This window comes from Streptomyces albicerus (genome assembly GCF_008905045.1).
Taxonomy (GTDB): Bacteria; Actinomycetota; Actinomycetes; order Streptomycetales; family Streptomycetaceae; genus Streptomyces; species Streptomyces albicerus.
In genome coordinates, this window is record NZ_VWMY01000033.1 from 63,607 (window position 1) to 115,659 (window position 52,053).

Sequence of the window (52,053 nt, forward strand, 5' to 3'; positions counted from 1 at the left end):
GTCGCTGGAGGAGTCGCTGAGCGCCGCGTATCGCTCGCCGAACCCGACCGGCAGGTCGTTCGGTACGACCACGGTGACGCCCTTGACCACTGTCGTGCGGTGGCCGCCGTGCTGCTCGTCCCAGAACGCGTCGAAGCTGTCGTCGATCGGGTGCTTGCGGGCGGTCATGCCTTGACCGCCGTGGTGTCGGCACCCGAGCGGGTGAAGGTGGCGGCGAAGGCGCCCTTGGCGTTGTTCCCGCCGCCCTGCTCGCCGAGGGTGACGTGCGCTTTCCACACCTTCCACACGGTGTCGCCTGGGTAGGCGAACCGGAAACCGCCGAGGCTGGCTTCGCTGAGCCGTGCGGCCAGGACCGCCACCAGGGCCTGACCGGCGTCCGCCGGGTCGTGCTGGCCCTGAAGGGTGAACTGCTTGTTGATCTCCATCTTCTGGGACTCGGCCTGCCCCTGGCTGCCGAAGACGGTCGTCGGGGTGACTTCCTCCCCGGTCGTGATGGTGAGCGTGTTGATCTCGCCGATCGGGACCCACGTCCCCGGGGCGTCCGGGTCCTCGATCTCGAACTCGATGGCTCGGGCGTCGTAGATGGCCACGATGGTTCCTCCATACATGACGAAGCGCCCGTCACGCGGAGGCGTACGGGCTACGGGAAAGGGGGGAGGGTCAGACGCGGTGTGTCGTGATCGACCGCACGTACAGCCGGTAGTTCACGACGTGTTCGTGACGGCCGTTCGCGTCGACACCGAGAGACGCGGGCCGGGCCTGGATCGCGAAGCAGGAGAGCAACTGGGTCCCGTCCGGCAGGGTGACCGGCCCGAGGCCGTGTAGCTCGTCGTAGATGGCCTTGCAGCGGTCGCGGGAGACCTGCGGGTCGGCCGTTCCTCGTACCTTCACCTGCAAGTTCGGCTCGTCGTAGCCGAGCTTTCCGTCTGGCTCCGGGCCGCCGTACAGCGTCAGGACGACTACCTCGTCCGGGCCGGACGGCATGTGCTCGAGGGCGCAGTCCCCGGCGGTGCCGTCGGGGTCGTAGGTGAGCAGGGCCTTGCCTTCGAGGTGGCGGGCGAGGCCGTCGAGGAGAGTGTCAGCCACGGAACCACCTCCGCAGATCCACGGCCATCAGTTGAAGCACCACGTCCCGCTCCGAGTTCATCGGATCTTCGAGGTACTTCGCCTTCCGGCCTGGCAGGTGCTTCCAGTCCATCTCTTCGTGCTGGCGCTTCGCGTAGACGGTGTCGTACGAGATCGCCCCGTCGAGGCCGTCCACATGAACCTTGCCGGACCTCTCCAGGGTGCTCTCGTCGAGCGGGACTTGAGTCTTGGAGACCCCAAGGACGTGCTCCAGTCCCTTCTCCAGGCCTTCAGAGGCGAGACGTCGGCCCCGGGACGTCCATAGCCGCATCCCGTCAAACTCGAAGCGCGTGTACTGGGTCATACGAGGCTCACCTCCAGGTGCTGCGGAAGCGGCAGACCGCCCGCATCATGCCGGGCCTGGACGAGCACAGTGGTGACCCGGCCGTCCGGCAAGGTGACGCGGGACTCAGGCGGCGCGGTGACCGCGTCCAGACGGCAGAAGAACCTCGCCGAGGAGACCACCTCGTTGCCGTCGGCCGCGCGGACCATGCGGTTCTTCTCCTCGAGGAAACACAGCACCGCGACAGGCTCGCCGTACACCGGGCCCCGCGCGCTGCTGCCCTCGTACGGCTCTACCGTCACCGAGTGCTGCAACCAGCGGCGTGGCAGTCGGCGGCCCATCAGGTCACCACCACACCGAGGGTCAGCTTCCGTGTACCCGACGGGTAACCGGCCAGCTTCGGAGCCGTCAGCGACCTCCACACCCGGGGCGCCACCACCGGCTGACCGCCGCCGGCGCCGGACGAGGCAGAACTGCGCGCACCGTACTTGATCCGTGCGCTACCGAGCGCAACCTCCTCCGCCGTGCGGCCGGAGACGTCGCTCTCCTCGCCCTCCTCCTCCCAGTACTCCACCTGCGCGCACGTGGCGTCGGAGAACGCCTTGATCACGTCGGCGTCGGTCGGCAGCCCGCTCGCGTCGACGTCGTACACCGCGCCCAGCAGGACGTCGGAGTCGAGGAGCTCCGACGCCCGCGCCAGGAGCCGGTCAATGTCGGCCGGCGGGGTCTGCCCGGTGTACGTCTGGTACTCGGCTGATGTCGCGTACGCCACCGGACATCCTCCTTACGCAGACGCGCCGATGATGACGACGTCGTACGTGACGGGCGTACCGGCGGCGCTGTTGGTGAACGTCAGCAGGTCGCCCGTGGCCGGGGTCACCGGGGCGCCGGCCACGTCCGGAGCGACCCACAGGAACGCGCCGCCCGGGCGGACCGGGATGCCGTCCCCGGCCGCCAGGAACAGGGGCACCCCGTTGGTGGCCTCGCGGATGACGTTGACGTTGTTCGTGTTCCCGGCTGCCGCCGACACGAGGAGCAGCTTGATCCGGGCGAACGTCAGCGTCGCTCCGAACGCATCCGTGAGGACTCCGGCGAGGTCGAGGTTCTCCGTCGCGGACGCGGCGAGCGTCCGGGTGTCGGCGAAGATCTTGTCCGCCTGATTGGCCCCAGTCCCGGAGGCCAGAGAGATCGCCTTCGAGAACTTCAGCGGGGCGCGCGGGGTGACCAGGTCCAGCGCCTCGGCGAGCGTGCTGTCCAGACTCAAAGCCAGCTTCGTGCTCAGCGTCATGCCGCGTCACCCCCGCCGTACTGCTCGATCAGCTGCTCCTTGGTGAGCAGGTTGATCTCGTTGACCTCGTCGGAGTCCTTGGCCTGCGAGCGGGCGTACTCTGCCCACTCGGCCTTGGACGCGGAACGGGCCGGAGGCTTGATGTCCTCCGGCCCGCTGCCGCTCCCCTCACCACCACCCGGCGGGTCCTCGTCCGGCTCGTCCGCCAGCTCGATTCCGTACTCCTCGGCCACGTCCGCCACGGCGTCCGCCTGCTCGTCGGTCGCCTCAGCCACGCCGTCCACGAACCGGACGGTCCCGGCCGGGGTGTTCACCTGCATCTGCGGGTGCCGCTCGCACTTCAGCACAGCCATGATCGCTACCTCTTCCCGGCCTTAGAGCAGGCCCGTGATCTTGCCGTGGGTGCGCTCGTTGCCGTACGCGAGACCGACCTCGCCGTACAGCTGCGTGCGGTCCTTCGCGCCGGTGCGCGCGAGCGGCTCGGCGAAGAAGTGGCCCTTGCCCGGGATCTCCTCGTACACGGGCATGCACTGCTCCAGGGACACCACGGCGAGCTGGTCGGCAGGCATGTGCCGGTCCAGCATGATGTTGAGCGTGCCGAAGTCCGTCTCGATCGTCTGGACGCGGACACCGCCGACGGTGCGCGACTGCTCCTGGTAGTTCTTGTCCGTGACGAAGATCTTCGTCAGGGCCCGCTTCTGCGTGCTGTTCGTCAGCAGGGTCGCGGTCTCGGACTCCTGGATGCCGCCGTTGTCCCATGCCATCTGGAGCAGGTCCAGGACCATGTCCTCGGTCAGCGCGGCCGCCGGGGCGTTCGCGATGACGTTCGTGACGATGGCCTCGAGAATGCCCCGGGTCCGGCGGGCAGTGAGGTTGTTCGCGGGCTTCAGGTAGGTGCCCTGGATGAAGCTGAACTCGACGTCCCTGACCATCTGCTTCAGCATCTGCTCGACCTGCCAGTCGAGCTCGTTCAGGATGGTGTTCCGCTCGGCGTTGTTGATGCCGGCCTTCGCCTGCGTCGCGGCGAGCTTCGTGTAGCTGACGCCGACGGTCTCGTGGTGGATCTGCACGATGTTGTCGACGCGCGCCCGGACGCGCTCTTCCTCGCCGGGGGCGTCCGCGCCTTCCAGCTTGGTGTTCTGGCCTGCGGCGCGCAGGTCGTAGGTCTGCCACTCGAACTCGATCGCGTCGGTCTGCCCACCGCCCGTCAGTCCGCCGATGGCGGAGAAGAACGGGGTGTCCGACGGGGTGAGCTGGTGGAGGATGCCGGTGTAGTTCGGCAGGTTGTACGTGGTGCCAAGCGCGGTGATTCCGGCCATGGCCACTCTCCTTCTGTGTGATGGGGCGCGGCCATGTGCCGGCCCGGATTACTGCTGGGCTGCCTCGACGGCGGCGAGCTTGGAGTTCTCCAGCTGCATCACCCGGCGCCAGTTGCCGTCGGCCTTGGCCTGCGCGATCTCCTTGTCGAGGGACGGCGCGGTGTCGCCGGAGCCGCCGCCGAGGTCGCCTCCGGAGCGTCCGGGGCCCTTGGCGGGGGCGAGCTTGGCGAACTTCTCGACGGCTGCCTTGATGGCCTTGTCGTTGACCGTGCCGTCCTCGCCGACGAACTTGCCGAGGTCGATGAACTCGGCGAACTCGCTGAGGTCGACGCCTGCACGGGCGGCTGTGGCTTCGAGACGAGCCTGAGCGATCTGGGGCGCTGCCTCGGAGAGAGCGGCCGTGCGGCCCTGCTTCTCTGCCGCGGCGACGGCCTTCTCCTGCTCGGTCATCTGCGAGGCCTTGAGCGCGGCGAGCTCGTCCACCGCGGTCTTGTTGGCCTTGGCGCGGTCCTCCCACTTGCGGGCCTCGGCCTTCCAGTCCGTGCCCTCGCCGCCCTCGGCAGGCGGGGCCGGAGGAGTAGCCGGAGGTGTCGCGGGCGGGGTGCCCGGAGGAGGCGGGTTACCGGCGGGCGGTACGGCCGGTGGCGTTCCACCGGATCCGCCTTCGCCCTCGCCGTTGCCACCCGCGATGGCGTAGATCGGCGAGCCGTTGCGGCGACGACCGAGCACGTCCAGCGGGGAGTGCGTAGCGAGCGGGTGCTTGAAAGGGAACTGCATGGTGTTCTCCCGTGCGGGATAATCCGGCGGTCGCCGTGCGGCGGGTGCCGGGAAGCGTGGTGCGGACCTGTGTCGTTTCCCCGTTTCGGGGAAATCGGTCGGCAAGTGGCCCGGGCTTGTTGAGCGGGTCCGCGCATGGCTCCGCGGTTCGGACCAGTAGCTGCGGGGCCTTGTGCTCCGACCAGACGTCAGCGAGCGGCGCCGATCTGTTCGCGCTGCGGCTTGCGGCGCAGGTCCGGGTGCGCGGCCACGTTCTTGCGGGCCTCGGCCTGCCACTTGCGCACGAACTGCCCTGCGCGGCGGCGCGCGGCCTCGTCCATGGCTGCGGCCTGGCGGCGCTTCCACGCGCGGATGTGCCGCTCGATGGCCCGCTGCCGCTGCGTGTCCTCGTACGTCGTGCCCGGGGTTCCGTGGTGCGGTGGCCGCGTGGTCACGCCCGGCAGGTAGGCGCTGAGGCTGTGGCGGCAGTTCGGGTGGAACAGCCCAGCGCCACGGGCCTCCAGCAGGGAGCCGACGACGTGCACCGGGACTGTGCGGGTCGGCGAGAAGAGGCCGCCGTCCTGGATCGCGTGCTCGGCCTGCACGGTGCGCGGTCCGGGTGGTCCGTCGAGGGAGAGCACTTCGCCTTCCCACGGGCGGCACAGCTCGCACTCCAGCGGGGCGTCCGAGACGATGACCAGCCCGACGCCGAGCTCCGCGAGCACGTCCGTGTGACCCTCGATCGCCGCCCGGGCGGTCACACTGCGCACGGCCATCTCCGCGTACGCGCCGAGCTCCCAGTTGCGGCCGGCCGAGTCGGTGAACCCGGACACGCCACGACTCGCGAACCGGTTCAACGCCTGCTGGCTGGCCTGCCGTCGGGTCATCGTGCCGAGCAGCACGCTCGCGGACACTCGCGTGACGGTGTTCCGGAAGAAGTCGACGACCGCGCGGGTGATGCGGGCGTACAGCGGGCGCGTGTCGGCCGCCCACGATGCGGCGAGCCGATCTACGGCGGGTGCGTTCGGTAGCTGGCGGCGGGCCTGGAGCTCGCGGCCGATGTCCAGCGCGCCGAGCTCGGCAACCGCGGCCTGGCGCCCGCGCCCGTACGCGGTGGCAAGGGCCTCGGCAACAGCCCCGTTCGCGTCGGCCTGGAGCGCCTCGGTGACCTCCTCGACCGCCGCGCGCAGGTCACCGATGGAGCGCAGCTTGATCTCCGCCCACAGCGGCGACTCAAGACCGTCCTCGAGGGCCTGGCGCAGCTTGTCGATCAGCGTCAGCTCCGCGTCGTCATACAGCTTGCGCACGGCGGCGGCGAGATTCTCGGCCATCGCGGGCGACACCGGCATCGGCTACCCCCCTTGCGGCTCGCCCCCAGGCGCGGGGAATCCCTCGCCACCGGTCAGCACCGGATCGGCCATCGCGGACTCGTCCGTGATACGCGCGACCTCGGCCTTGACCCACGTGTCGTCCTTGCCTGGGTTCACCAGGCGCACGAGCGTCTCCCGGGACGCGGCCCTGGCCCGCTCCAGCAGCTCCGCCGTGGTCGCCAGCTCCCCGAGACCCTCGCTGATGGAGTCCTGGAACTCCACCTCGGGCGGCTCCGCGTCCAGGCCGCGCACACCGAACAGCGGCCCGGCCTCCACCGCGAGCTGGGCAGCGAGCGCATCCGCGATGGCGGGCTGCCAGTACAACGCCTTACGCGCGCGAGTGATCAGCGACCTGCGTTCGCGGGCCTTGATCTCCGTCGCGGTGACGGCCTGGCCCTCGCCGTGCTCCCCGAACGTGCTCGCGGAGTAGCCGGCCTGCCGTGCGGCTTCGGCGACGAGCGCGGAGCAGGTGTCCATGTGCTGCTGCACGCGGATCTCGAACTGGACGACTTCCAGCGGGTTGGGGTCGCCGGGTCGCTGGAGCATCTGGAGTCCGGAGTAGACCCGGCGGTCCTCGTTCCAAGCGGCACCCTGGCCGGGGCCGAGGGACTCCAGCATCGAGTTCGGGACGACGATGCGGCCCTTGCCGTTGATGATGTCCCGCATCCAGCTGGACCAGGACTCGTCCAGGGCGTCCATGATTCCTTCGATGCCCTGGAAGTCGGACTGTCCCCAGTACGCGGCGGCCGGGATGTTCCTCCAGGCGCGCGCCGGGCGGACGTTGGGCGCGTACGACGCGGTCAAGTGCTTCGGCGCCCCCGTGTCGATCCAGTCCTCGGACGTGATCTCGCGGGCGATCGGCTCGGTCTCCGGGTGGTCCTGGAGCGGCACACGGCGACCGAGCATCCCCGGGGTGCCGACGTACAGGGCATGGAGGATCCGGCCGCGCTCGTGGCGCTCCAGGTGCCTCCACACCGTGTTCCCGTCGACCTCCACCACACGCCAGAACGTCGCCGCGCGCAGCCTGCCGTACGCGAACTCGGGCACGGCCTGGTCCGCAGGCACGGCAGTCAGCCACGGCCGGTCGCTGATCTCCTCGTCCCATACGAGCCGCAGGTACGCCCCGCCGAGGGCGGCGCATACCTCGCCGCCCTCCAGGAGCGTCGGGTGCAGCTGCTCGGACAGCTTTTCCATCCGCTTCTTCGTGGCGTCGTTGGAACCGATCAGGGTCGGGGGCTCGGAGAACAGCAGCATCGAGCTCGTGCGGGCGATGTCGCCGGCCAGCGGGATGTGGAGCTTCTCGCGCTTCTGGCCCGGTTCTGTGGGCTGGCCCCAGAACCAGCGGGACAGGGTGCCGATGACGCCGCCGCGGTACTGACTTGGCCTGTTCTCGGGGAGTTCGCGCACGCCGCGGTTGAGGTAGCGGTCGGTGAGCCGGTCGGGCTCGGAGGAGTACCAGGCGTCCCAGTCGGCGAGGGCGTTCTGTACGCACGGGTCGGTGGGCGGCCACGCGATATCGCGGTCGGGCAGGGGCATTACGCGGCCACCTCCAGGAGCATCGGGATGTGCGGCCGCCACAGGGCCTCAGTCGTACGCACGCCGTACCGGAGCGCGTCACAGGAGTGGTCGTCCTGCTTGATGGGCTTGTCCTCGCCCTTCTCCGCCGCCTCGTCGTCCCAGGAGTAGCCCGGGACCTCCTCGATCAGCCCGACCGCCGACTCGTGCACGAATAGCCGGTTCGCCGCGAACAGCGAGCCCACCGTCCGGATGCCGTCCAAGACCGTGTTCTCCGCCGGGACCACGCCGCTCACGCCGTCCCGGTGCAGCTGCTCGATGTACGACGCAGCCGAGGGGTCCACGACGGTGAACTCCGGCTGCACGCCGAGCACGTTGGTCTGCGGCTGGGCGACTCCGGCGAGCCACCGCCGGCGCGCCTGGCTGTATTCGGTGTCGGTCTTCTTTCGCCGCTCCGCGCGGGAGTCCCACCGGTACTCGGAGACGACGTACAGCCGCTGATCCGCGCCGAGGCCGATGAGCAAGTCCGAGTAGGGGTTGGTCGTGCCGTAGTCGATCGCGTCGCACAGCCACCGCTGGATGTGCGGGACGTCCTTGACGACGTGCCGCTGCTCGTCGAAGGCCTCGTAGATGGCGCCTTCGGCCTGGACCCAGTGCCCGAGGATGTTGCGGCGGTAGAACAGGCCGACGTACGTGCTCTTCAGCGACGCGACGTACTCGGGGTCGAGGAACGGGTTGTCGTCCAGGGTGAAGTGCCAGGAGCGGAGCCGGGTTTCGGCCGGGCGCTTGAGGTAGTCGCGGCGGAACCAGTGCGCCGGGTTGTCCGGGTTCGTGGTCGTGAAGATCCGCGCACCCTTGACGGAGCAGCGTGCCACGAGCTGGTCGAAGAACGTCTTCGGCAGGGTCGTGGCCTCGTCGACGTACGCCCCCGCGCAAGTCATGCCGCGGACCTTCGGTTCGGCCTTGGCGTCGTTGGCGCCCATCATGTGCACGACGCGGCCCATGATGACCGCGACCGGTGCGCCGTTGTTGTAGCTGACCTGCTTTGCGAGCGGCCCGAAGATCTCCGGGTTCGTGAGCGGGGCGATCACGTTCCGGTACAGCGAGTCCCGGGTGCGCCCGACCATGACCAGCTCGCCGCCGGTCGGCGCGGACGCTACGAAGGCCAGCCACGCGAGGAGTGAGGCGATGGTCTTGCCTGAGCGGACGCTGCCCTCCCACGCGTTGATGCGCGCCTCGGCCTGGACGATGGAAATGATCTGCTTGCGGGACAGCGGGAGCGCATCAAGGAGACTCACCCTCCGCCTCCTCGCCGCCGGCCTCCTCGTACGCCGACTTGAGGCCGCGCATGAGCTGGCCGAGCATCGAGCGGGCGTCGTCGGCGCCGGCATCGTCGGTGGGCGGCACGAGCTTGAGGGACTTCTCGACGGCGATCCCGGCCGCGGTCATGAGTGCCTTCTTGTCGATGGCTGGCGGCTCGTCGACCTCGCGGTACTCGTAGGTGTTGTCCTTGCCGCCGAAGTTGTAGATCAGGGCGGGTGCCCACACCTGCTCGGTGAGCTTGAGGGCGTCGTCGGTGAGGGCGTCGGCGAGGATGGCGCGCTTCTCGGCGAGTTGGGCGACGCGGGCGCGGGTGGCGTCCTCGGTCATCGTGGTGTCGAAGACGAGGCCGAGCTCCTGCGCGATGACGGAGACGGTGCGTTGGGCGCGGCCGATCTCCCGGGCGATCTCGTTGCGGCCCATGCGCAGGGCGTGCAGCTCGCGTACGCGCTCGTAGTCCTCTTCGGTGACGGGCCGGTTCTGGTTCGGCACGGGTCACCTCCGGGCATGCGAAAGCCCGGCCCCCAGAGAGGTGGGCCGGGCCAGTTGGTGGGGTGTGGTGCCGGTCAGGTCACGGGCACTCGTACGGGGTCGCTGAGGAACTGCGTGTAGGTCACGTGCGTGGGCGTGAACTTCCCCTTGCCGGTGACGACCCCGCTGATGTTCTCGCCGGGGGCCAGGTCCACGGCCTCGAGCTGGTTCTTGTCGGCCGCCAACTCCTGGGAGTGCTTCGTGCCCTTGCTGTCGGTGATGGCGAAGTACAGCGGGTTCACGTCGATCGTCTCGTCGCTGTTGTTCGTGACCGTCACCTTGACGCTGGTGTAGTTGCCGCCGTCGGCGAGGATGCTCGCGGTGAAAGCCGTCTTCTTCGCAGTGACCTTGATGGGCGTCTTCGGAGCGGGCGCCTCTTCCTCTTGGGGCTCGTCCTGCTGCGGCGCTCGGGTCTCCCTGACATCGGCGCTCGCGGTCGTGTCCTTGTCGTCCTCCGGGGCGATGCCGTTGTTGACCACCCCGAACACGGCGATCACGGCGACCGCACCCAGGACACCAGCCACGATCCACCCGCCGGCGTTCTTCTTCGGCGGCGGCGGGGGTGGCGCGCCCCACCCGGGTTGCTGGCCGGGCCAACCAGGTTGCTGAGGCTGCCCTCCCCAACCGGGCTGTTGCGGCGGGTACTGCGGCTGGCTCATGGCGCCCCCCTGGCGATGTGCGTGCGAGGGGCAGGAATCTAGCTGATGTAGGGGAGTTGTGAAGGTGATTGGGGGGCTCTGTGACGCGCAGGTGACATATGCCGGATACGCGAACAGCCCCCCGGGTGTCGGAGGGCTGCTGGTGGTCCTGTTGTTTCCGGGCATGCCGGATCTGCGGCCCATGCTGAGGGATGATCGCGCGGAATGCAACTACGGGCGTAGTGCGGCCCCGCAGTGAAGGGGGACGTGAGAACGGGCCGGGCACGGTTGCACCCGAGTGAATCCCCGCCACCCCTCACCCCCAGGCTGCCCGTGCCCTAACCTCACCGCACACAGCAAGGGGGGTTACTCATGCGCCACCGCACCACCATCACGGCGCTCGCAGCCGTCATCCTCGTCCTCACCGGCTGCACCAGCAGCAACGACGACGCCGACGCCGAGCCCAGTAGCAGCGCAAGCAAACTGTCCACGGACTGGATGACCAAACTGGAAAACGCCACCAAAGCCGACAAAGCGATCTGCAACGAAGTCGGCGACGAAGCATGCGCAGAACACCTCACCGACATCGCCCTCGTCGTCACCGACGTTGAACTCGCCATCGACGAAGCTGGCGGGCTGGACGCGTATCCGCGGTCGATGAAACAGATCGACCAGATCAACGAGGCCGTGGATGCCTACACCGAGCATGAGTGCCTCGGCGACGAGAACGCCGGTATTTCGGGGTCGCCTTGTCCAGACGACGCCCGCACGATCATGACGGGTGGGGCAGCGTTGCAACTCGCGCTGGAGACGGACGAGTCGAAGGCGGGCTGACGCGCGAAGGCCCCGCCGCTCGGGGGATCGCGGCGGGGCTTCAGGGGGTGCCGGGCGTTACCCGGCGCGCAGCCTTCAGGGTCGCAGGCGCTACTGGTCGTCGTCCTCGTCGAGCGCGACCTCAACCTCTTTGATCTTCCCGCTCGTCGACAGCTCCGCGCGGATCGGGTTGTCGCCGGGGATGCCGGCCTTCCTGGCGGCCTGGACGAACTCGGCGAGCTCGTCGAGGGTGAGGTCTTTGTCTTCACCGGTGAAGCGCAGCGCGGCGGGCATGGGCTCATGATGACGCAGAACGGCCCTGTCGCGAGGGGGAGTTCGCGGCAGGGCCTTCGAGGCGGGGCTAATCGCAGGGGAAGTGTGATGCGGGGTAGTGGCCGCCGCAGTTGGCGCAGTAGTACGTGGTGTGGTCGATGCCGAGGGCTGCGAGGAGGCGCCTGATCATGGTCCCTTCACCTCCCCTCGCAGGATGCTGAGGGCGTCGGTGAGGTGGTCCTCGAAGGCCTCTTGCTTGGCTCGGTCGACGCGGTTCACGTAGTCCTGGAGGCGCTGCCGCTCGTCCTCCTCGTCGGCACCCTGCTCCTGAGGAACGGGCCTGCCGTGGGGATGGACGATCCTCCCCGACTGCCCAAGCAACTCGACGGTCACGCCCTGTTGGTTGGTTGGTTGTCCCTGGTCAACAGGCTCAACAGGGGTTTCGGAGGAGGGGTGGGGGAGGGGCGGGATGTCGTCCTTGTGTACGCCCACACCCGTCGTGTCCGCAACGCGGACGGCCCGACGGATCCTGATGTTCAGCTCCTCGAGGACCGCCCGCGTCGCCTCAACCGAAAGGCAGAGTTCCGCTGAGAGAGCGGAGAGGAACACGTTGGGGGCGGCCAAGAAGTGCAGCGCCCGGATGACCTCCGCTTCCGTGAGGAGTGCCTCCTCTTTGGGCTCGTCGGCGGGCTCCGGGCGGCGCTGGGCGATCCACCTGCGTGCCTTCTGCCAGCCGAGCGTGCACAGGATCCCGACGATGACGTAGGCGATCTCGGGGAACACGGCGACGAGGCCCCAGACCGCGAGCCCGGCGACGAGGGTGAGAATCGCGCGCGCCACGCTCTCGCTCATCCCGTCCGGCTCCCCCGCCGGTTCGGTCTCCTCGGCCTCAGTCTCCGGCTGCTCCCCCGCGGCGCTCACGTGAACGTCCCGGTGAAGCCGACACCGAGCATGTTGACCGCGCTCCCGAGCGGCACCGCGGCCGCGCCGGCCACGCTGCCGGACAGGGCCAGGCACATGCCTGAGAAGACTCCGGCGCCGAGCTTCCCGTTCGGGACCTTGGGCGCCCACTTCCACAGCGCGATGAACACCAGCGTCAGCAGAAAGACGATCACGAACCCGCCGTCGGTCAGCACGACGGGATTGCCGCGGACGACGATCGGGGAGTTGCCGCCGACACCCCAGACGAGGCCTGCGTATCCGGCGACGTTGGCCACCCAGATCAGGGCCCAGGTGACCAGGCCGAGTGCGGACCAGGCAGTGAACGTGGCGAGAGCGGCGAGCATGCCGTAGATGAGCGCGAGGACGAAGGGGAGCAGGGCGGTCCACTGGTGTTTCTCTTTGAACCACCAGCGGATGAGGTACATGAGGATGATGCCGACGCCGATGGCGACGCCGCCGAGGTTGATCACGGTGTACGGCATGGGTCAGTGGCTCCAGATGGCGACGACGTAGATCACTGCGAGGGCGATGAGGGCGACGGTGCGCGCGGCGGGAAGCAGGTGCGACCGTGGTGTCCGGCGGGGTGCGATCACGCAGAGGCCGGCCGCGGCGAGGAGCGCAGAGGAGGCGAAGAACGCGGCGAGCGGCACGGCTACGCCCCAGCGGTCGCGCTGAAGCGGGCGCGCACCCGGGCGCGGATCGCCTCGGCCTCTCGGTGCAGCAGCTGCCGCGTGACGTCCTCCGCGGGCGCTTTGTACGAGGCGGCCAGGAGGTTCAGGTCCTGCCGGAGTTGCGTGTCCTCGGCGAGGGCGAAGATCGGCTTGGCGGGTGCCGCATCGGGTTGCGCATCGTCGGGCGGGTCCTGACGCAGGGCGTCCAGGTCTCTGCGCACGGTGTCGGGAGATACACCCAGCTCGGAGGCGATCTCTGCCGGTTTCATGCCGCGGTCGGTGAGGTGCGCGACGACGATCCGGCGGGTTGCACGGGACAGTGCAGTCACGACGCACCGCCAGCCTCGGCGGGGGTGATCGGGTGGACGTCGTCGCGGTGGTCCTGCTTCTCGTGACTGGCCTGGGCTGCGGCGTAGTCCGCGGCCGCGCGCCGGAGCAGCTCGGCCGCGCTGGGGGTCGGGTCGGTGTCGACGGGCTCGCTCATCACAGGCCCTTCGCGGCAGCGCGCAGCTGGGGGGCGTACTCGCCGCGGGTGGTGTTCACCGGGGGCGGCATGACGGCGTACAGGCGGGCGAGGCTGTCGCGGCAGACGACCTCGGGGAGCGTCCGGAGGATCGTGTCGGCTGCGATGTCGATGGCGCGCTCTCGGGCGAGGCCGGTCATGGGCTCGGCGGGGTCCATCTCGAGCAGGCGCGCGGTGACGATCAGGGTCTGGGCCGCGTAGCTGGGCTCGGTGAGGAGTACGCGGAGGCCTTCGTCTACGGGATCCGGCTGGGTAAGGTCGGGCATTGCCTGCCCTTTCGTCAGAGTCAGGGTGGGTGCCCCCGGCCCACATGGCGCGCCAACGCCGGACCGGGGGTTTTGTCGTTGCCCGATCGACCGTAGCGAGAAGTGTGGACAAAGTCCACACCTCGCGTAGAGGATGACCCATGCCCGAATCCCCCGAGCGGCCACAGCCGGAGAGGGAGACCATGACCATCCCGAAACTTGCCGAGCGTGTGGGCAAGAGCCGCACGCTGATCCATCGGCTCGCCACGAACCCCGCAGAGGGCTGGCCAACGCCGGTCTTCAGGCCGGGCAGTTCACGGCCTGAGTACGACGTCGGCTGGTTCGATCAGTACTGGGCGGAGAGGCAGGCGGGGATCCGGCAGGGCAGGCGTACGGATCTGGAGAAGCCGGAGGAGTAGCCGCGCGTGACGAAGGCCCTGCCGTTGGGAAGCCGGCAGGGCCTTCGTGCTGTCCAGCCCAAGCTACGCCATGGCGGCCTGCTCGGACCAGATGTGCCCGCACTTCGTGCAGTGCGCGACCGGGGTGGCGCCGGCGCCTCCGTGGATCTCGATGCGGCCGCCGCAGCTCGGGTACGGACACGGCTCGGTGATCGGGGCGACGCGTGCGGCGATGTCGAGGGCACGCTCTACGCGCTCGGCCGCGCCCTCGGCCACCTTGCCGATCTTCCGCTCCTCGTCCTCGGTCAACCTGCGGCACGGGCCCGGAGCGTGCTCGACGCGGGCGAGGAGCCACAGCGCGGCGTACGGGGCGGTGCGGCGGCCGGTGTACCTCCAGCGCCGCGGGTCGACCAGTTCGGCCTTCGCCTGCTGAATCTGGCGGGCGCGGTCCTCCCAGGCGAGCCGCTCCGCGCGGGTGCGGGCGATGGCAGCGCGCTGCGCGCGAGGCATGGCCATGGGGTGGCGCTGCGCGGCGTGGGCGATGTCGTCTGCGCACTGGACAAGGACCGTTTCGACGATGCGCATCGTGTCGAGGATCGCGAGGCGCACGGGCACGGGGCGCTCGCCGAGCTGGATCGGGTCGCGCTCCAGGGTGCGCAGGTGCGCGGCCTGGTGGCGTTCGTACTCCAGCTGCTCGGCGTCGGCTTCGTCGAGGCGGGCGAGGTAGCCGCGGAGGCCGAGGCCGAAGGCGCCGAGCTGGGCGGGTTGGCCGGCGGCTTCGTGGAGGTCGGTCCAGTGGAGGGCGATGGTGCGGAGGTGGTTCGCGGTGGTGGTCATCGTGCGCTCCGTGTGCTGGTGGGGCGTATGGTGATCAGCACCGAGGGGGCGCGCCTTCCTGTCTGGCCGGACGGGGCGCGCCCTTCGTCGTGCGGTCAGCCGGTGATCAGGTCGGCGATCGCGCCGATGACGAACATGAGGCAGATCCAGCGCGGTACGCCGGTCTCGCCGGTGAGCCACTGGCAGGCGGTGCGGATCTTGGCCATGTCAGTGCTCCTTGGGCTCGTCGAGGGCCGCGCGGACCCGTGCGGCGGACACTTGGGCGTGCTCCCAGTCGTAGGGCGCGAGGACCTCGCGGACCCGTTCGACGGCGGCCTCGGCCGGGCCGGGCGTGCGCACGGCGTCGCGCATCTCGCCCCAGGGCAGCGTGCGGATGCGCTCGTACTTCTCGTCGGTGGTGTGGCCGTCCCACTGCGCTCGGGGGTCGCCGAAGTCGACGCGCTCGACGTGGTTGAACAGTTCGACGTCGCGCGGCGAGATGTGCCACGAGAGTTGGCGGCCGGCCACGGTGAGGAAGAGCAGGTGCCATCCGTCTTCGTCGTCGATGTCGAGCGCGGGGACGAGGACGGCGTTCGACGCGTGGAGGGCGGCGAGCCAGGCGAGGAGGTGGGCGCGTTCGCGGTACGCGCCGTCCCGCTCCTCGGTGAGGCGGTTGATGTCGCCCTGCTGGTCGAGGAGGGTCTGCGCGACGCGGGTGTGGTCGAGGTACTGGCTCACTGCTGGCCTCCGTTGATCGCGCGGGCGATGGCGAGCGGACCGTGGACGATCGCGGCCAGCTGCTCACCAGTCAGCGCCGGGGTGTCACGGAGGATGTCCTCGGCGGTGTCGGCTTCGGTCTCCAGCAGTTCGGCGAGCGGCTCGCGGGCGTGCAGCAGGGCCGACACGTCGTCGTTGGAGTAGCGGACGCCGATGAAGTTGTCGCTGCGGAGAGTGCGGGCTGCGGTGCGCAGCTCCTCGGGGATGGTCACAGGGTCTGGTCCTTCCGGGTGCAGTGCTCGGGGTCGTGTTCGGCGCCGGCGGTTGCGGCCCACCCGTCGCAACACCAGCCCGCGGCGAACACGGCCTGGACGCCGTCCTCGACGGGTGTGGCGGCGCGCGGTCTCGTGGCGGCGTCGAGCTGCGCGTGGGCGAAGCGCAGTTCGTCGCGGAGGTACGAGTGGTGGGCTATCGCGGTGGCGAAGGCGACGGCGGCCGCGGCGAAGAAGGCGGCGTAGTGGAGCGCCTCGTGCTGGTAGCTGACGACGGCGCAGCGCAGGAGGACGCAGGCGATGAGGGCGTACAGCGCGGCGAGGGCGTGTGTGAAGCGGCGCGTCATCGGTTCCTCCAGGGCTGGCGCATCCAGTGGGCGAGGGGCAGGCCGGCGGTGAGGACGACCACGGCGACAAACGCGAGGACGGCGATCACGTCGGCCTCCGATCGATGGCCTCGATCCAGTTGACGGCGACGGCAGCGGCCTGGACGAGCTCGGCGCGGAGCTTCGCCGGGTCCGACTCGGCGAGGGCCTCCCACACCTCCTCGAAGAGGACGTGGCACCACGTGCCGTATCCGGAGGCGAACGCGTCCTCGCACGCCATGCGGGCAAGTCCTGCGGCTTCGCGCTGGGGCTTGCTGCCGGTGCCGTCGGGGTGGTTCTGCTCGCCCCACTTGGCGTCCTGGCGGGCGCGCTCGGCGCGGATCTCGGCGAGCACCGAGGAGAGGCCGGCGGGCTCGTCGGGGAACTCGGCGTCGAGCGCGGCGACATCGGCGGCAGCGGCCTCCAGCTCGGCCGCGGTGAACGGCTGCTCCTCGTCGGCCGTAAGGCTCGGCTCGGCGATCTCGTCGGCATCGCAGTCGATCCCGTCAGCGACCGTGCGCATCGCGACGCGCAGCCCGGTGTTCTTGCACTTCGCGGCTCGGTCCCGCACCCGCTGCGCCACCTCACGCCACACGGTGGCCCGGAAGACGATGGAGGGCTGCTCGGCGGGGATCAGGAAGACGCGGTCAGTGGAGATCCACTTCTCCGAGCCCACAGGGACGGTGAAGGTGTGGCCGGACTTGTCGACTCGGACCTTCACCTGTCCTTTGCCGATCTTCAGCACGGGGCCGACGATCGTCGCCTGGTAGCGGCCGGACGTCGTGCCCCCGACGGTGTCGCCGGCGCGGACGGTGCGGCCGATGGCGTCTCGGGTGGTCTCGCTCATGATCTTGTCCTTCTGTGCGCGTGGGTGGGCGGAACCGGATGAGAGCGGTACGGCTGTGGTTGGTGTGGCGGGTGCTGTTGGCGCGACGCTCGTCCTCGTCCCCTATAGGGCGGGGGACGAGGGACGAGGTCGCTTGACGTCGTCCCGACTTCGTCCCGGACGAGGTGGGACGAGGTGGTTGGGGGGTGTGTTTGTGCTGGTGGGAGGGGGTGTGACTTCGTCCCGTGATGGTGTGTCAGGTCGGGACGAGGTCGTTTCCAAGATCGGGACGAGGTCGGCGAGGCTGTGACCTGGGAGTTTGCCGTTGGGCGTGTGATCTGACGGTGTGTCACGGGACGAGGTGGGACGAGGTCGGCTGAAAATCGGGACGAGGTGGGGACGAGGTCGCTCATGCCGCTTCTCCGTCCGCTTCGGGGAGCCGGTGGAGGGTCGCTCCGCGGGGTCCTCTCTCGGCGACGACGCGGCCGGTGTGGACGAGCCGGGTGAGCGCGCGGCGGGTGACGGAGGCGCGGCCGGGGATGAGTTCCTCGAGGGCGTTCTTGCTCATCGGCTCACGGTTCTTGGTGAGGATCTGGAGGACCTTGTCCTCCCGTTCCTTGATCTCCTGCTCCTCCTGCGCTGCCCTCTCCTCGTCCGCGGTGCGGTCGACGGGCTCTTCGGTCCGCTCGATCGGCGGGAAGAGGTGCGCGGTGGCGAACTGGTCGCCCTCGGAGCGGATGACGAGGTCCGCGAACCAGTGCATGGGGTTTCGGCCGCCGGGCAGGGCGTGCTTGCGGATCTGTGCGGGCCGGTCCTTGGCGATGCGGAGGCGTGAGCGGCCTTCGGTGTTGATGCCGAAGGGGCGGACGGCTTCGAGCATGTACTGGACGCCGTCGACGGCGTTGAGCTTGTGGACGCCTCCGAGGGCGTAGCGGCCGCGGTTCTCGTTGTTCTTGACGACGTGGTCCAGGGGGACGACGGCGGCCCCGGTGTCGGCGAGGGGGCGCAGGAGCATGCGGCCGAACTTGGCGATCTCGGTGTTCTCTTTGAGCTCCAGGCCGAGCATGACCATGGCCTCGGTGACGCCGTCGACGACGATCAGGGAAGGCTGGAGGGCGCCGATGCGGTCGATGAACGAGCGCAGCTGCGCGGGCGCGGGGGTGGCGCCGGGGCGGACGTAGTGAAACCTTTCGGCGATGTCCTGCGGGGTGGCGCCGATGAGGAGGAGGCGGGAGACGACGCCTTCTTCGGAGTCCTCGAAGTCCATGTAGACGACGTGGCATCCGCGGTTGATTTCGACGAGGCAGGAGACGAGGGCGACCCACGACTTGCCGGCCTCGGACTCGCCCTGGATGCCGTTGACGCGGCCGGGGTAGAACATGCCGATTCCGTCGTCGCGGGCGCCGACGACGGGTTGCGCGGGTTTGTGGGTGCCGTCGAGGACGGGTGTGAGGTCGGAGAAGCCCCACCCTGTGGCGTCGGTGGCCTGTGGGGTGCGGGGCTGGGTGGCTTCGGCGAGCTCGTTGCGGACGTGGTCGAGGACCTCGTCGAGGTCGCCTTCGCCGGAGCGTACGAGGTTGGCTGCGCGGTCGGTGGCTTCGATGACGCGGCGGCGTACGGCTGTGTCGCGGACGATCTCGGCGTAGTACTCGGCGTTGGCTGCGGTGGGGACCTTTTGCACGAGGGTGTGCAGGTAGGAGGCGCCGCCGACTCTGGCGATCTCCCCCTGTTTGGTGAGCTCGGCGCCGACCGTGATGGGGTCGACTTGTTCGCCGCGTACGGCCATGCTGACGATGGCTCGGTAGATCGTCTCGTGTGCGGGCCGGTAGAACTCGGGGCCTTCGAGGCCGACTTCGATTACGTCCGTGATGGCGCGCTCGGACAGCAGCATTCCGCCGAGGACGGACTGTTCAGCATCCAGGTCCTGCGGGGGGACCCGTGTGAAGCCGTCGTCGTCCGCCGTGTTGCGCGGGATCTGGCGGACGTTGCTCACGTGTGGGTCTCCTCGGAAGAGCGTGGTGGGGCGGCGGCGGTGCAGGAGGAGGCGCCGCAGGCGGGGAGGCGGGAGTCGACGCCGCCCCACCTGCGGGCGCTCGTCAGGCTGGGGAGCCGTTCAGGATCGGCGTGTCGATGCCGTCGGCGATCGCCTTGAGGACGTCCGCGAAGGCGGCCTTGGCGCGCTCCTCGGGCTGCTCCAACTTGAAGCCGAGCGTGAGCTGGCTGCGGTCCAGCCGGTACTTGAAGCGGGCGGTCATCGAGTAGGCGTCTGCGCCCTCGAACGGAGGGACCGCGATCTTGAAGGTCTCGGGGATCGCGATGTCGCCCTTGCCGCCGGCGGTCGCCTTGGTGTCCTCGACGTACGCGAACTTCCGCTCGCCGGACTGCAGTCGTGTGGACGACTGGAACTCGGCTTTCGTGGTGGCCTTGATGGACTGGGCGATCTCCAGCATGGTCGCGGCGTCCGGCTCGACGAGGTTCGGCAGGTGGTCCTCGAGGAAGTTCGCGAACCGCTCCTGGTCGACGAGCTTTCCGTCCAGGTCGGTCCATTCCTGCCAGGCCTTGGTGCGGCGCAGGGCCAGGACGAGGCGGTGCTCGGCGAAGCCGGGCTCGTCCTCGGCGTGGGCGTCGAGGACGGCGGTGACGGACAGCCGCTCGACGTCGGAGTAGACCTCGGTTGCGTCGATGTCGCGGTGCTTGCCGTAGTAGGTGAGGAAGCTGTCGGCGTCGCGGACGGTCGTGGTGCCGGTCTTGCGGGTCACTCGGCCGGTGTGCTCGGGGCCGGTGAGGTCGAACTGGTGGACGCCGCCGTCGGCGGTGGCGACGAGGTAGATGCCGCCGGGCTCAACTTCCTTGGGGTCGAGGGCCTGCTGTGCGAGGGCGGCGACGGCCTGGACGCTGGTGTCGGTGTTGGTCATGTTCAGAGTTCCTTGATCTCGTTCTTGGTGGTGGGCAGGTCGCGGACGTCGAAGGACGCCAGTTGACGGGGGTCGTTGCGGGTGGGCCGGCCGTCGTCGTCGACGAAGTACATGGCGGGCGGGGCGATGGGCCGTGGCGCCTTCAGGTCGGACTCGACGGTGACGAGGACGGGCGCGCCGTCGACGTGGCCCTTGGGGGGCTCGACGACGACCTTCACGGTCAGGGAGCCCTTGCGGCCGTGTTCCTGGACGGCGGTGAGGAGCTCGCGGAGTTCGCCGCTGATCTGGTCGTGGGCTTCGCCGCGGCTGTGCTGGACGAGGAAGACGGCGAACTCGTCGTCCTTCTGGGCCGGTTCGGTCTGCTGCTGGGTCATGTGCTGGTAGTGCCTTTCTGTGACGGGTGGTGCGTTTGTGGTCCGGGCCCGCCCCTGTCAGGGGGGAAGTTGGGGCGGGCCCGGTGGCGGCCGCGGCGTGAGGGCGCCGTGAGCTCGGCCGCCGGTCAGGTGGTCAGTCGTCGCAGTCGTCGTCGAGGTCGACGTGCACGCCGCCACGCGGCTTGGCCGGCTTGGCCTTCGACGCCTTCGGCTGCGGGGTTGGCCGCTCGGCGGCGACGAGGGCGAGAGCGTCGACGTCGCAGTCGTCGTCCGGGTCCTCACCACACGCGGCGAGCAGCCCGAGAGCGAGGACGGCCGCGACGGCTGCGGCGAGAGCGCGGAGGCGGGTGGGCTTCATCGGGTGGTGTCCTTCCGATTCACCGCGGCCTGTGCGGCGCGGTAGGTGTGTGGGTTGGAGCGGCGCTTGCCGGTAGCGATGGCCTTCTGGTCGAAGACCGCGGACGCGGCGATCGGCGACGGGGGGAGAGTGTTGGGGGGCGGGCCGTAGCCGGGCTGAGGTTCGTGCTGCCCGGCCTCCGCCCATGGGCTGTGCGTGTTGCACTTCCAGCCGGTCAGGTAGAAGCGGACGGGACCGGCGTGGTCGCCGGTGAGGCCGTCGCAGGGCTCCGGATCGCGGGCGCTCACACTGCGGCCTTGGCTCGGCGCTGCAACTCCTCGTACAGGCGGCGTCGCCCGGTGGGCGTGAGCCCGCCACGGATGCCGTACCGCCTGCATTTGCCCGTGTTGCCCTCGGCCTCCATCGCGTCCTCCAGGCACTGCTGACGGACGGGGCAGGTTCCGCAGAGGGCCTTCGCCTTGTGGATCTTCGCGGCGCTGGTGCCGGGGAACATGGCGTCCGGTTCGTCGCCGCACGCGGCCTGGGCGTGCCAGTTGCCGCCCTTCACCGCGTCACCGCCTGGTCCTCGGCGCGCCACCGGTTCACGGTGCGCGGCGTGACGCCGACCCGTGCTGCGATCTCCGGAGCGCTGCACTTGCGTGCGGTGAGGCGCCAGCACGCGATGCGGGCCTCGGCGCGGGACAGCGGCGGTAGCGGCCGGAGCCCTTTCACGACGCGCTGTACGGCTTCCTCGTCCAGCTCGGCGTGCGCCGGGCGCGGTGGGCGGGTCGACGTGTAGCGGTTCGGGCGGGCGATGTGTTCGAGGCGGCGGGCGGCTCCGCGGTAGGTCTTGGCCTGGCCGCGGTCCGGGTCGGTGTCGGCCAGGGTGCGGAGCAGTGTGGCGAGGCGTCGGGCCTGCGCGGGTCCCTTGAGGCGGAGGGTGATCTCGATCATCGGGCCACCACCTCGTTGTCGAGCTCGTCGAGGGCGAGCTCCTCCATCGGTTGGCGGCGGCCGGGCTGGTCCTTCCGCGCGGTCAGCCGCCAGTACTTCCGGCCCCGGGGCAGCTGCTCGGCGAGTACCGGTACGGCGCCGACCATGAGGGAGAGGTCCCACAGGGCGTTCCACTCGGCCGGTGGGAGGGCGCCGGAGCGCTTGCACTGGACGAAGAGGATCTGTCCGGTCTTGATGGCGACGAGGTCGATCTTCGACTTCGACCCAGCGGTGCGGAGGACTTCGTAGCCTTGCTCGCGGAGGTGGGTGCGGACGCGGTGTTCGAGGTCGCGGCCGCGGGCGTAGTTGCTGCGGGGCCGGGGCCCGGCCGCCGTGGTGGCGGCCGGAACCTCGGGGGTGAACAGACCTGGCACGGTCACTGTTCTGCGCTCCTCGTGATCGTGAAGTGGCCCTCGTCGCAGCTGAACGTGCCGTTGCCGTGGAGCACGACCGCGACGTCGCCACCGCACCCACGGCAGTTCCGGATGGCCTGCGGTGCGATGTCGCCGTGGGCAGGGGCCTCGGGAAACACGGGCAGGTGAGGACGAAGGAGGCTGTCGAGGGGCACCTCGATGCGCTCGCGTACGACCCCCGCGCGGCGCTTCCCGGTACCGGGCGCACAGAACTGACGGATCAGGCGAAGGGGGCTCACAGCAGTCCCTCTCTTCCTGCGGCGCGGGCCAGGTCCTCGGCCACGGCGTAGTCGTCTTTGAGGTCGATCTCGGCGCGCTGCAGCTCGAAGGCGAGGTCGCCGAGGTTGTAGTCGCCGCCGTGGTGGTTGGCGACGACGAGCCGGGCGATCGTCGACCGGACGGCCGCGTACGCCTCCTCGGTGTCCAGAAGCCGCCGCACCAGCGAGGGCAGCGCGACCACAACGAGCCGCGCGCCCCGGTCCTCGACCCGGTTGGCGCGGCGCGCGGCCGTCAACGCGTCGAGGACGGCGTGGGGCTCGGCGGGGACTGCGAAGCCGAGCACGGTCCGGATACCGGCGAGCTGCTCGGAGGTCATGGGCGTCATGACTCACCGCCCTCGCGCGGGGCCGGGATCAGCGGCCACGACCCGTCGATGACCTTGTTCGGGTCGCCGCCCTGCTCCGCGGTGGCCTTCGTCCGGAACCACTCCTGAAGGCCGGCCTGCTGCTCCGCTCGCCACGCCTTCTGTGCGGCGAACAGCTGCTGCGGGCCCATCGCGCCGAGCTGCCGGGCGTACTTGGCGAACTGCGCCTCGGCGATCAGCAACGCGGCGAGCGCGTCAGCCTCGGCCGTGTGCCAGTCCTCCAGGACGACGCCGTACCGCTCGGCGGTGGGCTTCAGCTTCCGCATCCCCTTGCCGCGGAGTCGCTGGACGCACTGCCGGTCGATGACGTGCGGGTCCACCAGCGGCAACGCGCGGACGCCGGGCAGCCGGTCGGCCATGGACGGCAGCCCGTAGCGGGCCAGATCGCAGGCGAGGACCGTCCAGTCGAACGACAGGTTGAAGGCAACGACCGGCATGCCGTACCGCAACGCGGCGGCCAGGTTTTCGGCGATGTCGTCGAGGGCTTCCTTCGGGTCGGCGCCCTCGGCGGCCTTCTCGTCGGTGATGCCGTGGACCTCAGTTGCCCCCGGCGGGATCGGAACACCGGGGTTGATGAGCCAGGACATGTCCTTGTCGTCCCGGCCTCCGCCGCGTACGACGAGCGCGGCGGTGACGATGCGGTCTTCGAGCGGGTTCGGGCCGGTGGTCTCGGTGTCGAAGCCGAGCTTGCGGATGTCGGCGAACTTCACGCGACCTCACCGGCCTTGACCGCGGCGAGGTAGGCGTTCATCTGGGCGACCGTCGCGGAGGACGGGTGGGTGCCGCCGTTGCGCTTGGCGAAGCCGTGCTCGACCTGCTCCGTGTTCAGGCCGTGCGCGCCTGCGGCGGCGATGACCTGGAACCAGATGTCTTGGACCTCGGCCGGGTCGTCGTTGACGATCTCCCCTTCGTAGACCTCGCCGTCCTCGGGCGGAGCGTCGCCGTAGTCCGCCGGGTTGAGCTGCCGCTGGACGTCGTCCGGGTGCGGCTGGTCCTGCTGCTCGGACGGCCCCGCCGCAGGCTTGCCCAACCCGATCGCCTTGATCTGCTCCTGGTAGGCGACAGGCGCACCCGCCTGCTTGGCCGCCTGGAAGATGGCCAGGGCCTCGGCCTGAGTAGCGGCCTCCTTCGCTTCGAGGAGGTAGTCCCGGTCAGGCCCCGGAGCGTTGCCCGGAGCCGCCGCGATTGCGGCCCGCTCGGTCGTAGTGACGGCGGCCGGGGCCCCGGTGATCTGTCCGGCCATGAGCGCGGCCGGGGTGATCTCCACGTCGAGCGTCGGGACCAGGAAGCGGGCGACCTGGTCCTTGACGATGGCCGTCTTCTCTTCCATGCCGAGCCAACCGGCGACGTATCCGCCGGCCTGCGCCAGCAGCTCGGCGGCCGGGGGCAGGGTGACGGCGGCGTGGTAGCCCTTGGTGATGAGGAGCCACTGGCCGAGGGCCGGGACGTCGCGCAACATCACGTTCACGCGGGTCGTAATCTTGCAGTCCCGGTTCTCCGGGTCGCACATGCACGGCCGGTCGGACTTGTGCTCGGTCTGCCCGTCGCATCGGCGCTGGCACTTCGAGCCTGCGTACAGCTCGTACCACTGGGAGACGGCGTCCAGGGGCGGGATGAGGACGGGGAGCCGGTCGGCCTGCGAGTACACCTCGAACTCGCTCGGTCCGCCGTTGGCCGGGGTCCAGGGCTTGACCTCGCCGCCGTACAGCTCGGCGACGCTGGCCAGGATCTCCCTGGAGGGGCTGGTGAAGCGGAACTTGTCGAGCTTCGCCGGGCGGGTGTAGGCGTTGCCCTTCGCGGACACGCCGGAGACGACGTGACCGATCCGGATCTCGCCGAGCTGCCGCATGCGGCGCTGCAAGTCGATGATGGGCATCAGGCAGCCCTCTCCGTGAGCGTGGGAAGGGTGAGGGCGGGACGCACGACCGTCTTCGAGAGGCCGGAGGCCCACTCGGCGGCGTCCTTGATGGTCAGGAAGGCGCCGAACACGTCGTCGTCGGCGACGGTCGGGATGAGCCGGTAGCCCTCCGGCCGCAGGTGCAGCACGACCCCGGCCCAGAACGTGGCGGGCATCGGCACCTTCGAGCCGTCGCGCAGCCACGCGACCTTCGCCTTCCGGTACGCGGACATCTGCAAGGCGGCCTCGGGGTAGACGCCCTTGACGTCCAGCTCGCCGCCAGTCTTGGTGTCGCCCATGAACACGGATTCCGCGGGGACTTCGGTGTCGAAATACGCGGCGAGCGCCGCGGCGATGAACGGCGACTTCACGAGGTAGTCGAGCTTCCCCGCGTAGCCAGCCTTCTCGTTGCCGACGACCATCTCCGAGGCCTCGAAGGTGACTTGCCACTCCTCGACGAAGCGGAGGAAGTGGTCAAGGAACGGGGTCAGCTCCGGGTTGGTGAGCAGTTCCTCCGGCATCGGTGTGCCGAGGACCTTTGCCTCGATCAGGTCGTGGACGGCGGTGCCGACGTCCTTGCGCTCGTCCTTCTTGCGGGTGTGCGCGCGGCGGAGCCAGTCGTAGGCCTCGGTGCGCTGGTCCGGGAAGAGCGACGAGCGGACGAGGTACGGGAGGTTCGCCATCGCCGTCTCGGCGGTGATGTTCCCGGCCCAGAAGGTGAGGGCGTCGCCCTTGGCGCATCCGAGGTTGAGGATGGTGGTGACCCGGCGGAGCTTGAGGTCGGTGCCCTTGACGCGGTACCAGCCGGCGGAGGGCTTGGGGATGCGGTCGGCGCCGGTGGGTGCGGGGGCTGCGGCCTTGCGGCGGCGGCCGGCGGCCGGGGCCGAAGCCCCGACCTGCGCGGTGGTCGTCATCAGGCGTTACCGCCCTTCCAGGTGTTCAGGGTGAAGACACGGCCTGTCGGCCGGTCGTGCAGCGTCAGGAGCCCTCGGTGGGCGCGCTGGGAGAGGAAGTTGCGGGCGTCGGAGCGGTAGAGGCCGCGGTCGTAGCGGGCGAGGTAGAGGTGCTGGACGCGCTTGGGGGTCCACTCGCCTTGCCACTGGCGGATCGCGGAGTCGAGGACGTTGTCCCAGTCGTCCGGCCAGGTGAGGGTCTTCTTGGCGGGAGTGGCCGTCGTCGCCGGAGCGGTGGCCTTCTCCTCGGTGGGCGTGGTCTGCTCGTCGCGGGCGCTCACTGGCGCTCACCTGCCTGCGCACGCTGTCCGGCGAGGAGGGCACGCAGCTTCTGCACCTGCGGCCTGACGTCCTCGTCATGCGCGGGGTCGACCGCCGGACGGCCGCACTCCTTACAGTTCGGCAGCCGCCTCTTGGCGTCGCTCTCGCCCTGGTACTCCGCCTCGAATGCGTGCGGCTCCACGGCAACAGCACCGACTACCGCGTACGCGATCGGGTCCTCGCCGACCGGGCGCTCGAACTCGGCGAGCCTGGCCCGCAGCTGCGCGGCCTCCGCCTCAACATCCAGCAGACGGCGCAGAACCGGGGCCATCCGCTCACCCATGTACGAGGAGAGGTTCAGGCAGTAGAAGTCCTCCCACGTGGGGTGCTCGTGGTCGCGGCGGTTGCGAATCGCCTTACCGAAGGAGACGACCAGCTCGGTGCTCGCGGGCTTGGCGTCCCCGAGCTGCTCGTCGAGCGCCGTGCGCTGCTCGGGAGACAGCTCGGCCGGGGAGGCGTTGAACCGCTCGCGCAGCCGCGCCAGCTCGGCCGCCGTCTCCGGCGACATCAGGAGCTGCGCCGACTCCAGCGCGAATGCGGCCTGCGACGACAAGTCGTACGCGTCACCGTGCAGCCATGCCGCGTCGATGACCTTCTTCGCCGCGAGGACGAGGGGCGAGATCGTCACGCCGCCACCGCCGTCGCGTCCGAGACGACCAAGCCCATCGCGTACACACGGATCGTCGCCCCGAAGGCCGGCGCCTCGAAGTACAGCTCGACGTCCGGGCCGATCTCGCGGGAGTGGACGAGCACGGGGGCCGCGCCGAGGGCCTCGCGCCACGCCTCCAGCGCGACGAAGGACTCGGCCTGGATGTTCACTTGGTCCGGGTAGTGCTGGCTGAAGGTGAGGTACGCGGGCTCGAACTGGGGGAACTGGTCGGCGAGCGCAACGGCGGCGCGGAGCGCGGCCAGCTGCGAGCCGAAGGCCTCGCGCGGGACTTCGGTAGTCTCTGTGGTCATCGGTGACCTCGTTTCTCGTGTGTCGGGGCGCCGGTCGTGGGGTCGCCAGGCCGGGCAAAGTCGGGCGGCCCTTCGGCGCGTTCAGGGGGAGTCAGGCAGTCGGCGCGAGCGCGCTCTGCTTCGCGTGCCACGCCTCGCACTTCGGGAGGGAGAAGCGACGCCCGCGGCCCACGAAGGGCTCCTCGGGCATCCCGTCCTCGATCCACTTGAGGACGGTCCAGTCCGAGACGTCGTAGTACGTCTCGATCTGCTTCTGGGTCAGCAGGGGGATGAGACCGGCCGGCAGGGGGGCGACTCGGTCAGTCTTCTTCGGCATGGGACCTTGACCTTTCTACTGTCACAGTCAAATGTGGGGGCATGGCAAAGAGGTCCTGGAGGGGTGCGTTCGTCCTCCGGTGCAGCGCTTCGGCGATGCGCCAGGCCGTTTCCATTTCGCACCGGTCGCGGGCGGTCTTGCCACGTCCGGTGAGGCGTCCGACGGTGGCCGGGCTGACGCCCTTGCCTGTCGGATCCACCTCCTTCGTCGCCTCTGCGAGCTCCGGACCGGAGAGGCCGGCGGCTCGCATTGCGGCTCTGAGTGGCTGGCCTTCGCCCTTGCGGTGCAGCTTTGGCATGTGGACCCCGTGCCGGGTGGTGGCTGTGTGACACCCCCGGTTTGGGGTGCTGTGACATTTCTACAGTCACAGTCACAACATCGTCAACGGTTTCGCCGAGACTCACCGAGAACCGCCGAGTAGCCTGCGGTCTTCGAATAGGTGTTCTATTCTCTCCGCATATGCAGTTCACCACGGCGCGTGGCGGGGAGGTCGCGCGCTGCGATACATCGCGCCATGCTTCTACTTTCGCTTGCGAAAAGTAGAAGCGGACGGGCAATCTGAGCGCGTGGAGAACGAGGAGCAGTCCGCCGAGACGTTCGCGGAGGTGCTCGCTGAGCTGATGGCCGAGTACAACGCCAGCGGCAGCGACATCGCGCGAGCCATCGACGGCTCCCCGTCCACGGTGAGTACCTGGCTGCACGGGAAGCGAACCCCGCGCAACGATGCGATCAGGAAGATCGCCGACCGGTACCCGAAGTACAGCGTCAAGCGCCTGACGGACGCAGTCGGCCGCAAGGCGCCGGCACCACTTACCCCTGACCGCAGGGAGCGGGTCCTCGACATCTTCGACCAGCTGACGGAAGAGCAGCAGGAGATGATGTTGATTACAGGGAAGGCGCTCGCGGACAGCAACCGCGAGCAGAGCTGACATAGCGTCATAAACGCGCGTACAACCCTTGCCTGGGCTGAACGGTCTCAGTCAAACGGACTCAATCACTCTCGGTGATTCTGCGTGCGCGGAAATTGCACAGAGTGGTCGCATATTCCACCAACTGGGGGTAGTTTCGAGCGCACGGCCGATGTCCTCCCCCTTTGGCCCTCGATAGCCACACGTGTATCCGGGGGGACCGCCATGTGCATCCGCGTCCAGTACGCACCGCGCCACGAGCTCGACGAGCCGTGGGACGCGTCCCGCCAACTGATCACCATCCCAGGCGAGTTGAAGGGCAACTTCGCCCTTCGAGCCGTCCGCGCCGTACTCACCGAGCTCGACATCGAGCAGGAAGAGGACGGCGCACGGTGCTGGTGCGGGGAGCTCATCAGACTCCTCGCGTACATACCTCAGCAGCGAAGGAACGACGAGGTGATCAACCTTGGCGCCTAGGCCAGAGCAGATCCCCAGCCGCACGTGCGGCTGTTGGGAATGCCTCATCGACTACCCGCCACAGCAGTTCGGCGAGCGGCCTCCCCAGGACGCATGTCAGGGCAAGTGGCAGGTCCGCTGGCGCAGCGGAGACGGCAAGCAGCGACAGAAGCTCCTCCCCACCCATCGCGAGGCAGACCGCTTCCTTGCGCAGGTGAGGGGGCACTGTGCCGCGTAGGGCTGCGAACAACCCCCGCCAGGTCCGCAGCAAGGTGTGCGGCTGCTCCCTCTGCCTGGAGGAATACCCGCCGGACGAGTACGGCGAGCGTCGGCCCCGACGTGACTGCGTCGGATCGTGGCAGGCCCGCTACCGGGATCCGACCGGGAGGCAGAAGTCCAAGAACTTCCCCATCAAGGACGGCGGCAAGGCAGCCGCGGAAGCCTTCCTCGACGAGACACGTACCGCCGTCCGCCAGCGCACCTACCGAGACCCCGAGCGAGGAAAGATCACGCTGGGCAAGTGGTGGGGCGAGTTCTGGGAGGTCGAGCAGAAGAAGGGTCGGCCCACCACGAGGAACCGGAAGTTGGGCGTGTGGCGGGCCCACATCGAGCCCAAGTGGAGCGGCTACCGGCTGATCGACCTGGAGTACATGGCCCTCCAGCAGTGGCTCACCCGTGACGTGAAGGGCTACGAGACCCAGAAGAAGACCAAGGAGCTGCTCGTCGCGCTCCTGGACGCGGCGATCAAGGACGGCGAGCGGATCACGTCCAATCCAGCGGCTCACCTGGAGCCCACGGCCGCGAAGATCGTCAAGCATCCCGACGACCTCAAGCCGCCGACGGAGGCCCAGTACACGCTCATCCACGCGGCGCTCCCCGCGTACTACCAAGTCATCTTCCGGGACTGGGCCAACGAGACCGGCATGCGGCCGGGAGAGTACGCCGGCCTCCGTGAGCACTGCATCGACGAGGAAGAGCGCATCGCCTACATAAAGGAGATCCTCATCCTCGACGGCGGCCGCCTACGCCGCCAGGCGGCTCCCAAGACGGACGCCGGATTCCGGGGCGTGCCCCTGACCGATCGTGCGTGGGGCGCCTATCTGTTCATGAAGCAGAAGTGGAAGCCGCTGAGGACGCGCTCCGCGATCGGTGACGGGTTCGACCTCCACCTTGAGGAGCTCGTGCTCCGCGGGCCGAGGGGCGCGGCGCTCAACGAGAACAACCTCCGCCGGCCATGGCGCAGGGCGTGCGATCAGGCCGGGGTGTCGCGGGAGTTCATCGACCCCGAGACGGAGCGCTCGCAGTGGTGGCCGCGGATCTACGAGTACCGCCACGACGTGAGCAGCCGGTTGCACCACGCGGGCGTGAAGGAAGTGGACACGCAGGCGTTCCTGGGCCAGAAGCGCGGCGGCAAGGTGACGTGGCTCTACACCCACGAGGGAGAGGGCGCACGCGAGAACGTGCGTGCTGCGCTGAACGGAGAGGGAAGTGGACTCCGCGCCGTGCAGTGATCGTTTAGGGCTGGAATCCACAAAGAGTCCACAACGCCCCCCAGGCGAGTTCCGGCGAGTCTCGGCGAGTCCCGACGAGGGGTCTCGCGGGGGTCGCGCTCGAAACTCGGCGAGTCTCGGCGAGGCTCGGAAACCCTGTATTTATCGAGGTGAGCCCTTACAAGGCGGATGTCGGCGGTTCGAAACCGTCCGCGCCCACCAGTCCCAGGACACGAACAAGGCCCAGGTCAACAGGTGTGAATCCGGATGCCTGGGCCTCAGTCGTTGTTGGCGGATCTAGGCCGCCGTGCCACTTACGTGCCAGAAGGATCGTGCGGAGGCCGCTTCACCTTCCTGATCTGACCGTCGACGTAGTCGGCGATCTGGTGGTCACGACCGTTGACGAGGTGCTGATAGATCAGCGCGGCCCGCACCGACGAGTGGCCCATACGGTGCATCAGCTCACGGGTGGTGGCGCCACCGGTCGCGGCGAGGGTGTTCCCGGTGTGCCGGAGGTCGTGGAAGTGGACGTCATCGAGGCCAGTCGCGTCGAGTGCCCGGAGCCAGATCCGCCGGAAGTTGTTCCGCCGCAGGACGCCACCGCGCGCCCCGACGAAGACGAGCCCGGTTCGGCCGGCACTCGCGTACTCGGCGAGGTGGTGGGCCAACTCCGGCACGAGGGAAGCCGGGAATGCCACGGTGCGGACACCGGCCGCACTCTTGGGTGCCTTCACCGTGAGTCCGTCTGAGCGCGTCTCGGCGTAGGAACGACGGACGGAGACGGTACGGGCCTCCAGGTCGATGTCCCGGCGCTGGAGAGCGGCCAGCTCACCGAGGCGGAGCGCCGTGAACGCGGCCAGGAGGATCAGGACGCGGCAATGAGGCGGAACAGCTTCGGCGAGCCGGTAGACCTCAGGCACGGAGAGGAACGGCCGCTCGGTGTGAGTGACCGCCCCAGCGCCCTTGATCCGGCACGGGTTGCGCTGGATCAGCCCGTCATCCACGGCCGTGTTCATAATGGCGCGGAGGACCTGATACGCCTTGGCGACGGTGGCCACGCCGACCCCGGCAGTCAGGAGCTCTGTACGCCAGCGCCGTACCTGCGGCGTGGTGATCTCCCGCAGGGGAACCGCGCGGAACGTCGGCAGAATGTGCAGGTTGAGGACGCCCGCGTTGCGTTCCCGGGTGGTGGCTGCGTAGTCGCGATCTTTGAACCAGGACTCCGCGAATTCGCCGAACGCCACCGTGACGTCAGGGTTCTGCCAGGTGCCATCGAGGATCTTGGCTTCTTGCTTGACGAGCCAGCGGTCCGCGTCGGTCTGCGTGGCGAAGGTCTTGTCTGCGTTGCGCATCAGACCGTCAGGACCCCGGTAGCGAGCTTGGAAGCGTCCTGAGGGCAGCTTGCGTACGGATCCGAAGCGGCGACGGCGACCCTTGGCGTTGGGCATCAGGCCACCGCCTTGAGGTGCGAGGTACGGCCGGTGACCGGCTCCACGGTGTGCGCCGCGATGAAGGCCTCCACGGCGCTTTCGGGTATGCGGACGTGACGGCCGACCTTGACGAAGGTGATGCGTCGCTCGGCGATCAGGCGCCGAGGGAAGCGCGCCGTCGTACCGAGCAACTCGGCGACCTGGTCGACGCTGAGGTAGCGGTCCCTCATGCTGCGGCTCCTTCCTGGGCGAGCTGGTCGCGTAGGGCTTCGCGGGCGGTTTCGCGGTTGAGCTGGAGGTCGCGGGCGATGGTGGCGGCGAGTGCAGATTCGCCGGGGGTGTGGCCGTGTCCGGCGTACTGCCAGTCCGTGAGGACGAGGACGGTGTCCGGCTCGCGGTCCTCCAGGCCGTGGGCTTCGCGCTCTTGCGCGGCGCGGAAGTCGGCGCGGGCCTGGCGGAGCTCGCCGAGGGTGGTCGAGTAGCGGCGGGACTTGGACGAGAAGTGGCCGCGGAAGCCGAGCATGTGAGCCCAGGCCCAGAGCCGCCGGTCCGGGTACAGGGGGTCGAGGTCCTTGCAGGCTTTGATGAGTCTGCGGGTGTGGTCGGGGACCTGGTGGCGGTCGAGTTCGGAGAGTTCGCCGATGCGGCGGTCGAGGGTGCCGGTGTTCTCGGCGGCCTTGGTGGCGTACTTGGCGACGTAGGAGGCAACGGCCTGTTCGGTGATGTCGGAGCCGTCGCCGAAGGCTTTGACGGGGCGGACGTCGAGCTGTGTGCCCCACCGGAACGTACGGGCGGGCTGGTCCTCGGAGGCCGGGACGGAGACCGAGGTGTACGAGTGCGTGGCGGCGGCTCGGATGGCGTCGGCGAGGAGGTCGACGGTTGCCCAGGACGGGGGCGGGGTGTTGGGGCCTTCCGGACCGTCGAGGCGGATCACGGCATGGAAGTGCAGGGCGCCGCGCTTTTGGAACTCGGCGACCTTGCCGTACGAGAGGCGGACGTGTTCAGCGAGTTCGCCGCGGGTGAGTCCGGCGCGGGCGGCGAGTTCACGGCGCAGGCGGGTGGTGAAGCGCTGCCAGAGGTCGCCCGCGTGGTTGTTGAAGAGGACGGCGCCCGCGTAGTCGTACGTCTCCGGATCGAGTGCCGTGCCAAGTGCGGGGTCGTCGGATGGGTGGTGGGTGCCGCAGCGGCAGGTGCCTCGGTCGGGTCGGTTGTGGACCGGGCCGAAGGACGGGGCCGTGAGGGTGGCGAAGACGCGGGGGTGTTCGCGGACGGTGGCGGGGATGTCCCGGCGGTCGTCTCCGGCCAGGCCCGCGCGGATCAGGTGGTAGGTGTCTCCCGCGTACGTCCAGGCGCAGGACGGGCAGCGGGAGGCGCGGCGGTTTCCGCAGGCGACGCGGAGGCGTCCGCCCGGCTCGTTCTCGGTGGAGTAGTGGTGCAGGGTCTCGCCGGTCGTCTTGTCCTTGGCGAGGGTCCAGCCGGTGAGGTGGATGGGGTCGGTGCAGCCGCCGGTGCGACGGATCTGGTCCTGCCAGCGGTCGAAGTCGGAGGCCGAAGCCACCCTCAGCAGGTCGCCGAGGGTGGTCGGGTCGAGCAGCGTGTCAGGCACGGGCGCCCTCCCGGACGAGCGAGCGGCGGGCGGTGCCGGTGCCGTGGCAGGCCGGGCAGTGGGCGGTGATGGTCCGCAGGTGGCCGTGCCGGTCGCGTCCGCCGAGGGTGACGGCGGCGGAGGCAAAGCCGTCGCACTTCGGGCAGATGTGGGTCTGCGGGCGGGTGTGCTGGGTCATGCTGGGTGTTCCTTCCGGTTGCGAGATCGGAGAGGGGCACGGCTCCCGGGCGGCGGAGACTTGGCGGTTGAGGCCGCCCGGGGGCCGGTCAGCGGCGCTTTGCCTCGCTGGTGATGAGCGAGCGGATGACCAGGGCGCAGATGGCGACGGATGCGCCAGTGATGGCGACCGCCAGGAGCATCGAGACGAGGACGGCGCCGACGACCAGGACCACGGCCGTGCCACTGCCGACGAGGGCGACCACGGCGCCGGGGGTGAGCTGGACAGTGGGCCGAGTCGAAGCCGGGGCGGGTGCCGTGGGTGCGGAGACCGCCGGGATGTGGTGAACGGCGGTGGTTGGCTCGACGGCGGCGGGCGGGGTGACGAAACCGGTCGGCTGGGGCATGGTCGGAACCTTGGGGCGGAGCATGGTGGATCTCCCTTCTGTGGGTGGTTACTTGACGGCGGTGTCGATGACTGGGGAAAGCAGGCTGTCGGCGAGGAGGTAGCCGCCGAGGAGGAGCACGGCCACGAGCCACCAGGGCGGGCGGATGAGCTTGATGCCGAGGTAGCCGACGACGATCAGGGCGAGCCAGAGCGGGATGTCCATGGCGGTGGCCTCCTCAGCGGACCTTGCAGCGGTGGGTGCGGGCGGCGAGCTGGGCGGCGGTCTGGCTGGAGAAGTCGGACGACCAGCCGCAGCGGTCGGCGGTGCACACGGCGGCGTGTTTGGTCTGGCCGTGGCGGTCGCGGTGGGTGCCGATCTGCACGGGGCCGATCCGCATCACGGAGTGGAAGTGGTCGCGGGCAGGCATGGCGAGTTTTCCTTTCCGGTCAGGTGAGTTGGGCGGCGATGGCGTCGGCGAGCTGGGGCGGGACGCCGAGGCGAGCGCGCAGGGTGTCGACGTCGATCCGGGTCCCGGTGCGGGCGTGGTGGTCGTCGGCGACCTTGCGGGCGTGGTTGACCAGGGCGGCCGGGACAGCCGGAGTCGTGGGGGTCGGGTCGGCAGCGGGCAGGGCGGGGGTTTCTTCAGCCGCGGGGATATCGGCGGGCTCCGGTGCCGAGGCGGGGGCCGCAGGTTCCGGGATCTCCGGAGCGGACTCGGGGGTTGCGGGTGCCGGGGGATCCGGCACCCGTTCTTCGGCCGTGGGCGAGTGGGCGAGGAGCGTGCCGCCCATGAAGGCCAGCGCAGGCCAGGCGGCGACCAGGATGCGCAGCCAGGCCGGAACGTCGTTCAGGTTGAGGAGTCCGGCGGTGGCGATGTTGGCGCCGAGCGAGGCCACGAGCGCGATCAGGAACCAGCACCAGGCCAGCCGCGACGGACCATCGGTACGCAGCCGACGCCACGCGGCGACCAGGAGCAGGTCAACGCTGATCGGGTAGGCCCAGGCTTTCCAGCCGTCTTGTCCAGCAGCGGCGGCGAGGTCGTGCAGGTGGGCGAAGGACAGCGCTCCGGCAATCACGGCTTGCACGAGGACGGCGTCCGGGCGGATCGAGCGGGTCATTCAGTCACCTCCTGTTTTGGGCATGGGGCGGGTAGGGACCCGGCGCGAGACGGTCACGCCGACCGTGGAGCGGGAGTGGTCAGGCCGTGGCGGGCGCGGTCTTGGACAGCGGCACGCGGGCCGAGGGCAGCGGAGCGACGGCGGGCCGGAAGGCTGCGAGTGCGGGCAGGTCCGGGGTGCGGTCGGCGTGCCGGTTGCAGATGTTCACGGCCTGGCGCAGCGAGGTGTGCGGGGCGCGGATACGGGCCCAGCCGCCGGAGGAGTCGCCGGTGACGGCGATGCCGGGGGTCTCGGTGGGGATCTGGATGGCGGCGAGGACGGCGTCCGGGGCGATGTCGCCGAAGGCCATGTTCGCGGAGGATTCGTCGTTGACGCGGTGGGCGGTGCGGCCGGTGAGCTGGGCGCGGAGCATGGTGATGCCCTTGCCGAGTTCGGAGCCGAAACGCTGTCCGCAGATCTCCAGGTAGATCCCGGAGGCGCGGCCGAGCTGGGCGAGGCGGACCAGGGCGGTGATGATGCGGTCCCGACGCTTCTCCTCGTCCTTGGTGGCGAACAGGGCGAGTTCGGCGACTTCGTCGACCAGGACGACGACCGGGACCGGGCGCATATCGGCGGGCAGGTCCCAGATGTCGGCGGCGATCTCCGCGTCCGGGACGTTGACGCTGATGCGCTGCTGAGCGCGGATGAGCTGGTAGACGTCCTGCATGTGCGTCACGAGTGCTTCGAGGAGTTCGAGCGCGGCATCCGGGTTGTCAGCGAGGGCGGAGAAGCGGCGGGCGAGTGGGAAGAGTTCGACGCTCTGCTTGCAGTCGATGCCGACCAGGGCGACGTCCTGCGCGGCGAGTCCGGCGACGAGGTTGCGCTGATAGACGGACTTGCCGGACTCGGTGGCGCCGAGAGTGAGCCCGTGCGGGACGGCGCGGTAGTCGCGGTAGTGGATCGCACCGTCTTCGCGCAGCGCGACCGGGATGCACATCGGGGCGCGGTCGACCTTGGCGGGCATCTGCACCCGCTGGAGGACGTCATAGCCGGTCATCCTCAACTCGACGACGCCGGAGCGCAGTTCGCGGGAGGTGACGCCGTACATCCCGAAGGAGTGGCGCAGCCGGTCGGTGGCGGCCGAGACGTCGAAGGCGTCCTGTCCGGGGCGGAGCTTGAGCCGCAGCACCAGGCCGGTCCGGGTGGGCCGCAACCGCAGGATGCGCGGTGCGCGGGACTCGGGGACCGGGCGGTTGGCCACCCGGGCGAGGGTGAGGCGCCAGCGCGAGGGCGGGACGGTCAGGCCGCAGGCGTCCATGACGGAGGCGTAGCGGAAGGCGACCCGCAGCGCGGCGAGGATGACGCCGAAGGTCAGCCAGTACCAGGCGGGGCGCCGCCACCGCAGAAGACCTGCGGCAGCGACGACCAGCACCAGAGCGACCGTGAAGGCGGTCATGATCAGGCCGCCTTGGGCTTCGACGCACCGGCGGCCAGCGAGGTCACGGCAACCGCACGGAACGCGATGCCGTGGCGCTTCTGTCCGTTGAACTCGTTCTCCCACGCCGAGGCGACCAGGCCGGTCAGGGCGACCGGGGTGCCCATGGTGAGGTCCTCGGAGACGCCGGGCTGCGGAACGGTGAGCTTGAGGATCTCGACCTCCTCGGGCGTGGAGAACATGACCTCCACGGTCATCAGGGTCACGCCGTCCTTGTCGATGGCGATCTCGCCGGTACGACGGTCCTTCACCTTGGGCTGCGGGGCCTTGGCGACCATCACGGTGGCGTTGGCGGTGTCGACGGGAATCTGACGCACAGCAGATCACTCCTCTATAGAGGCTGGACTCCGTCACTCATGTACATGAGTGACATGAAGAAGAGTGCATGACTCCTGTACATGAGTCAACCCGCCGCGAAGAAGAACTCACGACGGGCTGAGGGGAGTTGAGTGCGCGTCAGTCGGCGGCAGGGATCCGGTACTCGAAAACGAACTGGTCAGCGGCCATGAGCGTGTCGCAGACCTCGACAACACGGCCCTCGGTCGTACGCGCTTCCCGGACCAGGTGAACCACCGGGGCACCGGGGCTGAGCGCCAGCTCGGATGACTCCGCCTTGGAGGCCGGGCGCGCTTGCAGCGTCTCGACGAACTCCGCGAACTCGTGCCCATGGTCTTCGAGTCGGGCGTAGATGCCACCACCACCGGGGTTCTCCGCGAACAGCTCGGGGATCTCCTTCACGACGTCCCACGGGAGGTACGAGGACGCGGTCTCGACCGGGGTGCCGTTGCGGAAGTAGAGTCGCCGCCGGGCAAGCACCTGAGTGCCGGCGGATACGCCCAACCGCCGGGCGGCATCCTCAGGGGCCTCCATCGGGCCGATGTAGAGGACGCTCACTTTGGCCGTGGCGCCGGACTGCGCGGACTCGGCGAGGTACGCGGCCTTGCCGCCCTGCCGGAGCGAGCGCCGGAAGCGATCGGAGGAGCGATGCCGTACGGGCGGCCGATCCTTCACGATCGAGCCCTTGCCGTGCCGGGTCTCGACGAGCCCGCTCGCGCGCACCTCGACCATGGCCTTGCGAATCGTGCCGCCCGAGACGTTGTAGCGGTCGACGAGTTCAGACTCGCTCGGCACCATCTCGCCAGGCTTCAGGACACCTGCCCGGATCTGCTGCACGATCTCTTCGGCGATCTGCACGTACCGAGGTACGGACCTCTCCCCTCCTGCTGTTGTTTCCATAGTCCTTCTCTTCCTCCTATGCTCCTGTACATGAGTCAATCACAGGAAGCAACTTCGCCGCCGCTGCACTCCGTATCTGTGGCCGGAGTAGTGGTGCGCGAGGATGGCCGCCTCCTGGCGATCCGCCGCGCCGACAACGGCACTTGGGAGCTCCCGGGCGGAGTGCTCGAACTCAGCGAGGCCCCGGAGACGGGCGTCGCCCGCGAAGTCTTCGAGGAGACGGGTATCCACGTCGAGGTGGACGAGCTGACCGGGGTCTACAAGAACACGACCCGGGGGATCGTGGCCCTGGTCTTCCGCTGCAAGCCGTCCGGCGGCCTGGAGCGTACGTCGAGCGAGTCGACCGCGGTTGCGTGGCTCACGCCCGAGGAAGTGGCGGAGCGCATGGCTGAGGTCTACTCGATCCGGCTCTTGGATGCCTTGGACGGCAATGGCCCTCACGTGCGGAGCCACGACGGCAAGCGCCTCATCCCAGCGGGATAGAACTTTCCCTACTTCATCAAGGCCCGCGCACGGCGCGGGCGCGCGCCGCCTCTGCGGCGCGGCCTGCCTCCTGTCTCCGCCCCGGCTGGCCGCGCCCGGCGGCGCGCTAGCGAGCTGCGGGCATGAAGTGGGAGACACCCTCTGTGGCTGGGGCGGTCGGCTCCACGGCTTTAGGCAGCCACTTTGGGGCGAGCCTCTAAGATCATGGCCCCAACGTCGTGCTTTACGGGCAGGTCCACAGACTGCCCGACTCGCCGGAAGCTTAAGGGGCCATGATCACTCGCCCCAAAGCAGCTCCAGCCCAAAGCCGCTCCGCCGACCTTCACATTCAGGCCTCCGGCATTTCCTGTCCAGGAATAACAGGATTTACCGCTCCAGCAGCACCCTCGAATTCCGGCAGATCAAAGGGGACAGGGATGAATCCGCGCACCTCGTGACAGCGATTTAGCACAGTCACCACATAGGCCAGCATTGAATTGCGATAATGAGTGTACCTCTCGCGGCCAATATTAACTTTTTCACCCTCCGCGAAAGGCAAGTTTGGGCATGCCTCAACCAGCCGACGGTCAGCTATTCCAGCCCTGTGCGCCCAGACGTTTCGGATGTTCTGAACTTCGTACAGGGCTTCCCTCACGCGTGGGTCAACCGGACCGTCGAGCCCGATCGCGTCGAGTATCCTCTCGAACTTTGTAGCTCCGCTCTTCAGATCCAGCTTGAGGTCGCGCTGCACTTCAGAGACCAGAAACCTCATCCGATCCCCCTCAGACATGCTTAGGAAACCAGCCAAAGGCACCTTAACTCGAGAAAATGCAGGACTCTCAAGCGCCTCGGGCTTGAATCTGACCCAAGCTTCCACAAGGTCTTCTATTAGACACTCCAGGGCACCCCATTCCCCCATAATTGCATGCGCATGAAGAAGCGGGAAATCCGATGTAATCTCTGTAGATGAAAGGCGTTGCAGTTCCTCGCCGCTGATTGAACTTCCTGGGTTCACTTCCCTTCCCTCAGCGAGAACCTCGCCAATCTCAACAAGGGCCACTACACCATGAATTCCTTGATAAGTTAGGCGAGTCAGCCTCTCCGAATCTTCCATGTGATTAATGAATTGCTGAAAGGGCTTGCGCCAGATCTCATCGGTCACATCAGTAGGCTAGAGCACAGCGAGACCAAAGTTTCGAGATTTACTACAGCGGCAACTTCCCGCGACACTCATGCCGTGAGGGCGTGCCACAGCCGTGCCACATCGTGCGGTCAACCACGGTCAACGACGGTTCGCCGCAGTCGAGATGCGCGGACGACATGGGCAGCCGTTGCGGCGGAACTGACCTGGGCCGTCCCCGTCGGTGATCGCGCCGCCCTTACAAGGCGGATGTCGGCGGTTCGAAACCGTCCGCGCCCACCAGTCCCAGGACAAGTCCCAGGACACGAGAAGGCCCAGGTCAGCGGGTATGAACCCGAAGACCTGGGCCTTACTCACAGCCACGGCCAATCGAACAGGTCCTCTCGAACCCGCGTATGCCGTGAGACGCCTGGGTACGCCCGGATACGCCCGGCCCCGTCTGCCCCAACAGGCCCACCCGCCAAGAGCGTTGACCCGCCTCCCATGCGCCAGCACAATGAGCGCGCACTCGTGAGAGCGCTCTCACGCTCGGCATGCCCCGTACATCCTGCACGCCCGCAGGCTCGCTATGCCCCACAGCCCGCACGTCCCTTGCACGTCCTGCAACGTCCCGCACGTCCCGCACGTTCGACCTTTCGCGCTCGTACGTTTCCCAGGGAGACCCATGACCCGCAGGCAAGTCCCGGCGTTCAGTCGTCGTACGCTCATCGGCACCGGGCTCGGTATCGGCGCCGCGGTGTTCGCCGCGGTCGGTTCCGGTGCGGCGCATGCGGCCGGAGCTCAAGGTGCCGGGAGTTCCGCTCAGCGCCGCGGGCACGCTTTTCTTGCCGCCGCCATGGACGCTTATCCGGATCACGGCAGCGTTCGTCTGACGCAGAGTTACACCGACCAGGCAGGGTTGTTCAGCACGGCGTTCACGTACGACAACGCGCTTGCGATCCTGGCCCACTTGGCGGTGCGTACCGCCGGCGGTCGGGCCAGAGCCGTGGTGCTCGGTGACGCGTTGCTCTATGCCCAGGCTCATGACCCGGCGTACGACGACGGCAGGTTGCGGCAGGCCTACAACGTCGGGCCGTACACCTTTTTCGACGGTTCGCTGCAACCGGACGGCTTCGTGCGGGCGGACGGGACCGTGAACGTGGGCACCCAGTTCGGGTTCACGGGTACGGCGGTGGGTGACATGGCCTGGGCGGGCATCGCGCTGAGTGCGCTCGCCCAGCGGACCGGGGCTCGCCGCTTCCTCGATGGCGCCGTGCGGATCGGCGAGTGGATCGAGCGGACCGGGCGCACCGACGAGCCCCTCGGCGGCTACAAGTTCGGGGTCAGCGGGGCGAACGAGAAGCTGCCGTTCACCTCGACCGAGCACAACACCGATCTGGTCTGCCTCTTCGGGCGGCTCGCCCGGCTCACCGGGGACCGGGTGTGGCTGGAGCGGCGCGCGCGGGCCGAGGCGTTCGTCAAGAAGATGTGGGAGCCGTCCGGGGGCTTCTTCTACACCGGTACCAACGACGGTGTGACGGTCAATACGTCGCCGATTCCCGAGGACACCCAGACCTGGACCCATCTCGCCCTCGCCTCCCGCTCGTACTCCCGGTCGCTGGACTGGGCGGCGGCCGAGCTGGCCGTACTCGACCACGCCGACCGGCGGAACAGCACGGTGCCCGCGGGCCAGTCGTACGAGGGGGTCACCTTCAGCTCCGCGAGTCTTCTGGCGAACGAGGACGCCCCGATCGCCGAGTTCCAGCCCAGGCCGGACCGGAACGGCGTGTGGTTCGAGGGAACGGCCCATCTCGCGCTTGCCCTGCGGGACCGGCACGCACCCGGCGACGAGGCACGCGCCCGTCGGCTGATCGCCTCCACCGAACAGGCTCAGGACCTGCTCGGCACCGGCCAGACCATCGGCGGCAAGGCCCTGCCCGAACGCTCCGGAGTCGTCTCGGCGAGCAGCCCGCTCGACACCGGATTCGGCTTCGGCTACTACCCGTACCGCCACGCGGGGGCGACCGCCTGGTACCTGCTGGCGGCGACCCGCAGCAATCCCTTGCGTGCCTGAACGCTCAACTGCCGCTGCGCCATGGTCCGTTACGCCTCGGCTCGTTTCGGCGCGGCTCGTTTCGTCCCGGCCCGTTACGTCATGGCCTCACGTCCCGGTCCTCGCCCTCACGAGGACCGCCCCTCCTCCTCCGCGTCCCGTACGTGCTTCAGGCTCATCCGCGCGTCCACCTTCTCCGGAGTCGCGACCTCCGACCAGAAGCGGTGGCAGGTCACGAAGACCGCGAGCTCACGCTCGCGCTCGCGGAGCTTCTCCACCTCGGCCTGTTCGTCCGCGGTCCAGCCGGGGGAGGCGGGTCGCTCCACCTTGCGCCAGCCGTAGTCGTCACTGAAGCCGTCCAGGGGCTCGACCGACCAGGGGAGCCGCTTCAGGAGGGCCAGAAGCTCGGCCCGGACCTGATGCAACTCCTCCTGACCGGCCAGGAGGTCACTCGGAAAGTCATAGGTCGCAGCCACACGACAATGCTACGCCTGTTCGATTTTGGGATGCGAGTTCCTTGGGGGACTTCACGCGAACGTGTGTGACCGAGCGCTTCAGTTGGCCGCTCTGCGCTCGGCAGCCGGTTGGCCGTCACAGAGCGGGAGGCCGTCTTGTCTCCACTATGGACACTTCCTGATTGGAGAGATACATGAGCGCTGAGCAGGCACACATGCCCCCAGGCGTCGAGGTGATCGCTACCCGGCCGGAGGCGACGGCCGGGATCCCGGCAGGCTCCGAGGCCAGGACCGTCCGGGTCACCCTGTCGCCCGGTGACCCCGGCGCGCCGCCGCACCGGCACCCCGGACCGCTCTTCGGCTACGTGACCCAGGGCGAGATCCTCTTCGAGCTGGAGGGGCAGCCGCCCCGGGTGCTCAAGGCCGGTGACGCCGTGTTCGAGCCCGGGGGCGACGTGATCCACTACGTGGGCGCCAACAACCTTCCGGACGCGCAGTCGGAGCTGGTGGTGACCATGTTCGCGCCGCCTGGTACCCCGGTTCTGACCGTGGTGAGCGCAGAGGAATTGGCCGAACGACGACACCTACGGTTCGCCCAGCCTTGATGACCTCCGGTATTGCGGCTCTCAGTCACAACGCGTGCGCCACGAGCGCCACGGCGTGCGGATACTCGGGAAAAGTCCCGCGAAGAAGTTCCGGCGCGTTGTCGAACCCGTCGTCGGCCGCTCGACGCAGGGGTGTGAGGCGGGGAGAGGCTCCGCCTTCCGACCGAGGAGGCAGCATGCCGCGCTTTCTGACGATGATCCGTATGGACGAGCAGAACGCTCCCGTCGACGACCCGGGGCCCGAGTTCGAGGAGCGCATGGGGGCGCTGTTCGAGGAGATCACCAAGGCCGGGGTCATGCTGGACACGGCCGGGCTGACGCCCACCTCGGAGGGGACCCGGATGACCTGGGCCGGGGGGAAGGTCAGTTACACCGACGGGCCGTTCACCGAGACCAAGGAAGTCGTCGGCGGGTACTCCATCGTCCAGGCCAAGGACAAGGCCGAGGCGATGGAGTGGGCCAAGCGGTTCCTGCAGATCCATCCGCCGCACTGGAAGCTCACGGCCGAGGTCCGGGAGATCACGGAGGGCTGAGGCGCCCACGGCGGTACGTCACCACAGCAGTACGGCACTGCAGCAGTACGTACGTCACTACAGCAGTACGTCGCTGGGCAGCGGTACGGCGCTGGGCCCCGGCCGGGAGGAGTCTGTCTCCCGGCCGGGGCCCAGTGACGTACCGGAGGTCGCTGTTCCCCGTCGCGATGTCAGTGCCGCGCGCGAGACTGGACGTATGTGCCGAAGCATCAAGACACTCCGACCGCCCGTCCTTCCCGAAGAGGCCACGGAGGAGGACATCCGCGCCGCCGCCCTCCAGTACGTCCGCAAGGTCTCCGGCTTCCGCGCCCCGGCCGCGCACAACCGCGAGGTGTTCGACCGCGCGGTCGACGCGATCACGGAGGCGACGGCCGAGTTGCTGGCCGGACTCGAGATACGCGGGCAGACGGCCACGAGCCGCCAGGCCGGCTGACCGCGCCCACGAGAAGGCCCCCATCGAAACGCGCCCGCCCAAAGGCCCCCGCCAAGGGGGCCCACGAGAACGCGCCTCCCCGAAGGCGCGTACGCCTCAGGAGCCCTGGCCCGCCTCCGCCACGGGCGCCGGTGACGGCCGTCGCATCAGGTACGCCGCCCCCGCCCCGGCCCCGAACAGCGCCACCAGCGAAACGCCCGCGGCGAGCCAGGTCGCGCCCAGCCACTGGCCGCCGAAGTAGCCGAGGGCGACGCTGTACGCGGCCCAGGCGAGGCCCGCGAGGATCGACCAGGGCAGGAACTCGCGGACGCGGCGGTGCGCGGCGCCCGCGCCGAGGGAGACGACCGAGCGGCCCGCGGGCGCGAAGCGGGCCAGGACGACCAGGGCGCCGCCGCCGCGTGCGAGGGCCGCGCCGAGACGTTCCTGCGCGCTGGTCAGGCGGCGGGAGCGGGCGATGGCGCGGTCCAGACGCTCGCCGCCCTGCCAGGCCAGCCGGTACGCCACCAGGTCGCCGAGGACCGACGCGGTCGCGGCGGAGAGGGTCAGCGAGAGGATGTCCGGCACGTGGGCGGTCGCCGCGCCGGTACCGGCCGCGGCCGCCGTCGCCGCCGTGATGACCAGGACGCCGCTCGGCAGCACCGGCAGAAAGACGTCGAACAGGACCGACAGAGCCACCACCGCATAGATCCACTGGCTGTAGATCCAAGGGCTGCCGGCCAGCGACCCCACATTCTCAAGCACCCGAACTCCCCTGTGTCTCCCCCGTAGGCCGCGACCATGCCGTGAACGCCGCGATGTCGCGGGGAGCGGCAGGAGCGGCCTGTGACAGCCATACAGCGTACGCCTCGGGTCCGACAGGAGATCCACAGGGGGCACGTGCGTTCGCCACACCATGTTCACCCGGCTGCCGCTTCCCGGGGAGCGGGCGGGCTCCGCGTCCCGTACCAACGGAAAGGGGCCGACAAACGGTGTGAGGAGCGGAACCGGCGATGGTGGCAGGAACAGCGGGAATATCAGGGATCGTGATCGGGGCTCTGGCGTCGGCCGTGCTCGTGGCAGGCGCGGGCGGTGCCTACGGCGCGACCGGCGCGGGCGGTGCGTACGGTGCGGGCAGTGCGTACGGCGCTCCCGGCGATGGCGGCACGGGCGACACGGCGGGCGCCGACGAAACGCCCGGCTACCGGATGCGGACGGAGGGCCGCTTCGCGCCGCCCGGCTCACTCATCCCGTCGGCGGCCGTCACGTACGACACGAAGCTCGTGCCCGCGGGCTCGTGGATCGAGGTGACTCAGCGTGGCGCGGCGGGCGGCGGCATGACGGTGACGCTGCGGGTGACGGGGCTGAAGCCAGGGCATGTGTACGGCGCGCATGTGCACCAGAAGCCGTGCGGCGCCGATCCGGCCGACTCGGGCGGGCACTACCAGCACCGGCCGTCGTCGGACCCGGCCGACGCGAACGCCGACAACGAGGTGTGGCTCGACTTCACCGCCGACGCGTACGGCGCGGGCGCGGCGAGCGCGTACCACGACTGGAACTTCCGGCGCGGCGAGGCCGCCTCCGTCGTGCTGCACAGCGAGCCGGGCAACTTCGGCGCGCGGCTGGCGTGCTTCACCGTGCCCTTCGTCGGGTGGGCTGCCTGAGCGTTCCGCTGGGGGCCCGGGCGCCGGCGCCCGACACGACGACGGCGCCCGCCCCCATTGCGGCAGGGCGGGCGCCGGTCTGGCTGGTACGGGTGCGGGCGTCAGGCCGCGACCGGTTCCGAGGAACGCTTCTCGGCGGAAGCCGAGGACGAGCGGCCCGCGAAGAGCCGGTCCAGGCCGAACGCGCCCGAGCCGGTGAAGACCAGCAGGAACATCGACCAGCAGTACATGGCCGCGCCCTCACCCTGGTTCTTGATCGGCCACAGGTCCTGCGGCTGGTGGACCTTGAAGTACGCGTAGGCCATCGCGCCCGAGGCTATGAACGCCGCGATACGGGTACCGAGGCCGAGCAGGACCAGGCTGCCGCCGACGAGCTCGATGACGGCCGCGTACCAGTCCGGCCAGGCGCCCGTTTCGACGGTGGCGCCCTTGCCGTCCACGCCGCCGAGGACACCGAGCAGCGCGACGGCTCCGTGGCAGGTGAAGAGCAGGCCGATGACGATGCGGAACAGGCCGATGGCGTACGGCTGGGCGCTGTTTAGGCGTCCGGTCATGTGGGGGAACTCCTTCGGTCTGATGCGGTCCCAGGGGGACCGCACTTGGGGACGGAACCGAGTGAGTGCTCTACGTTAGGTCGACCTAATTGATGCTTTCAAGTTCAAGTTTTGGCCACGGTTTTGCGTTCGTTTGGGGTTCCGCACCCGGCTCCAGCCCTTGTTCCGCCTGGCCCGCGGCCGTCCGCAGCACAGCCCGCGCCACCGCGTCGGCGTCCGACAGCGTGACGGAGTCCACACCCGGTCTGGCCCCGGCCGCGGTCACCCAGTGCACACCCTCCGTAGGCACGCCGATCGCGAACCGCCTTGGGTGCGCGTGTCCCTGACGGTCGATCAGGCGATAGGGGCGCTGTGTTACGTCCAGCCCTCCAGTTTCGTAACCGTCCACCGTGTGGGGGCGGCACTGGCCCGTCTTCAGCAGCCGGGCGAGCAACTCGTCGGCCGTCCGCCGCAGGTCCGGCTCCGGCAGCCGTGCCTCGATGAGCGTGGTCGCCGTCACGGTCGAGCGGGGCACGTCGGGGGAGTGCGCCACCCAGGTCCCGCCCTCGGCCCGCACCTCGAGCCGCGGGCCGATCACCTCCAGGACGCCCGCCTCGATCAGCGCGGCCATCTCCTCGATACGGCGCCGGGGCGGGCCGATCGACAGGAACGCGTTGAGCGGGGTGTACCAGCGGTCCAGGTGCTCCCGGCGCGAGGCTCCCGCCAGCCCGCCGTGGTCGACGATCTGCCGCAGCTCGTTGCGCAGGTCGCGCAGCACGTCGAGGGCCGCCTTGAGCGGCCCGTCGACGTTGCCGAGCGCGGCCTGGGCGGCGTCCTCGCGAAGGTGGTCGAGCAGCCAGTCCCGGAAGTCGCCGGGACCGGTGAAGACCCGACCGCCGTACGGCCGTGAAATGCGGTCCCAGGACCAGCGGTTGGCCTCGGGAACCCCGAACTCGTCCAGGACCAGGGCCTCTTGGGGATCGCGGTGGGGGACGGCGAGGAAGCGCTCGCGGAAGCCGCGTACGAGGTTGGTGTCCAGAGCGGCATCCCGCCCCAACAGCGCCTCGTAGTAGACGGTTTCGACCTCCTTCGCCACCAACGGCCATATCTCCGTGAGGAAGTCGGGCGCCTCGCCGGAGTCGGCACGCTTGCGGAGGCGGGCGATGGTCTCCGGGGTGAGGACGAGGGGCACGTGACGGCCGTACGGGCCCTTCGCGTTGTCGCCGCGGGCCTGGTACGGGATGCCGCGGCGGGAGCCGGCCCGCAGGCGTGGCTCGCCGCCCGAGGGGAGGTAGCGCAGGCCGGCCGGGGTGCGGTCGAAGCGGCCGCCGCGGGCTGTCGTCAACAGGGCCATGTGGTCGAAGAAGTTGAGGCCAAGGCCGCGCAGCAGGACGGTCTCGCCGGGGGCGACGCAGGACAGGTCGAGGTCCGCCGGGTTGGCAGGCGGCACATGGCGCAGGCCGTGGCGGTCGGCGTACGCGGTGAGCTGCTGCTGTGCCCGGTCCGCGACGGCGGGCAGATGGCCCTGGGCCAGGACGACGGCGGACAGGTCGGGGAGCGTGCGGCCGTTGTCGAGTACGAGGGTCTGGTGGCCGTCGGCCGTGTCGTCGAGGCGTATCGCGCGCGCCCGGTGCGTCTCGACCCGAACGGCGGGCGGTGCCTCGCGGACCACCTCGGCGAAGACCCACTCCAGGTAGTGGCCGTACTGGGCGCGGGTCGGGTAGTCGTCGGGCCCCAGCTTGCCGGCGGCCCAGGTGTGCAGGCTCGGGCCGGGGCGTATCGGGCCCGAACAGTCCACGCTGTCGTCGGTGAAGAGCGTGACCTGGGAGGCCACGGTGTTCATCAGCAGCTCGGCCGGCTGGGCGGTCCGCCAGACGCGGCCGGGGCCCGGCGGCGACGGGTCGACGACGTGGACCGTCAGGCGGGTGCCGGGCGCGAGGAGCTCGGGGGCGGAGGCGCAGAGCCGTTCCAGCACGCTGGTGCCGCGGGGTCCGGCGCCGACCAGGGCGACGGAGGTGACGCGGACGCCGGTGGGCTCCCCGGGCTTTCCGGACTCTGCAGACAAAGGTGTGACTCCAGGACAGGTGGGCGGGGCGCTGCACAGCACACCGCCCGCCGGAAGCGGACGGTCCGCCTCATCATGCCGTTGCGCGCCTCGGGAGCCGAGCCCTGGAGCGGATCATCGGTGCCGGTTGTGGGATGCGTCACGAGCATCACGGGCAACGAGGCAGGACATGGGCAACGTACGCAACAAACGTATGCAATCGGGGGATTGCGGGGCGAGGCCGCCGCGCGGTGCGCGGTCCGCGGCGATCCCCGGCGGTCGCCTGGGTGACGACTCCACGGTGGCCCTGGCGAACGACCGGCGCACTCGGGCTCATTGCCCCTCCGCGACTCTCCGTCACTCTCCGTGGCGGCGGGCTAACCGAGTTCGGACTCGACGACCGTCCGCAGCCGGGCCGCGCCGCCGCTCTCCACCCGCGCCTGATCGAGCCGCAGTCGGGCCGAACGGCCGCGCAGAGTCAGCGTCATGAGCTGATTGCCGAACCAAGGACCGCCGGTTTTGCGCCAGTCGATTGGTGGGCGCTCGATGCCGCCGTGTCCGGCGAAGCGGCGGCCGATGATCCGGCCGACGCGGCTCCAGCCGAAGCGGAAGCCGAGTCTTATGGAGAGCGGGATGGAGTTGTGGACGGGAGAGCAGGTCAGCTGCAGCACCCGGGCGTCGGGCCCCTTCGCGCCCGCGGGCCAGGTCGGCTCGGCGATGTACGCGTGGTGCACGTCCCCGGACAGCACGCACACCGTCGCCGGCGCACCCGGCCCCGACCCCGCCTCGGCGATCAGCGCGGCGAGGGCGTCGAACGACGCCGGGAACGCCGCCCAGTGCTCCAGATCGGCCCGCCGCCGCAGGTCCTCCCCGAACCGCGCCCAGCGCTCGCCCCGCTCACCCCGGCACAGCGCGGCGTTCCACCCCTCCGCGTCGTGCACGAGGTGGGGGAGCAGCCAGGGCAGCGAGGTGCCGATGAGGAGGTGGTCGTACGAACCCGGCTCCTCCAGCGCCTGCTCGCGCAGCCATGCCTCGTCTTCCGGGCCGAGCATCGAGCGGTTCTGCTCGTCGAGGACGCGGGCCGCGCGGGTGTCGATCATCAGCAGGCGTACGCGGCCGAAGTCGCGGCGGTAGCTCCAGCGGACCGAGGCCGGGTCGGCGTCGGCCTCGGCGGCGAAGGTACGCAGGGCGTCCGTGCCGTCGGGGGTGGCGCGGACGGCCGCGTACAGGGGGTCGTCGGCGAGGCGGTCGGGCGGGAGGTTGCCGAGGTGCTGATGGACCCAGTACGACATCAGGCCGCTCAGCACGCGCTCGCGCCACCAGGGGGTGGCCCGCATGTCGGCGAGCCAGGAGGCGCTGGTGTTCCAGTCGTCTATGACGTCGTGGTCGTCGAAGATCATGCAGCTGGGCACGGTGGAGAGCAGCCAGCGGACCTCGGGGTCGAGCCACGATTCGTAGTAGAGGTGCGTGTACTCCTCGTAGTCCGCGACCTCGGCGCCCGGCGGTTCCGTCAGCCCGCGCCGGGCCTGCAGCCAGCGGCGGGTGGCCTTGGAGACCTCGTCCGCGTACACCTGGTCGCCCAGCAGCAGCAGGACGTCCGGGCGTTCGCCGTCCGGGTCCGCGGCGATCCGGGCCGCGAGGGTGTCCAGGGCGTCCGGGCCCACCGGGTCCTTCTCGCCCGCGGGCGGCGCGGCCCAGCGGCAGGAGCCGAAGGCGACCCGTACGGTCCTGTGGTTGTCCTCGTGCTCGTCGACCGGGGTGCGGATGACCGAGGGCGGGAAGCCGGAGTCGGCGAGGGGCCAGACGATCGCCCCGTCGAGCAGCACCTCGTACGAGGTCGTCGTGCCCGGTGTCAGCCCGGTGACCGGGATCAGCGCGTAGTGATGGCCGGCGACCTGGAACGTGCGGGTCTCGCCGCCGGCGCCGTCCTCGCAGCGCACCTCGGCGGTGCACGGACGGCTCGCCTCGACCCAGACGGTCGCGGACGAGCCGTCGACGTACCTCAGCAGCGGTCCCAGGCGCAGTCTCGCCACGTGATCACTCTCCTCCGTCGCCCCGTACGGTACGGAACGACGGAGGTGAGCGGGGAGGTTCCGTGCATGGTGCAGTTGATCAGCGGCCGCGTGCGGTTGATCAGCAGCCGCTGAGGACCGAGCTGAGCTTGCTCTTCTCGGCGGAGTCGACGGAGAGGTCGTAGTAGTACTTCACCTGGACCCAGGCGCGTACGTACGTGCAGGCGTAGGTGGTGCGCGACGGCATCCAGGTGGCCGGGTCCTGGTCGCCCTTCGACTGGTTCACGTTGTCGGTGACGGCGATGAGCTGGGGGCGGGTGAGGTCGTTGGCGAACGCCTGGCGCTGGGACGAGCTCCAGCTGTCGGCGCCGGAGTCCCAGGCCTCGGCCAGCGGGACGAGGTGGTCGATGTCGACGTCGGAGGCCGCGGTCCAGGTCGCGCCGTCGTAGACGGAGTACCAACTGCCGCTGGTCGACGCGCAGGCCGAGTCGGTGACGACGTTCGAGCCGTCACGCTTGAGGACCGTCTCACGGGTGTTGCACGTGCCACTGATGGTGATCCAGTGGTTGAACAGATCGCGGTTGTAGCCGGTGCGGTCCTCGGTCGCGACGGTGAGCGAGGCGAGGTAGGTGCGGGCGGTGGCGGCGCTGACCGGGGTGGGCAGCGCGGCGGAGGCGGTCGGGCCGTTGAAAAGCCCGACCATGGCTATCAAACCGGCGAAGGCGGCCACTAGACTGAGCCGTCGACGCGCGTAGACCTTCGGCATGCGAACTCCCTTGAGGTGGGGGGAAGTTGACCTGCGGGCGACTGAATGCTCGCGGTGGCCGGTTTCCGGGAGATGTGCGTCAGGTGAGAAGTTAATGACGCGGTCATGACATGCCAAGGGGTGTGGCGGGACTTTCGGGTTTGCTTGGTGCTGCGGGCGCGTCTCCATGCGGGGGTCGGGGTCGGATCTGGAATGGGTCCCCCGGAGTGGTAGCGGGATCGGCTCTTTGTTTTGTACCGTGGAGGAACAAAGTGGCTCCCGCCCGTTTTCCCTGACCGGCGGGCGGGACCACCTTGTCCCTGGGGGCCGCGCATGGCCCCCTCTTCCACGCTTTGGAGCATGCCGATGACGGCCACGACCGTGCTGACCGCCCGTGCCCTGCTGCTGGACATGGACGGCACCCTCGTCAACTCCGACGCCGTCGTCGAGCGCGTCTGGCGCCGCTGGGCCGACCGGCACGGGCTCGACGCGGACGAGGTCATGAAGGTCGTCCACGGACGGCAGGGGTACGCGTCGATGGCGGTCCTGCTGCCGAGCCGGCCCATGGAGCAGAACTACGCCGACAACGCGCGCATGCTCGCCGAGGAGACCGCCGACATGGACGGCGTGGTCGCGATTCCGGGGGCCGCGGAGTTCCTGGCCTCCCTGCGGGGGGTGCCGCATGCGCTCGTGACCTCCGCGGATGTGGCGCTGTCCACCGCGCGCATGGGTGCCGCCGGGCTTTCGCTGCCTGGGGTGCGGGTCACCGCGGAGTCCGTGGGGGCCAGCAAGCCTGATCCTGAAGGGTTTTTGAAGGGGGCGGCCGAGTTGGGGGTCGCGCCTGAGGACTGTGTGGTGTTCGAGGACTCCGGTGCGGGGATCGCGGCCGGGCGCTCCGCGGGGATGCGGGTTGTTGGAGTCGGGCCTCGGGCCGGGTTCCACCGGCCGGATGTGGTGGTGCGGGATCTTCGGCAGGTGCGGGTTGAGGTTTTGGGGGATGGGGTTCGGCTGCGCGTTGGGTGATGGCGGGTCGGGTGTGGGGGTGCCTGAGGGTTCGCGGTCTGTGCGGGGTGGTGGGGGCTGGTCACGCAGTTCCCCGCGCCCCTAAAAACAAGGGGCGCCTCGGTTGACGCAGTTGTAAGGGTCCCCTGGTCAACTGTCCTGCAGCGCAACGCCGTTGTGGCCCGGACGGGCGGCCGTGGAGCCGTCCGCGCCCGTGGGACGGGACCCCGTGCCCTGCGGCTCCGCTGTCTCGGTCTCCAGCCGCTGTCGGGTCTCCTCGCCGTATACGCCCGGTTCCTCGTTGTTGATGCCTCGGGTGACCTGGTAGCTGCGTACGGCGTTCTCGGTTCGGTTGTCGTAGTCGCCGTTGGGGGTGCCCGCGTAGAGGGCCAACTGCTGTAGGCGTTGCTGGAGTTCGGTGACCTCGGGGCCCTCGTCGCCGGGGCGCAGCACCACGGGGCCGGTCCTCCCCGGTGGGTTGGTGGTGGGAGGGGCCGAGTCGGTGGGGCGGCCGGTCGTCGGCGGGCGTGTCGTGGTGGCCGTGCTGGACGGGGTGGGCGGCGCGGCCGGCTCCGAGGTCGGCGGCGGGGTGCTCGGGCTGCTCGACGCGGACGGTGAGGTCGACGGCGACTGTGTCGGCGACTCGGACTTCGACGGCGACGGCTCGTCCGTGGTGGCGTCCGGCACGCTCGCGCGTATGTCGTCGGGCGCCGCGGTGTCCCGCGACGGCGTCTCGTACGAGAACAGTCCGCTCGCGAACCCGGCGGCCGCGACCACGACGGCGGTGGCGCCGGCGCCGACCATGGCGAAGCGACGGCGTCGGCTGGTGGTCCCGCCGAGGTCCTCGGCGTCCTCGGGGATGCCGGGGAGGGGGTCCAGGGACTGCGCCTCGAAGAGGTGGGTGCCGGCGTTGGGGGAGTGCGGTAGGGGTATCGCGCGGGGGAGTTGGACGGTGAGGAAGGGGTCGGCGAGCGGTTCGGGGGTGTCGGTCGTCGGGGGTGTTCCCGGTGCGGCCTGCTCGCTCA

The 52,053-nt window shown here is 69.6% G+C and carries 75 protein-coding genes (2 of these 75 cut by a window edge); 12 read left to right on the plus strand and 63 right to left on the minus strand.

Features of this window, described 5'->3' with window-relative positions; genetic code table 11:
• From GAS53_RS28735 to GAS53_RS28810, 15 genes are all read right to left on the minus strand, one after another.
• Window positions 1-168, minus strand: the 5' portion of a protein-coding gene (locus GAS53_RS28735; protein ID WP_151480622.1) for a hypothetical protein. 312 nt of this gene lie to the left of the window's left edge; the window shows 168 of its 480 coding nt (coding positions 1-168); it begins with the start codon at window positions 166-168; the stop codon falls past the left edge of the window.
• Window positions 165-590, minus strand: a complete 426-nt coding sequence (locus tag GAS53_RS28740) for a phage tail tube protein (protein ID WP_151480623.1) — start codon at window positions 588-590, stop codon at window positions 165-167. The genes GAS53_RS28735 and GAS53_RS28740 overlap by 4 nt, the downstream gene beginning before the upstream one ends.
• Window positions 591-660: 70 nt before the next feature.
• Window positions 661-1,086, minus strand: a complete 426-nt coding sequence (locus tag GAS53_RS28745; protein WP_151480624.1) for a minor capsid protein — start codon at window positions 1,084-1,086, stop codon at window positions 661-663.
• Window positions 1,079-1,429 (minus strand): hypothetical protein, encoded by a 351-nt coding sequence (locus GAS53_RS28750; protein ID WP_151480625.1) that lies wholly within the window; start codon window positions 1,427-1,429, stop codon window positions 1,079-1,081. The genes GAS53_RS28745 and GAS53_RS28750 overlap by 8 nt, the downstream gene beginning before the upstream one ends.
• The gene (locus tag GAS53_RS28755; RefSeq protein WP_151480626.1) at window positions 1,426-1,749 is read right to left on the minus strand and encodes a hypothetical protein; all 324 of its coding nucleotides are present in this window, start codon (window positions 1,747-1,749) and stop codon (window positions 1,426-1,428) included. Before GAS53_RS28755 ends, GAS53_RS28750 begins: the two co-directional genes overlap by 4 nt.
• Entirely contained in the window at window positions 1,749-2,180 is a 432-nt protein-coding gene (locus tag GAS53_RS28760) for a hypothetical protein (RefSeq protein ID WP_151480627.1), read from the minus strand. Before GAS53_RS28760 ends, GAS53_RS28755 begins: the two co-directional genes overlap by 1 nt.
• Before the next feature lie 12 nt (window positions 2,181-2,192).
• Window positions 2,193-2,696, minus strand: coding sequence for a hypothetical protein (locus GAS53_RS28765; protein ID WP_151480628.1), 504 nt, complete (start codon window positions 2,694-2,696; stop codon window positions 2,193-2,195).
• On the minus strand, window positions 2,693-3,049 hold the full coding sequence (locus GAS53_RS28770; RefSeq protein ID WP_151480629.1) for a hypothetical protein: 357 nt from the start codon (window positions 3,047-3,049) through the stop codon (window positions 2,693-2,695). The genes GAS53_RS28765 and GAS53_RS28770 overlap by 4 nt, the downstream gene beginning before the upstream one ends.
• A 21-nt stretch (window positions 3,050-3,070) precedes the next feature.
• Window positions 3,071-4,015, minus strand: coding sequence for an SU10 major capsid protein (locus GAS53_RS28775; protein WP_151480630.1), 945 nt, complete (start codon window positions 4,013-4,015; stop codon window positions 3,071-3,073).
• Between the two features lie 48 nt (window positions 4,016-4,063).
• Window positions 4,064-4,792, minus strand: coding sequence for a hypothetical protein (locus GAS53_RS55365; RefSeq protein ID WP_192583329.1), 729 nt, complete (start codon window positions 4,790-4,792; stop codon window positions 4,064-4,066).
• Window positions 4,793-4,980: 188 nt separating this feature from the next.
• On the minus strand, window positions 4,981-6,120 hold the full coding sequence (locus tag GAS53_RS28790; RefSeq protein WP_151480632.1) for a phage minor capsid protein: 1,140 nt from the start codon (window positions 6,118-6,120) through the stop codon (window positions 4,981-4,983).
• A 3-nt stretch (window positions 6,121-6,123) separates the two neighbouring features.
• Window positions 6,124-7,677, minus strand: a complete 1,554-nt coding sequence (locus GAS53_RS28795) for a phage portal protein (protein WP_151480633.1) — start codon at window positions 7,675-7,677, stop codon at window positions 6,124-6,126.
• Window positions 7,677-8,954 (minus strand): PBSX family phage terminase large subunit, encoded by a 1,278-nt coding sequence (locus GAS53_RS28800; protein ID WP_225859141.1) that lies wholly within the window; start codon window positions 8,952-8,954, stop codon window positions 7,677-7,679. Before GAS53_RS28800 ends, GAS53_RS28795 begins: the two co-directional genes overlap by 1 nt.
• Complete coding sequence (locus tag GAS53_RS28805) at window positions 8,941-9,468, minus strand: hypothetical protein (protein ID WP_151480635.1); 528 nt, start codon at window positions 9,466-9,468, stop codon at window positions 8,941-8,943. Before GAS53_RS28805 ends, GAS53_RS28800 begins: the two co-directional genes overlap by 14 nt.
• A 74-nt stretch (window positions 9,469-9,542) precedes the next feature.
• Entirely contained in the window at window positions 9,543-10,031 is a 489-nt protein-coding gene (locus tag GAS53_RS28810; RefSeq protein WP_225859142.1) for a DUF4352 domain-containing protein, read from the minus strand.
• Between the two features lie 486 nt (window positions 10,032-10,517).
• Between GAS53_RS28810 and GAS53_RS28815 the strand changes: the two genes are divergently transcribed.
• On the plus strand, window positions 10,518-10,979 hold the full coding sequence (locus tag GAS53_RS28815; protein ID WP_151480637.1) for a hypothetical protein: 462 nt from the start codon (window positions 10,518-10,520) through the stop codon (window positions 10,977-10,979).
• 90 nt (window positions 10,980-11,069) lie between these two features.
• Here GAS53_RS28815 and GAS53_RS28820 read toward each other — a convergent pair whose 3' ends face one another.
• The 7 genes from GAS53_RS28820 to GAS53_RS28840 all read right to left on the minus strand — a co-directional run bounded on the left by GAS53_RS28820 (window position 11,070) and on the right by GAS53_RS28840 (window position 13,633).
• Window positions 11,070-11,252, minus strand: a complete 183-nt coding sequence (locus GAS53_RS28820) for a hypothetical protein (protein WP_151480638.1) — start codon at window positions 11,250-11,252, stop codon at window positions 11,070-11,072.
• A gap of 165 nt (window positions 11,253-11,417) precedes the next feature.
• A complete protein-coding gene (locus tag GAS53_RS28825) occupies window positions 11,418-12,152 on the minus strand; it encodes a hypothetical protein (protein WP_151480639.1) in 735 nt (244 codons plus the stop codon).
• Window positions 12,149-12,655 (minus strand): hypothetical protein, encoded by a 507-nt coding sequence (locus GAS53_RS28830; RefSeq protein ID WP_151480640.1) that lies wholly within the window; start codon window positions 12,653-12,655, stop codon window positions 12,149-12,151. The genes GAS53_RS28825 and GAS53_RS28830 overlap by 4 nt, the downstream gene beginning before the upstream one ends.
• Window positions 12,656-12,658: 3 nt before the next feature.
• The gene (locus GAS53_RS55370) at window positions 12,659-12,823 is read right to left on the minus strand and encodes a hypothetical protein (RefSeq protein WP_192583330.1); all 165 of its coding nucleotides are present in this window, start codon (window positions 12,821-12,823) and stop codon (window positions 12,659-12,661) included.
• A gap of 2 nt (window positions 12,824-12,825) precedes the next feature.
• Window positions 12,826-13,173 (minus strand): helix-turn-helix domain-containing protein, encoded by a 348-nt coding sequence (locus GAS53_RS28835; RefSeq protein ID WP_151480641.1) that lies wholly within the window; start codon window positions 13,171-13,173, stop codon window positions 12,826-12,828.
• A complete protein-coding gene (locus tag GAS53_RS55375; protein ID WP_192583331.1) occupies window positions 13,170-13,328 on the minus strand; it encodes a hypothetical protein in 159 nt (52 codons plus the stop codon). Before GAS53_RS55375 ends, GAS53_RS28835 begins: the two co-directional genes overlap by 4 nt.
• A complete protein-coding gene (locus GAS53_RS28840) occupies window positions 13,328-13,633 on the minus strand; it encodes a hypothetical protein (protein ID WP_151480642.1) in 306 nt (101 codons plus the stop codon). The genes GAS53_RS55375 and GAS53_RS28840 overlap by 1 nt, the downstream gene beginning before the upstream one ends.
• A gap of 140 nt (window positions 13,634-13,773) precedes the next feature.
• On the opposite strand from GAS53_RS28840, the gene GAS53_RS28845 reads away from it, so the two are divergent.
• The gene (locus tag GAS53_RS28845) at window positions 13,774-14,031 is read left to right on the plus strand and encodes a hypothetical protein (RefSeq protein ID WP_225859143.1); all 258 of its coding nucleotides are present in this window, start codon (window positions 13,774-13,776) and stop codon (window positions 14,029-14,031) included.
• Between the two features lie 63 nt (window positions 14,032-14,094).
• On the opposite strand, the gene GAS53_RS28850 is transcribed toward GAS53_RS28845, so the two are convergent.
• From GAS53_RS28850 to GAS53_RS28960, 22 genes are all read right to left on the minus strand, one after another.
• Window positions 14,095-14,847, minus strand: a complete 753-nt coding sequence (locus GAS53_RS28850) for a BRcat domain-containing protein (RefSeq protein ID WP_151480643.1) — start codon at window positions 14,845-14,847, stop codon at window positions 14,095-14,097.
• A 207-nt stretch (window positions 14,848-15,054) separates the two neighbouring features.
• Window positions 15,055-15,564 carry a hypothetical protein gene (locus GAS53_RS28855; protein ID WP_151480644.1) on the minus strand — a complete coding sequence of 170 codons (510 nt, stop codon included), beginning with the start codon at window positions 15,562-15,564 and terminating at the stop codon, window positions 15,055-15,057.
• Window positions 15,561-15,815 (minus strand): hypothetical protein, encoded by a 255-nt coding sequence (locus GAS53_RS28860; protein WP_151480645.1) that lies wholly within the window; start codon window positions 15,813-15,815, stop codon window positions 15,561-15,563. The genes GAS53_RS28855 and GAS53_RS28860 overlap by 4 nt, the downstream gene beginning before the upstream one ends.
• Entirely contained in the window at window positions 15,812-16,162 is a 351-nt protein-coding gene (locus tag GAS53_RS28865) for a hypothetical protein (RefSeq protein ID WP_151480646.1), read from the minus strand. The genes GAS53_RS28860 and GAS53_RS28865 overlap by 4 nt, the downstream gene beginning before the upstream one ends.
• An 85-nt stretch (window positions 16,163-16,247) precedes the next feature.
• Window positions 16,248-17,027 carry a hypothetical protein gene (locus tag GAS53_RS56590; protein WP_225859144.1) on the minus strand — a complete coding sequence of 260 codons (780 nt, stop codon included), beginning with the start codon at window positions 17,025-17,027 and terminating at the stop codon, window positions 16,248-16,250.
• A 388-nt stretch (window positions 17,028-17,415) separates the two neighbouring features.
• Complete coding sequence (locus tag GAS53_RS56595; RefSeq protein ID WP_225859145.1) at window positions 17,416-18,999, minus strand: DnaB-like helicase N-terminal domain-containing protein; 1,584 nt, start codon at window positions 18,997-18,999, stop codon at window positions 17,416-17,418.
• Between the two features lie 103 nt (window positions 19,000-19,102).
• A complete protein-coding gene (locus tag GAS53_RS28885; RefSeq protein WP_151480647.1) occupies window positions 19,103-19,921 on the minus strand; it encodes a DUF2303 family protein in 819 nt (272 codons plus the stop codon).
• 2 nt (window positions 19,922-19,923) lie between these two features.
• Window positions 19,924-20,295, minus strand: coding sequence for a hypothetical protein (locus tag GAS53_RS28890; RefSeq protein WP_151480648.1), 372 nt, complete (start codon window positions 20,293-20,295; stop codon window positions 19,924-19,926).
• Window positions 20,296-20,428: 133 nt separating this feature from the next.
• The gene (locus tag GAS53_RS28895) at window positions 20,429-20,653 is read right to left on the minus strand and encodes a hypothetical protein (RefSeq protein WP_151480649.1); all 225 of its coding nucleotides are present in this window, start codon (window positions 20,651-20,653) and stop codon (window positions 20,429-20,431) included.
• Window positions 20,650-20,940 (minus strand): hypothetical protein, encoded by a 291-nt coding sequence (locus GAS53_RS28900; protein WP_151480650.1) that lies wholly within the window; start codon window positions 20,938-20,940, stop codon window positions 20,650-20,652. Before GAS53_RS28900 ends, GAS53_RS28895 begins: the two co-directional genes overlap by 4 nt.
• The gene (locus GAS53_RS28905; RefSeq protein ID WP_225859146.1) at window positions 20,937-21,230 is read right to left on the minus strand and encodes a WhiB family transcriptional regulator; all 294 of its coding nucleotides are present in this window, start codon (window positions 21,228-21,230) and stop codon (window positions 20,937-20,939) included. Before GAS53_RS28905 ends, GAS53_RS28900 begins: the two co-directional genes overlap by 4 nt.
• On the minus strand, window positions 21,197-21,586 hold the full coding sequence (locus GAS53_RS28910) for a hypothetical protein (RefSeq protein WP_151480651.1): 390 nt from the start codon (window positions 21,584-21,586) through the stop codon (window positions 21,197-21,199). Before GAS53_RS28910 ends, GAS53_RS28905 begins: the two co-directional genes overlap by 34 nt.
• On the minus strand, window positions 21,583-22,005 hold the full coding sequence (locus GAS53_RS28915) for a restriction endonuclease (protein WP_225859147.1): 423 nt from the start codon (window positions 22,003-22,005) through the stop codon (window positions 21,583-21,585). The genes GAS53_RS28910 and GAS53_RS28915 overlap by 4 nt, the downstream gene beginning before the upstream one ends.
• Window positions 22,002-22,277 carry a hypothetical protein gene (locus tag GAS53_RS28920; RefSeq protein WP_151480652.1) on the minus strand — a complete coding sequence of 92 codons (276 nt, stop codon included), beginning with the start codon at window positions 22,275-22,277 and terminating at the stop codon, window positions 22,002-22,004. The genes GAS53_RS28915 and GAS53_RS28920 overlap by 4 nt, the downstream gene beginning before the upstream one ends.
• Window positions 22,274-22,642, minus strand: coding sequence for a hypothetical protein (locus GAS53_RS28925; RefSeq protein WP_151480653.1), 369 nt, complete (start codon window positions 22,640-22,642; stop codon window positions 22,274-22,276). Before GAS53_RS28925 ends, GAS53_RS28920 begins: the two co-directional genes overlap by 4 nt.
• A complete protein-coding gene (locus tag GAS53_RS28930) occupies window positions 22,639-23,391 on the minus strand; it encodes an exonuclease domain-containing protein (protein ID WP_225859148.1) in 753 nt (250 codons plus the stop codon). Before GAS53_RS28930 ends, GAS53_RS28925 begins: the two co-directional genes overlap by 4 nt.
• The gene (locus GAS53_RS28935; RefSeq protein WP_151480654.1) at window positions 23,388-24,557 is read right to left on the minus strand and encodes a recombination directionality factor; all 1,170 of its coding nucleotides are present in this window, start codon (window positions 24,555-24,557) and stop codon (window positions 23,388-23,390) included. The genes GAS53_RS28930 and GAS53_RS28935 overlap by 4 nt, the downstream gene beginning before the upstream one ends.
• Window positions 24,557-25,492 carry a hypothetical protein gene (locus GAS53_RS28940; RefSeq protein WP_151480655.1) on the minus strand — a complete coding sequence of 312 codons (936 nt, stop codon included), beginning with the start codon at window positions 25,490-25,492 and terminating at the stop codon, window positions 24,557-24,559. Before GAS53_RS28940 ends, GAS53_RS28935 begins: the two co-directional genes overlap by 1 nt.
• A complete protein-coding gene (locus tag GAS53_RS28945; RefSeq protein WP_151480656.1) occupies window positions 25,492-25,812 on the minus strand; it encodes a hypothetical protein in 321 nt (106 codons plus the stop codon). The genes GAS53_RS28940 and GAS53_RS28945 overlap by 1 nt, the downstream gene beginning before the upstream one ends.
• Window positions 25,809-26,480 (minus strand): hypothetical protein, encoded by a 672-nt coding sequence (locus GAS53_RS28950; RefSeq protein WP_151480657.1) that lies wholly within the window; start codon window positions 26,478-26,480, stop codon window positions 25,809-25,811. Before GAS53_RS28950 ends, GAS53_RS28945 begins: the two co-directional genes overlap by 4 nt.
• Window positions 26,477-26,812, minus strand: a complete 336-nt coding sequence (locus tag GAS53_RS28955) for a hypothetical protein (protein WP_151480658.1) — start codon at window positions 26,810-26,812, stop codon at window positions 26,477-26,479. The genes GAS53_RS28950 and GAS53_RS28955 overlap by 4 nt, the downstream gene beginning before the upstream one ends.
• 91 nt (window positions 26,813-26,903) lie before the next feature.
• Window positions 26,904-27,128, minus strand: a complete 225-nt coding sequence (locus tag GAS53_RS28960) for a hypothetical protein (RefSeq protein WP_151480659.1) — start codon at window positions 27,126-27,128, stop codon at window positions 26,904-26,906.
• Between the two features lie 566 nt (window positions 27,129-27,694).
• On the opposite strand from GAS53_RS28960, the gene GAS53_RS28970 reads away from it, so the two are divergent.
• From GAS53_RS28970 to GAS53_RS28980, 3 genes are all read left to right on the plus strand, one after another.
• Window positions 27,695-28,057 (plus strand): helix-turn-helix domain-containing protein, encoded by a 363-nt coding sequence (locus GAS53_RS28970; RefSeq protein WP_151480661.1) that lies wholly within the window; start codon window positions 27,695-27,697, stop codon window positions 28,055-28,057.
• 204 nt (window positions 28,058-28,261) lie between these two features.
• The gene (locus GAS53_RS28975; RefSeq protein WP_151480662.1) at window positions 28,262-28,513 is read left to right on the plus strand and encodes a hypothetical protein; all 252 of its coding nucleotides are present in this window, start codon (window positions 28,262-28,264) and stop codon (window positions 28,511-28,513) included.
• 206 nt (window positions 28,514-28,719) lie between these two features.
• On the plus strand, window positions 28,720-30,003 hold the full coding sequence (locus tag GAS53_RS28980; protein WP_225859149.1) for a site-specific integrase: 1,284 nt from the start codon (window positions 28,720-28,722) through the stop codon (window positions 30,001-30,003).
• Between the two features lie 293 nt (window positions 30,004-30,296).
• On the opposite strand, the gene GAS53_RS28985 is transcribed toward GAS53_RS28980, so the two are convergent.
• The 11 genes from GAS53_RS28985 to GAS53_RS29035 form a co-directional block, all read right to left on the minus strand.
• Window positions 30,297-31,430 (minus strand): tyrosine-type recombinase/integrase, encoded by a 1,134-nt coding sequence (locus GAS53_RS28985; protein WP_151480663.1) that lies wholly within the window; start codon window positions 31,428-31,430, stop codon window positions 30,297-30,299.
• The gene (locus GAS53_RS28990; RefSeq protein WP_151480664.1) at window positions 31,430-31,642 is read right to left on the minus strand and encodes a helix-turn-helix domain-containing protein; all 213 of its coding nucleotides are present in this window, start codon (window positions 31,640-31,642) and stop codon (window positions 31,430-31,432) included. Before GAS53_RS28990 ends, GAS53_RS28985 begins: the two co-directional genes overlap by 1 nt.
• The gene (repSA, locus tag GAS53_RS28995) at window positions 31,639-33,018 is read right to left on the minus strand and encodes a replication initiator protein RepSA (RefSeq protein WP_151480665.1); all 1,380 of its coding nucleotides are present in this window, start codon (window positions 33,016-33,018) and stop codon (window positions 31,639-31,641) included. Before repSA ends, GAS53_RS28990 begins: the two co-directional genes overlap by 4 nt.
• Window positions 33,011-33,196, minus strand: coding sequence for a hypothetical protein (locus tag GAS53_RS29000; protein ID WP_151480666.1), 186 nt, complete (start codon window positions 33,194-33,196; stop codon window positions 33,011-33,013). The genes repSA and GAS53_RS29000 overlap by 8 nt, the downstream gene beginning before the upstream one ends.
• 88 nt (window positions 33,197-33,284) lie before the next feature.
• Window positions 33,285-33,605, minus strand: coding sequence for a SpdD-like protein (locus GAS53_RS29005; RefSeq protein ID WP_151480667.1), 321 nt, complete (start codon window positions 33,603-33,605; stop codon window positions 33,285-33,287).
• A 24-nt stretch (window positions 33,606-33,629) separates the two neighbouring features.
• The gene (locus GAS53_RS29010) at window positions 33,630-33,785 is read right to left on the minus strand and encodes a DUF4175 domain-containing protein (RefSeq protein WP_151480668.1); all 156 of its coding nucleotides are present in this window, start codon (window positions 33,783-33,785) and stop codon (window positions 33,630-33,632) included.
• 13 nt (window positions 33,786-33,798) lie between these two features.
• The gene (locus tag GAS53_RS29015) at window positions 33,799-33,990 is read right to left on the minus strand and encodes a mobile element transfer protein (protein ID WP_151480669.1); all 192 of its coding nucleotides are present in this window, start codon (window positions 33,988-33,990) and stop codon (window positions 33,799-33,801) included.
• 19 nt (window positions 33,991-34,009) lie between these two features.
• Window positions 34,010-34,681, minus strand: a complete 672-nt coding sequence (locus GAS53_RS29020; RefSeq protein ID WP_151480670.1) for a DUF2637 domain-containing protein — start codon at window positions 34,679-34,681, stop codon at window positions 34,010-34,012.
• Between the two features lie 79 nt (window positions 34,682-34,760).
• Window positions 34,761-36,116, minus strand: a complete 1,356-nt coding sequence (locus GAS53_RS29025; RefSeq protein ID WP_151480671.1) for an FtsK/SpoIIIE domain-containing protein — start codon at window positions 36,114-36,116, stop codon at window positions 34,761-34,763.
• Between the two features lie 2 nt (window positions 36,117-36,118).
• Window positions 36,119-36,472, minus strand: a complete 354-nt coding sequence (locus GAS53_RS29030) for an SCO3933 family regulatory protein (RefSeq protein ID WP_151480672.1) — start codon at window positions 36,470-36,472, stop codon at window positions 36,119-36,121.
• A 139-nt stretch (window positions 36,473-36,611) separates the two neighbouring features.
• Window positions 36,612-37,391, minus strand: a complete 780-nt coding sequence (locus GAS53_RS29035) for a GntR family transcriptional regulator (protein ID WP_151480673.1) — start codon at window positions 37,389-37,391, stop codon at window positions 36,612-36,614.
• 18 nt (window positions 37,392-37,409) lie between these two features.
• Between GAS53_RS29035 and GAS53_RS29040 the strand changes: the two genes are divergently transcribed.
• Window positions 37,410-37,874 carry an NUDIX domain-containing protein gene (locus GAS53_RS29040; protein WP_192583332.1) on the plus strand — a complete coding sequence of 155 codons (465 nt, stop codon included), beginning with the start codon at window positions 37,410-37,412 and terminating at the stop codon, window positions 37,872-37,874.
• 328 nt (window positions 37,875-38,202) lie between these two features.
• Here the strand turns inward: GAS53_RS29040 and GAS53_RS29045 are convergent, their stop codons facing one another.
• Window positions 38,203-39,015, minus strand: a complete 813-nt coding sequence (locus GAS53_RS29045) for a hypothetical protein (protein WP_151480674.1) — start codon at window positions 39,013-39,015, stop codon at window positions 38,203-38,205.
• Between the two features lie 643 nt (window positions 39,016-39,658).
• On the opposite strand from GAS53_RS29045, the gene GAS53_RS29050 reads away from it, so the two are divergent.
• Window positions 39,659-41,047: a glycoside hydrolase family protein gene (locus GAS53_RS29050; protein WP_151480675.1), complete on the plus strand. Its 1,389-nt coding sequence runs from the start codon at window positions 39,659-39,661 to the stop codon at window positions 41,045-41,047.
• Window positions 41,048-41,154: 107 nt separating this feature from the next.
• On the opposite strand, the gene GAS53_RS29055 is transcribed toward GAS53_RS29050, so the two are convergent.
• Window positions 41,155-41,502 (minus strand): hypothetical protein, encoded by a 348-nt coding sequence (locus tag GAS53_RS29055; protein ID WP_151480676.1) that lies wholly within the window; start codon window positions 41,500-41,502, stop codon window positions 41,155-41,157.
• 173 nt (window positions 41,503-41,675) lie between these two features.
• On the opposite strand from GAS53_RS29055, the gene GAS53_RS29060 reads away from it, so the two are divergent.
• From GAS53_RS29060 to GAS53_RS29070, 3 genes are all read left to right on the plus strand, one after another.
• Window positions 41,676-42,086, plus strand: coding sequence for a cupin domain-containing protein (locus GAS53_RS29060; protein ID WP_151480677.1), 411 nt, complete (start codon window positions 41,676-41,678; stop codon window positions 42,084-42,086).
• Window positions 42,087-42,262: 176 nt separating this feature from the next.
• Window positions 42,263-42,619, plus strand: a complete 357-nt coding sequence (locus tag GAS53_RS29065; protein WP_151480678.1) for a YciI family protein — start codon at window positions 42,263-42,265, stop codon at window positions 42,617-42,619.
• 196 nt (window positions 42,620-42,815) lie between these two features.
• A complete protein-coding gene (locus GAS53_RS29070; protein WP_151480679.1) occupies window positions 42,816-43,052 on the plus strand; it encodes a DUF2277 domain-containing protein in 237 nt (78 codons plus the stop codon).
• A 96-nt stretch (window positions 43,053-43,148) separates the two neighbouring features.
• On the opposite strand, the gene GAS53_RS29075 is transcribed toward GAS53_RS29070, so the two are convergent.
• Entirely contained in the window at window positions 43,149-43,793 is a 645-nt protein-coding gene (locus GAS53_RS29075; RefSeq protein WP_192583333.1) for a DedA family protein, read from the minus strand.
• Between the two features lie 248 nt (window positions 43,794-44,041).
• On the opposite strand from GAS53_RS29075, the gene GAS53_RS29080 reads away from it, so the two are divergent.
• Window positions 44,042-44,692: a superoxide dismutase family protein gene (locus GAS53_RS29080; RefSeq protein ID WP_151480681.1), complete on the plus strand. Its 651-nt coding sequence runs from the start codon at window positions 44,042-44,044 to the stop codon at window positions 44,690-44,692.
• A gap of 101 nt (window positions 44,693-44,793) precedes the next feature.
• Here the strand turns inward: GAS53_RS29080 and GAS53_RS29085 are convergent, their stop codons facing one another.
• From GAS53_RS29085 to GAS53_RS29100, 4 genes are all read right to left on the minus strand, one after another.
• Window positions 44,794-45,246, minus strand: coding sequence for a DoxX family protein (locus GAS53_RS29085; protein ID WP_151480682.1), 453 nt, complete (start codon window positions 45,244-45,246; stop codon window positions 44,794-44,796).
• Window positions 45,247-45,331: 85 nt separating this feature from the next.
• Window positions 45,332-47,290 (minus strand): FAD/NAD(P)-binding protein, encoded by a 1,959-nt coding sequence (locus tag GAS53_RS29090; protein ID WP_151480683.1) that lies wholly within the window; start codon window positions 47,288-47,290, stop codon window positions 45,332-45,334.
• 356 nt (window positions 47,291-47,646) lie between these two features.
• Window positions 47,647-49,302: an alkaline phosphatase D family protein gene (locus GAS53_RS29095; RefSeq protein WP_151480684.1), complete on the minus strand. Its 1,656-nt coding sequence runs from the start codon at window positions 49,300-49,302 to the stop codon at window positions 47,647-47,649.
• Between the two features lie 100 nt (window positions 49,303-49,402).
• Entirely contained in the window at window positions 49,403-50,047 is a 645-nt protein-coding gene (locus GAS53_RS29100) for an HNH endonuclease family protein (RefSeq protein ID WP_151480685.1), read from the minus strand.
• Window positions 50,048-50,386: 339 nt separating this feature from the next.
• On the opposite strand from GAS53_RS29100, the gene GAS53_RS29105 reads away from it, so the two are divergent.
• Window positions 50,387-51,049, plus strand: coding sequence for an HAD family hydrolase (locus GAS53_RS29105; RefSeq protein ID WP_151480686.1), 663 nt, complete (start codon window positions 50,387-50,389; stop codon window positions 51,047-51,049).
• A gap of 129 nt (window positions 51,050-51,178) precedes the next feature.
• Here the strand turns inward: GAS53_RS29105 and GAS53_RS29110 are convergent, their stop codons facing one another.
• Window positions 51,179-52,053: the 3' portion of a peptidoglycan-binding domain-containing protein gene (locus GAS53_RS29110; RefSeq protein ID WP_192583334.1), read on the minus strand. 1 nt of this gene lie beyond the right edge of the window; 875 of the gene's 876 nt are visible here — the last part of the coding sequence; its start codon straddles the right edge of the window (only 2 of its three bases are visible, at window positions 52,052-52,053); the stop codon is at window positions 51,179-51,181.

Bases quoted from the DNA above. Each gene is read 5' to 3' on its own strand.
- GAS53_RS28750 (WP_151480625.1), bottom strand. From the start codon at position 1,429: ATGACCCAGTACACGCGCTTCGAGTTTGACGGGATGCGGCTATGGACG.
- GAS53_RS28755 (WP_151480626.1), bottom strand. From the start codon at position 1,749: ATGGGCCGCCGACTGCCACGCCGCTGGTTGCAGCACTCGGTGACGGTA.
- GAS53_RS28765 (WP_151480628.1), bottom strand. From the start codon at position 2,696: ATGACGCTGAGCACGAAGCTGGCTTTGAGTCTGGACAGCACGCTCGCC.
- GAS53_RS28770 (WP_151480629.1), bottom strand. From the start codon at position 3,049: ATGGCTGTGCTGAAGTGCGAGCGGCACCCGCAGATGCAGGTGAACACC.
- GAS53_RS28775 (WP_151480630.1), bottom strand. From the start codon at position 4,015: ATGGCCGGAATCACCGCGCTTGGCACCACGTACAACCTGCCGAACTAC.
- GAS53_RS55365 (WP_192583329.1), bottom strand. From the start codon at position 4,792: ATGCAGTTCCCTTTCAAGCACCCGCTCGCTACGCACTCCCCGCTGGAC.
- GAS53_RS28790 (WP_151480632.1), bottom strand. From the start codon at position 6,120: ATGCCGGTGTCGCCCGCGATGGCCGAGAATCTCGCCGCCGCCGTGCGC.
- GAS53_RS28795 (WP_151480633.1), bottom strand. From the start codon at position 7,677: ATGCCCCTGCCCGACCGCGATATCGCGTGGCCGCCCACCGACCCGTGC.
- GAS53_RS28815 (WP_151480637.1), top strand. From the start codon at position 10,518: ATGCGCCACCGCACCACCATCACGGCGCTCGCAGCCGTCATCCTCGTC.
- GAS53_RS28820 (WP_151480638.1), bottom strand. From the start codon at position 11,252: ATGCCCGCCGCGCTGCGCTTCACCGGTGAAGACAAAGACCTCACCCTC.
- GAS53_RS28830 (WP_151480640.1), bottom strand. From the start codon at position 12,655: ATGCCGTACACCGTGATCAACCTCGGCGGCGTCGCCATCGGCGTCGGC.
- GAS53_RS55375 (WP_192583331.1), bottom strand. From the start codon at position 13,328: ATGAGCGAGCCCGTCGACACCGACCCGACCCCCAGCGCGGCCGAGCTG.
- GAS53_RS28840 (WP_151480642.1), bottom strand. From the start codon at position 13,633: ATGCCCGACCTTACCCAGCCGGATCCCGTAGACGAAGGCCTCCGCGTA.
- GAS53_RS28845 (WP_225859143.1), top strand. From the start codon at position 13,774: ATGCCCGAATCCCCCGAGCGGCCACAGCCGGAGAGGGAGACCATGACC.
- GAS53_RS28850 (WP_151480643.1), bottom strand. From the start codon at position 14,847: ATGACCACCACCGCGAACCACCTCCGCACCATCGCCCTCCACTGGACC.
- GAS53_RS28865 (WP_151480646.1), bottom strand. From the start codon at position 16,162: ATGACGCGCCGCTTCACACACGCCCTCGCCGCGCTGTACGCCCTCATC.
- GAS53_RS56590 (WP_225859144.1), bottom strand. From the start codon at position 17,027: ATGAGCGAGACCACCCGAGACGCCATCGGCCGCACCGTCCGCGCCGGC.
- GAS53_RS28885 (WP_151480647.1), bottom strand. From the start codon at position 19,921: ATGACCAACACCGACACCAGCGTCCAGGCCGTCGCCGCCCTCGCACAG.
- GAS53_RS28890 (WP_151480648.1), bottom strand. From the start codon at position 20,295: ATGACCCAGCAGCAGACCGAACCGGCCCAGAAGGACGACGAGTTCGCC.
- GAS53_RS28895 (WP_151480649.1), bottom strand. From the start codon at position 20,653: ATGAAGCCCACCCGCCTCCGCGCTCTCGCCGCAGCCGTCGCGGCCGTC.
- GAS53_RS28910 (WP_151480651.1), bottom strand. From the start codon at position 21,586: ATGATCGAGATCACCCTCCGCCTCAAGGGACCCGCGCAGGCCCGACGC.
- GAS53_RS28925 (WP_151480653.1), bottom strand. From the start codon at position 22,642: ATGACGCCCATGACCTCCGAGCAGCTCGCCGGTATCCGGACCGTGCTC.
- GAS53_RS28935 (WP_151480654.1), bottom strand. From the start codon at position 24,557: ATGCCCATCATCGACTTGCAGCGCCGCATGCGGCAGCTCGGCGAGATC.
- GAS53_RS28940 (WP_151480655.1), bottom strand. From the start codon at position 25,492: ATGACGACCACCGCGCAGGTCGGGGCTTCGGCCCCGGCCGCCGGCCGC.
- GAS53_RS28955 (WP_151480658.1), bottom strand. From the start codon at position 26,812: ATGACCACAGAGACTACCGAAGTCCCGCGCGAGGCCTTCGGCTCGCAG.
- GAS53_RS28960 (WP_151480659.1), bottom strand. From the start codon at position 27,128: ATGCCGAAGAAGACTGACCGAGTCGCCCCCCTGCCGGCCGGTCTCATC.
- GAS53_RS28975 (WP_151480662.1), top strand. From the start codon at position 28,262: ATGTGCATCCGCGTCCAGTACGCACCGCGCCACGAGCTCGACGAGCCG.
- GAS53_RS28985 (WP_151480663.1), bottom strand. From the start codon at position 31,430: ATGCCCAACGCCAAGGGTCGCCGTCGCCGCTTCGGATCCGTACGCAAG.
- GAS53_RS28990 (WP_151480664.1), bottom strand. From the start codon at position 31,642: ATGAGGGACCGCTACCTCAGCGTCGACCAGGTCGCCGAGTTGCTCGGT.
- GAS53_RS29000 (WP_151480666.1), bottom strand. From the start codon at position 33,196: ATGACCCAGCACACCCGCCCGCAGACCCACATCTGCCCGAAGTGCGAC.
- GAS53_RS29005 (WP_151480667.1), bottom strand. From the start codon at position 33,605: ATGCTCCGCCCCAAGGTTCCGACCATGCCCCAGCCGACCGGTTTCGTC.
- GAS53_RS29010 (WP_151480668.1), bottom strand. From the start codon at position 33,785: ATGGACATCCCGCTCTGGCTCGCCCTGATCGTCGTCGGCTACCTCGGC.
- GAS53_RS29015 (WP_151480669.1), bottom strand. From the start codon at position 33,990: ATGCCTGCCCGCGACCACTTCCACTCCGTGATGCGGATCGGCCCCGTG.
- GAS53_RS29020 (WP_151480670.1), bottom strand. From the start codon at position 34,681: ATGACCCGCTCGATCCGCCCGGACGCCGTCCTCGTGCAAGCCGTGATT.
- GAS53_RS29025 (WP_151480671.1), bottom strand. From the start codon at position 36,116: ATGACCGCCTTCACGGTCGCTCTGGTGCTGGTCGTCGCTGCCGCAGGT.
- GAS53_RS29035 (WP_151480673.1), bottom strand. From the start codon at position 37,391: ATGGAAACAACAGCAGGAGGGGAGAGGTCCGTACCTCGGTACGTGCAG.
- GAS53_RS29040 (WP_192583332.1), top strand. From the start codon at position 37,410: ATGCTCCTGTACATGAGTCAATCACAGGAAGCAACTTCGCCGCCGCTG.
- GAS53_RS29050 (WP_151480675.1), top strand. From the start codon at position 39,659: ATGACCCGCAGGCAAGTCCCGGCGTTCAGTCGTCGTACGCTCATCGGC.
- GAS53_RS29060 (WP_151480677.1), top strand. From the start codon at position 41,676: ATGAGCGCTGAGCAGGCACACATGCCCCCAGGCGTCGAGGTGATCGCT.
- GAS53_RS29065 (WP_151480678.1), top strand. From the start codon at position 42,263: ATGCCGCGCTTTCTGACGATGATCCGTATGGACGAGCAGAACGCTCCC.
- GAS53_RS29070 (WP_151480679.1), top strand. From the start codon at position 42,816: ATGTGCCGAAGCATCAAGACACTCCGACCGCCCGTCCTTCCCGAAGAG.
- GAS53_RS29080 (WP_151480681.1), top strand. From the start codon at position 44,042: ATGGTGGCAGGAACAGCGGGAATATCAGGGATCGTGATCGGGGCTCTG.
- GAS53_RS29085 (WP_151480682.1), bottom strand. From the start codon at position 45,246: ATGACCGGACGCCTAAACAGCGCCCAGCCGTACGCCATCGGCCTGTTC.
- GAS53_RS29100 (WP_151480685.1), bottom strand. From the start codon at position 50,047: ATGCCGAAGGTCTACGCGCGTCGACGGCTCAGTCTAGTGGCCGCCTTC.
- GAS53_RS29105 (WP_151480686.1), top strand. From the start codon at position 50,387: ATGCCGATGACGGCCACGACCGTGCTGACCGCCCGTGCCCTGCTGCTG.